The sequence below is a fragment of the Streptomyces shenzhenensis genome, from assembly GCF_021462265.1.
Classification (GTDB): domain Bacteria; phylum Actinomycetota; class Actinomycetes; order Streptomycetales; family Streptomycetaceae; genus Streptomyces; species Streptomyces shenzhenensis.
The window spans coordinates 1-55741 of record NZ_JAJONF010000006.1; the positions used below are offsets into that span (position 1 = coordinate 1).

Consider the following 55741-nt stretch of genomic DNA (forward strand, 5'->3'; position numbering starts at 1 on the left):
GCAGCCGCCGAGCCGGAGACGGCCGAGGCAGCCGCCGAGGCGAAGCCCCGCCGCACCCGCAAGACGGCCGCGACCGCCCCGGAGGCCGCTGAGGCGGTGGCGGAGGCCGCGCCCCAGGCGCGCCGGACCCGGAAGGCGGCCGAGGCCGCCGTCGACTCCGCCGAGGGCACCGAGGCCAAGCCCCGCCGCACCCGCAAGGCGACGGCAGCCGCCGCCACGGCGGAGATCCCGGCGCAGGCCACCGCGGAGCCGGAGGCCAAACCGAGGCGACGCACCACCCGCAAGACGGCCGAGTCCGTCGAAGGGGCGGCCGACGCCGAGGCGAAGCCGAAGGCCCGCCGCACCCGGAAGGTCACCGCCGCGGCCCCCGAGGCCTGAGCGCACGCCACGACGGCCCGGACCACCCCGTGTGGTCCGGGCCGTCGGCGTTTCCGCACAGCCCGGCCACGGCGTCCCCGGTGCCCCGGGGCCGAGGCCGGGATTCACTCGCCGGATCCCGGTCGGTCACCCCGCTCCGGTTACCCTCTCCCTCATGAGCAGGCCTCGTACCTTCGTCCCGCCCGCCGGTGCCCGTGCGTACACGCTCGTCACCGAGCGCGGCGAGTTCGCCGTCGTCGACGCGCCCGTGGCCGCCGGGGTGGAGGTCAGGGGGGTCGCGCTGCTGCTGCCCGGGTTCACCGGGAGCAAGGAGGACTTCAACCGGCTGCACGAAACGCTGGGCCGGCGCGGGTACCGGACGGTCGCCGTGGACGGGCGCGGGCAGTTCGAGTCGGACGGTCCGGAGGACGACGAATCGGTTTACGCCCAGGAGGAGCTGGCGCGGGACGTGCTCGCGCAGGCGGCGGCGGTCGGGGACGGCGGGCCGGTGCATCTGCTGGGGCACTCGCTCGGCGGTCAGATCGCACGCGCGGCCGTGCTCCTCGACCGGTCGCCGTTCCGCTCGCTGACCCTGATGGCCTCGGGTCCGGCACAGATCTCCTCCTCCCAGCAACAGCGCGTGAAGTTGTTGCACGACGCGCTCGCCGTGATGTCGATGGCCGAGGTGTGGGAGGCCATGCAGGCCCTGGAGGCGCCGGAGGAACTGGACGAGCTGGACGCGCTGGAGGAGATGCTGGAGGACGGCGAGGATCTGCGGCGCCGCTGGCTGGGCAACAAGCCGGCCCAACTCCTCGCCACCGGACGCCAGTTGTGCACCGAGCCGGACCGCGTCGCGGAACTGGCCGCCGTACCACTGTCGTTCCACGTGCTGTCGGGCGCCCGGGACGACACCTGGCCGGTACCGCTGCTGGACGAGATGGCGCTGCGGCTGCGGGCGCACCGGACGGTCATCGAGGGGGCGGAGCACTCGCCCAACACCGACCGGCCCGCCGCCACCGCCGAGGCGCTCGCCGCGTTCTGGGACGCTGTCGCCGACGTGGGCTAGTACTGCGTCCGCAGGTGTTCCCAGAAGCCGTCCCGCAGGGCGCGGCGCAGGTCGGCCTGGCCGCGCAGGGAGTACTGGAGCATCCGCTCGGCCTCGACGAGGAGGTCCTGGTCGACGGATCCCGGCAGGTAGGGGTGGCCGGGCAGCAGCTCGACGAGCGTCTCACGGCCCCGCGAGGACAGCCATTTCGCGGCGATCTGCGCGCCGATGAAACGGACGTCCTCGCGGCTGGGTCTGGTGGCGCCGGCCTCGTAGGCGTGGGCGGTGCGCCGGGAGACGTACGGCTTGAAGAATTCGAGGTCGAGCGTGCGCTGGCTGTCGACCTCCCAGAGCAGCGGCTCGGCCTGGTTGCGGCCCTCGGGGGCCTCGATGCCCCAGAGGTGGACCCGGGCGCCGTAGCCCTGGGCGGCCTCGACCGCCGAGACCAGGTCCTCGTCGCCGCCGAGCAGGGCCGCGTCACTGATGGCGCGGTGCCGGGCGAGTGACTCCAGGTCCGTGCGGATCAGGGAGTCGACGCCCTTCTGCTGGTTGTTGGCGTTGAGGTTGCCGAGGCGGACCTTGACGTCGGGCAGCTCGGCGATGGCCTGCTGCTCGGCGGTGTGGATGCGGCGGCGGGCGCCGTCGTACCAGTAGACGCGGAGCAGCCGGCTGTCGGCGAAGATCTGGCGCGCCTTGTCGATGAGCGCTTCGATCAGCCCTTCGGCGTCGAGGTCGAAGGCGCGGCGGTCCTCCGTCCCCGCGACGAGCCGGCCCGTGGCCGCGTAGAGGTAGCCCGCGTCCACGAAGATGGCGTGCGTCGAGGGCGTCTTGGCCACTTCGGCGAGCATGCGGGTGAGCAGCTCGTTCGTGCGGTCGATACCGGCCTGGAGGGCGGTGAGGTCGTCGTTCATCACCTCCATTGTCCCGGCGGTCACGCTGCGAACACAACCGGTCCCGGTCAGTCCCGTAAAGACTCTTACCGATCGGTAATTAGACGTTCGAAAAATTTCTTTAGCGTAGGGAATGTTTGTAACACGCAAGTCGTTGACTCATACGGAACACAGCGACGAAGGGAGAGGCCATGCGCTTCGAAATCATGCGACTCGACGAGGTCGACGGCACCACCGTGGACAGCACTGTCGTGGACGCCGCCTCCGTCAGCGGGATCGTGCAGCAGGCCGCCGCCGTGGGGCAGCGCCTGTGGATCCGACCGGCCGAGACCCAGGCTTCGTAACAAGACGACGCGACGACGACGGACGAGCACCACACCGACGACGACACACGACGACATACAGCCAGACACCGACGACGACACATCGACGACACGCGGAGCACCGCACAGCCTTCGGAGCCCCCGTACGGCATCCACGCCGTACGGGGGCTCCGCGTATGGAGCGCTAAGCGCCCTTGATCACCTGGGTGACGCCGTTGATGATCTGCTGCACGGCGATCGCGGAGAGCATCATGCCCGCCAGGCGCGTCACCAGGACCACGCCGCCGTCCTTGATGAGCCGGATGATCAGCAGCGAATAGCGCATCACCAGCCACAGCACGACATGGACGGCGAGGATCGCGGCCCACACGGACACCTGCGTGGCCACGCTGCCGGCCTTCTGCACGGCGAGGATGACGGACACGATCGCACCGGGGCCGGCCAGCAGCGGCATGCCGAGTGGCACCAGCGCCACGTTGACGTCCTTGGTCTGCTTCGGCTCGTCGTTCTTGCCGGTGAGCAGGTCCAGCGCGATGAGCAGGAGCAGCAGCCCGCCCGCGATCATCAGCGCGGGCACGGAGACGTTCAGGTAGTTCAGGATCTGGTGCCCCAGCAGCCCGAAGACGGCGATCACGCCGCCCGCCACGCACACGGCCTGGAAGGCCATCCGCTTCTGCACCTTGCCGGGCCGGCCGGCGGTGAGGGCGAGGAAGATCGGGGTGATCCCGGGGGGATCCATGATGACGAACAGGGTCAGGAAGAGGGAGCCGAAGACGGCGAAATCGAACATGGGGGTGCTACAGGCCTTGCGGAGTGAGGGACGTGGGCGTGCGAGGACTCAGCCTCGGGTCCCGCCGGTCCCCGGCACCGGAAACGCACCGGTCGCCCGCCGCGTGATCTCGCCGTACACCTCGGGGTCCGTGGTGTACTCGCCCAGCGTCACGGTCTTACGGCTGCCGTGGTAGTCGGAGGACCCGGTGACCAGCAGCCCCAGTTCCCCGGCGAGACCCCGCAGCCGTGCGCGGGTGTCCTCGTCGTGGTCCATGTGGTCGACCTCGATGCCGTCGAGACCGGCCGCGGCCATCTCCGCGATCGCCGCCTCGGGCACCGTACGCCCGCGCTTGGCGGCCCCCGGGTGCGCGAACACGCACACGCCGCCGGCGCCCTTGACCAGCCGGATCACCTCGAAGGGGTCGGTCTCGTGCTTCGCCACGAAGGCCCGGCCACCGTCGGCCAGCCACGCTTCGGTGAAGGCGTCGCTCACGGTCGGTACGACACCGAGCTCGACCAGCGCGGAGGCCACGTGCGGGCGCCCGACCGACCCGTCCCCGGCGATCCGCTTCACCTGCTCCCAGGTGACCGGCACGCCCAGCGCGTTCAGCTTGGCGATCATGCCCTGGGCACGCGGCACCCGGTCGTCCCGGACCAGCTCGCGCTCGGCGAGCAGAGCGGGCTCCTCGGCATCGAAGAGGTAGGCCAGCATGTGCATGGAGACGCCGTCGACACGGCAGGACAGTTCGGCCCCGGGGACCAGGGTGAGCCCCTCGGGCAGCGCGGCGATGGCCTCGGCGTACCCGCGGGTGGTGTCGTGATCGGTCAGCGCGACGACGTCAAGTCCGGCAGCGGCGGCATTGCGCACCAGCTCGGCCGGGGTGTCCGTACCGTCGGAGGCGGTGGAGTGGCAGTGCAGATCGATGCGCACGACGCGGACTCCAGCGGGCCGGTACGGATGGGGACGCATCAAGGATAGCGGCCGACATGGGGTGCCCTGTCACACCCGAAAGCCGGGAGCGCCCCATACAGCCGACGCACAGGGACACGCCCCGAAGGGGCGCGGGGAACTGCGCGACAAGCCCCCACCGGCGACGCACGACCAACCCACCGGCCCGCGCACGACCGACCACCCCGGCCCACGCCCCATTGACCCACCGGCCCGCGCACGACCGACCACCCCGTGGCCCCTACGGCTCCAGCAAACGCGGTGACAACGCGCCGCAGGGCACCAGATCCACCTCGGCCCCCGCGTCCCGCAAGTCGGTCAGCACCAACTCGTCGTACATCAGCAACCCCGTCTGCTCCGGCCACACCACGGCCCAAAGCCACAGCCCCAGGGCCTCGCCCGCGAAGACGGCCCGGTCGTCCGGCGCACCGGAGACATGCCAGAGCGGTGTCGGCCGCCCCGCCGCCAGCACCTTCGCCTGCGCCGGCTTCTCCACGTTCATGGACGGCCCGGGATCCGGCCCGTCGATCCCCGCGTACCGGGCCCCGAGGCCGACCCCCAGCTCCTCGGCGACCAGGATCATCTCCCCTATGCCGCCGAGCGGCGCGGGCCCGGAGCAGGCGACGGCGGTCGCGCGCCCTCCGCTGCGGTCGTCACCGGCGTACGCCACACCCGTGAACAGCCAGCCGACCGGCAGCGGCCAGGGCATCCAGACCGGGACCTGGGTGCGGTGCACCACCACACCGAGGGCCTCGACGCTGGGCGGGATCACGGGCTGCACCGGATGCACGGTCCCGTGCACCTCGCACTGCCAGGTGTCGGCGAAAAGGCCGGGAGCCCTGACCCGGCCACCACACTTCGGGCAACTGGGTTCGCCCCTCATAGGGCCCCACGGTCCTACCCGGGATCCCCCACGTCAAGGACGATCACCCGTCCGGGCGGAAGCGGTCACCTGGAGGAACTAGATGCGCCTTGCATTAATTAGCCCCTCTAACTTACTATGTGTATAAGCCAACCAAATCCGCAACGGAATCCGCACCAGACATCCGCGGCACAGAGTGGAGGAAGCGCATGGACGACCCGTTCGACGCGGGAGCAGGCAGCATCCTGCGGCAGCCGAAGGCCGTGTGGGCGACGGCCGGTGCGTCCGTCGTCGCCTTCATGGGCATCGGACTCGTCGACCCGATCCTGCCCTCCATAGCCAGGGGACTGGACGCCACGGCCGGCCAGGTCTCCCTGCTCTTCACCTCGTACTTCCTGATCACCGCCGTGGCGATGCTGCTCACCGGCTTCGTCTCCAGCCGGATCGGCGGCCGCAAGACCCTGCTGCTCGGCCTCGCGTTCGTGGTCGTCTTCGCGGGCCTGGCCGGCACGTCCGACACAGTCGGCCAGCTGGTCGGCTTCCGGGCCGGCTGGGGCCTCGGCAACGCCCTGTTCGTCTCGACCGCCCTGGCCGTCATCGTGGGCGCGGCGGCCGGCGGCAGCGCCGCCGCGATCCTGCTCTACGAGTCGGCGCTCGGCCTCGGCATGGCGTGCGGCCCGCTGCTGGGCGCGGTGCTCGGCAACATCAGCTGGCGTTACCCCTTCTTCGGCACCGCCACCCTGATGGCGATCGGCTTCCTGTGCATCACCGCGTTCCTGAAGGAACAGCCGAAGCCGGCCCGCCGGACCTCGATCCTGGATCCGATCCGGGCACTGGGCCACGGCGGCCTCGCCTCCGCGGCCGCCTCCGCCTTCTTCTACAACTACACGTTCTTCACCGTGCTGGCCTTCACCCCGTTCGTGCTGAACATGAGCCCGTACCGCTCGGGCGCGGTCTTCTTCGCCTGGGGTGTGCTGCTCGCGCTCTTCTCGGTGGTCGTCGCCCCGCGCATGCAGAAGCGTCTCGGGTCCCTGAAGGTGCTCGGGGGCTCGCTGGTCCTGCTCGCCGCCGACGTCCTCGTCCTCGGCTACGGCGGCCACACCGCCGCCGTCGTCTGCACGATCCTGTCCGGCGCGTTCATCGGCGTGAACAACACGGTCTACACCGAACTGGCCCTCGGCGTGTCGGACGCGCCGCGCCCGGTGGCGAGCGCGGGCTACAACTTCGTCCGCTGGTTCGCCGCGGCGGCCGCTCCCTACTTCGCGCCGAAGATCGAGGAGTGGACCGACATCCACGTCCCGTTCGTGGTGGCGGCGGTCACCGCGGTCCTGGGCGCGGTGGTGGTGCTCGTACGACGGAACGCGCTGACCCACGACGCCGCGGAACTGCAGCCGCGGCACGCCACCGAGGACGGCGTCACGGTCTTTGCCAACTGACTCTCCGGGAGCGGCGCTTGGTGAGCTTGCTCACCAAGCGCGTTCAGTCCAGCGGGACGGATGTCCGGTGCGGGTCCCTGAGGTCCGTCCCGTTCGCGAGCCAGCGCTCCTGGAGGGCCCCGGCGCCGTGCACGCGCTTCCAGGCCGCCTCGTTCGGCGTCATCGGCAGCAGCGGCAGGAACCGTACGGGATCGAGAGGCGCGTCCAGCTCCAGATCCTCGACGAGACCGCCCGGTTCGCCGACCAGGACGGAGGTGAAGGGCGCCCCCGGCCACAGCGGACCGCCGACGTCCAGCGACCCGCCCGGGGTCACGACCAGGCCCTCCACCTGCGGTGACGCGGCGAGTACGGCGAGCGGGCGGAGCACCTTGTCGGTCTCGGCGAGCCCGGCCCGGACCGACAGGACCAGTTCGGCGCGCGGTCCCTTCACGGGGTCCGCGACCATCGCGGTGGGGTCCGTCATGGGGTGCGCGGACATGCCGAGGGTGGCGTAGCGGACGACGTCCTCGCCCTGGAGATCCTCGTGGAAGCGGAGCACCTCGATGCGGTCCGTGCCGAGGAAGGTGACCGCCGCGCGCGCGTCCGGTTCGCCCAGCGTGGTGGTCAACCGGGCTTCGACCAGAGGAAGAACTTCAGCCATGGCGTGAGCATAGAACTCGTCAGTGCCGGGCAAAGCGGCGCCTTGACACCGAGGCCTGCTGCTACTCTGGCCGCGGCGGTTCGGGGCAGCACGCAGTGCGTCGCGGTCGGACCCGACGCCGACAGGACTCCCTTACGAGGGACCGGCTGGAGGAGGTGGGGCTGTCATGGATCGAAGTCACCCGTGCAGTACCACTCGCTCTTCCGGCCTCTGATTTCTTCTCTGGCTGGCTGCCGCCTTCTCGTGCGCGTTGTCGTTCGGAAGAGCACTTCGTTTCGCCTGATCCTTCTGACCGGTCCGTTCCGGATCTGTCTGGATCCGTTTGTCTGATCTGAATCAGTAGCGAAGTCGCCACCGCAACGGTGCGGTGCTCCCCGCTTTGTGGACGTGCCAAACATCCGAAGCCAGGACGTCCCCATTCCGGGTAGTTCCACCCGTTCGCCGGCGGTCTTCCGCTGCCTGTCGCGAAGGAGCCTGCCCATGTCGATGATCCGCGACCTGCGCGCCGTCGTCCGCCCGTCCCGCCCCTCGCTGCGCAAGAGCCTGCGTCCGGACAGCGGCGCGTACGACACCACCCGCGACCCCGGCACGCCGTCGGCCGTCGTCGACTGCGCCGTCTACCGCGACGGCGCCCGGGTCGAGGCGGGCAAGCCGCTGAGCCCGCACGAGGCGATGCGGCTGGTGCGCCGTGACGGCGGGTTCGTGTGGATCGGGCTGCACGAGCCGACCGAGGCCGAATTCGCCGGTATCGCGAGCGAGTTCGGGCTCCACCCGCTGGCCGTCGAGGACGCGGTCCAGGCCCACCAGCGCCCGAAGCTCGAACGCTACGACGACTCGCTCTTCACCGTCTTCAAGACCATCCACTACGTCGAGCACGACCAGCTCACCGACACCAGCGAGGTCGTGGAGACCGGCGAGGTCATGTGCTTCACCGGCCGGGACTTCTTCATCACCGTCCGGCACGGCGGGCAGGGCTCGCTGCGGGCGCTGCGGCACCGGCTCCAGGACGACCCCGAACTGCTCGCCAAGGGCCCTTCGGCCGTGCTGCACGCCATCGCCGACCACGTCGTGGACGGTTACATCGCCGTCGCCGACGCCGTGCAGGACGACATCGACGAGGTGGAGACCGAGGTCTTCACGCCGGGCCGTGGGGGCGGGGTGTCCCGGGGTGTCGACTCGGCGCGGATCTACCAGCTCAAGCGCGAGGTGCTGGAGTTCAAGCGCGCGGTCTCGCCCCTGCTGCGCCCGATGCAGCTGCTGAGCGAACGGCCCATGCGGCTGGTCGACCCCGACATCCAGAAGTACTTCCGGGACGTCGCCGACCACCTCGCCCGGGTCCAGGAGCAGGTCATCGGCTTCGACGAACTCCTCAACTCCATCCTCCAGGCCAACCTCGCGCAGGCGTCCGTGGCGCAGAACGAGGACATGCGGAAGATCACGGCATGGGCCGCGATCATCGCCGTGCCGACGATGGTGTGCGGTGTGTACGGCATGAACTTCAAGTACATGCCGGAGCTGCACTGGAGGTACGGCTACCCGGTGATCATGGGCATCACGGTCTGCATCTGCCTCGGCATCCACCGGACGCTCAAGCGCAACGGCTGGCTCTAGGGTGGGCGCCATGACAAGCGAGCTGCTCGACCAGGCCCTCGTCGAGGAGGCCACGAAGAAGTCCGGCCTCATCTGGGTACGGGCCGCGGGAGCGGCGGCCGCGCGTGCGGTGTGGCACGCGTGGGCCGACGGGGGCGTGTACCTGGTCGGCGACGGGGCCGAGCAGCCGCTGGGTGAGCTGGCCGACGGGGGGTCGGCGGAGGTGACCGTCCGCAGCAAGGACAAGGGCGGCCGACTGGTCACCTGGACGGCGACGGTCACGGAACTGCCCGCCGGCACCCCGGAGTGGGACGCGGCGGTGGCCGAACTGAAGGGCAAACGCCTCAACGCCCCCGACGGCGAGGCGATGACGGACCGCTGGGCGAGGGAGTGCAGGGTGCTGCGCCTGACGCCGACGGGGGCGGTCTCGCCTCTTCCGGAGGGCAGCCTGTCCGAGCCGCCGGTCGCGTCCCCGGCGACGACCCGCGGCCCCGTCCCGGCCGGCCTGCCACGGCTGCTTGCCAAGCGCCGAAAGCCCAAGTAGCCAGAGCCCGAGCAGAGTTGGGCACCGCCGAACACCACCGTCGTGGCGCACCGCCGTTGCGGCGGGCTCCAGAAACCCGAACGCCCCGCACACCCGCCGATCCGTCAGATCCGCCGGTCTTCCGCCTCCGCCCGCAACGGCGCTCAGCCCCCGCGGCGCCGACCGGCGGTACCGAACCCACCGCAAGCCCCGCCCACGCCGCCGCCGGCCGCTACGACGACGGTAATTGCTTCCCGTAGTCGACCGTCTCGCCCTTCTCCGGTTCGGCCACGCTGAAGTCCTTGCCCCAGTCGGAGAAGGTGAGGGTGCCGGCGCCGCCGGCGCGTTGCAGGCGGAGAGGGTAGGGCTTGCCCCGCAGGGAGACGTCGAGGGTGCCCCCGGAGCCGCCGTCGCCGGTGATGCGGATGGTGGGGGTGCCCGACTGGTCGTGGTGACCGGCCGTCGAGAGCGAACCGTGCAGGGTCAGCAGGCCCGAGAGGAGGACGTCCTTGTCCGTGAAGCCGCTGAACTTCTTGTACGCGGGATCCGTCCGCGGCACCTTCACGTACTTGCCGTCGAGCTTGGTCGCGGCGGTCGTGTCGCTGCCGTCGGCGTGGTTCCAGAACCCCGAGTCAGCCTGCAGATACAGCGTGTCGCCGACCCGCAGGAGCTGGAACGTCGAGCCCTTCGAGGTGACCGACCCGGTCCCGCCGTCCTTGTTGAGGCGCATGTCCAGCTGGTACGTACGCCCGCTCGTGACCACCGTCCCGGCCATCCGCACCGTCGCCACCGACGACGCCGCCGCCCGCGTCTTCGACTGGATCACGTCCGGCGCCAGCTTGCCCACCCCGTTCGTGCCCGCGTCGGGATCCCCGCCGCAGCCGGTGAGGACGGCCAGTGCGCACACGGCGGTGACCAGTGCGGCGTGGCGAGTACGGCCCGGAGCGATCGCGGTCACGGACACGGCCGCCTTTCTGAGGGGTCCGGCAGGGCGTACCGCAGCGTACCGGTGCCCGACCCGCCCGGCGGAGCCAGTCCGTCCGGACCGCCCACCAGGGCGTATCCGATCGGTACGGGCTAGCCTGAAGCCCACCGAGCGGGCGGAAGGGACTGACAAACACGTAAGCGGTAATTCGGTAGGTAAAGGAAGCAACACCATGGCAGCCGGCGCTCCCCGCATCTTCGTCTCGCACCTCGCCGGTGTCCCCGTCTTCGATCCCGCCGGCGACAAGGTGGGCCGCCTCCGGGACCTCGTCGTCATGCTGCGGGTGCGCCGCCGCCCGCCCCGGCTGCTCGGCCTGGTCGTCGAACTGTCCACCCGGCGCCGCATCTTCCTGCCCATGACCCGGGTGACCGGCGTGGAGTCCGGCCAGGTCATCACCACCGGCGTGGTGAACGTCCGCCGCTTCGAGCAGCGCCCCACCGAACGTCTGGTCTTCGGTGAACTCCTCGACCGCCGTGTCCAGCTGGTCGAGACCGGCGAGGAGGTCACCGTCCTCGACCTGGCCGTGCAGCAGCTGCCGACCCGCCGGGACTGGGAGATCGACCGGGTCTTCGTCCGCAAGGGAAGAACCGGAACCTTCCGGCGGACCAGGGGGGAGACGCTCACCGTCGAGTGGTCGCAGGTCACCGGGTTCTCCCTGGAGGAGCACGGCCAGGGCGCCGAGAGCCTGCTCGCCACCTTCGAGCAGCTGCGCCCCGCCGACCTCGCCAACATGCTGCACCACCTCTCCGCCAAGCGCCGCGCGGAGGTGGCCGCGGCCCTCGACGACGACCGGCTGGCCGACGTACTCGAAGAACTCCCCGAGGACGACCAGATCGAGATCCTCGGCAAGCTGAAGGAGGAGCGGGCGGCGGACGTCCTGGAGGCCATGGACCCGGACGACGCGGCCGACCTGCTCGCCGAACTCCCCGAGGCCGACAAGGAACGGCTGCTGAGCCTGATGGAGCCGGCCGACGCGGCCGAGATGCGGCGCCTGATGTCGTACGAGGAACACACGGCGGGCGGTCTGATGACCACCGAACCGATCGTCCTGCGTCCGGACGCCACCGTCGCCGACGCCCTCGCCCGGGTCCGCAACCCCGATCTCTCCCCGGCCCTCGCCGCCCAGGTCTACGTCTGCCGGCCGCCCGACGAGACCCCGACCGGCAAGTACCTGGGCACCGTGCACTTCCAGCGGCTGCTGCGCGATCCCCCGTACACCCTGGTCAGTTCGCTGGTCGACGACGACCTGCAACCCCTCGACCCCGACGCCACGCTCCCGGTCATCGCCGGGTTCTTCGCCACGTACGACATGGTCGCGGCGCCCGTGGTGGACGAATCGGGGTCGCTGCTCGGCGCGGTGACCGTGGACGACGTCCTCGACCACATGCTGCCGGAGGACTGGCGGGAGACCGAGTTCCACCTGGCCGAGGGGGAGCCGGCGGCGGAGAAGACGCCGGAGAGGAGGGCGGGGATCCATGGTGCCTGAGCGCGAGAGCACCCGTGAGCGGACGCCGTCCGGCGCCACGGCCGCCAGCCGGTCGCGCGGTCACCGCCTGGACCAGCCGCGCCCGCCGCGGCGCAGGCTGCTGCCGGAGTGGGACCCGGACGCCTTCGGACGGCTGTCCGAGCGCATCGCCCGCTTCCTGGGCACCGGACGGTTCATCGTCTGGATGACGTTCGTGATCATCCTGTGGGTCCTGTGGAACGTCACGGTACCCGGCAGGCTCCGCTTCGACGAGTACCCGTTCATCTTCCTGACCCTGGCCCTGTCCCTGCAGGCCTCCTACGCGGCCCCGCTGATCCTGCTCGCGCAGAACAGGCAGGACGACCGCGACCGCGTCAACCTCGAACAGGACCGAAAGCAGAACGAGCGGTCCATCGCCGACACCGAGTACCTGACCCGGGAGATCGCCGCCCTGCGCATGGGCCTGGGCGAGGTGGCGACCCGGGACTGGATCCGCTCGGAGCTCCAGGACCTGCTGAAAGACATGGACGAGCGGCGGGACGGCCATCACGAACACGCGGTATTCCCGGCAGAACGGTCGGGGAGGCGTGACGTAGACGACCGCTGAGGGGCGTTATAGGGGGCCTGGGCCGCGCCGTACCATCGTTGGTATGGCTAGCGAAGACGCGGTGCGCGAGGCACTGGCGACGGTGAACGACCCCGAGATCAACCGGCCCATCACCGAACTGGGGATGGTCAAATCGGTGGTGATCGGGGAGGACGGCGCGGTCGCGGTCACCGTGTACCTGACCGTGTCCGGCTGCCCCATGCGGGACACGATCACCCAGCGCGTCACCGAGGCGGTCTCCCGGGTCGAGGGCGTCACCCGGGTCGACGTCACCCTGGACGTGATGAGCGACGAGCAGCGCAGGGAGCTGGCCTCCGCCCTGCGCGGCGGTCAGGCCGAGCGCGAGGTCCCCTTCGCCAAGCCCGGCAGCCTCACCCGCGTCTACGCGGTCGCCTCCGGCAAGGGCGGCGTCGGCAAGTCGTCGGTCACGGTCAACCTCGCCGTCGCGATGGCCGCCGACGGCCTCAAGGTGGGCGTGGTCGACGCGGACATCTACGGCCACTCCGTCCCGCGCATGCTCGGCGCGGACGGCAGCCCGACCCAGGTCGAGAACATGATCATGCCGCCGTCGGCGAACGGCGTGAAGGTCATCTCCATCGGCATGTTCACCCCGGGCAACGCCCCGGTGGTCTGGCGCGGCCCGATGCTGCACCGGGCCCTCCAGCAGTTCCTCGCCGACGTCTACTGGGGCGACCTGGACGTCCTCCTCCTCGACCTGCCGCCCGGCACCGGTGACATCGCCATCTCGGTCGCCCAGCTGGTCCCGAACGCCGAGATCCTGGTCGTGACCACGCCTCAGCAGGCGGCGGCCGAGGTCGCCGAGCGGGCGGGCTCCATCGCGGTCCAGACCCACCAGAAGATCGTCGGCGTGGTCGAGAACATGTCCGGCCTGCCCTGCCCGCACTGCGGCGAGATGGTCGACGTCTTCGGCACGGGCGGCGGCCAGAGTGTCGCCGACGGCCTCACCCGTGCGACGGGTGCGACCGTCCCCGTCCTCGGCTCCATCCCCATCGACGTCCGCCTCCGCGAGGGCGGCGACGAGGGCAAGCCGGTGGTCCTGACCGACCCGGACAGCCCGGCGGGAGCTGCCCTGCGCGGCATCGCCGGCAAACTGGGCGGCAGGCAGCGAGGCCTCTCGGGCATGTCCTTGGGTATCACCCCGCGCAACAAGTTCTAGAGTCCCAGCCGGGAACCACGGCGCCCCGCAAGGGGCGCCGGCTGTTCCGATGCGCGGCTCCGCCGCGTGGGCGCGACAAGCCACGACGCACCCGCGGTCGCGCGACGACCACAGCCCCCTGCGGTGAAGGGGCGCCCACCACCGGCGCCCCTTTTCTCATGCGTACGCGGCGATGTCCTTGATCATCGCGAACCCCAGCCCGTACGCGCTCATCCCCCGCCCGTACGCCCCGAGGTGCACGCCCGCCTCCGTGGACCCGGCCAGCACCCAGCCGAACTCCGACTCCCGGTAGTGGAACGGCGTGGCCACTCCGTCCACCGGCAGTGACAGCGACGACCAGGCGTCGCCGGCCAGGTCGTCCGCCAGCTCCCACGCGGTCTCGGTCTGCTGCTCCAGCCAGTCGTCCCGCAGGCTGTGGTCCATCTGGCCCGGCCAGGTGAAGGAGAGCAGGCCGACGCCCGCCAGCCACGCGGCGGACGACACCGACGTGGCCTCCAGGAGGCCGGTCCCGTCGGCGCTCCTGCGGGACGGGCTCGCCGCGACGGTCACGACCACCGCGAACTTCTCCCTCGACTCGCTCGCGGCGGCGGCCAGGTGCTCGTTGCGCACCGACGGCTCGTCCCCGTGCCCGATCGAACCGTGCTCGACGGCCCCGTCGGCCGCCGTGCCCACCTGCATCAGCCAGCGCGGCCCCGTGAAGGCCTCGTCGAGGCCGTACCAGGGGAAGGGCGCCTCCAGGTAGCCGTCGACCGTACGGCGGGCGAGGCGGACCTGCTGTTGGTCCTCCGCGACCGGCGCCTGTCCGTCCACCCGACTTGTCGTCTCCATCTGCCCGGACGCCTCCTAGCTCTCGTCGGTCCGGGGCGGCCCGCCCCCCTTCGGGCGCACTCGTCCGGTCCGCACAACAACTCGGCAGCATATCGACACCGCCGCAACCAGCAGCGAAACCGCCCGGTGCGTGGGTCGCACGGGCGGCGGGTTCGGGGGTGCAAAAGACGTATGAGCGGCGCACACGCGGTATGAAACGCGTCACGTGCGCCGCTCATGCGCGGGTCGGTGATCCGGAGTCAGGTGGCGTCCGCGTCGAAGGGCGGACGGTCGTTGCCCGGATCGTCCGGCTTCTTGGTCATGTCGATCCGGCCGCTGCCCGAGGAACCGCTCCCGGAGGACGACGGCGAGGGGCCGGTGTCGCTGCTGTGCACCGCGTCCGTGACCTCGGCCATCTCCTTCTTCAGGTCGAAGCCGTTGCGGATCTCCTTCAGCCCCAGCTCGTCACTGTCGAGGTGCTTGCGGATGAAGGTCTTGGGGTTGAGGTCCTCCAGCTCGAAGTCCTTGAACTCCGGGCCGAGTTCCTGCCGGATGTCGTCTTTGGCACTCTCCGAGAACTCCCGGATCTTGCGGATGGTCCGCATGACGTCCTGGATGACCTTCGGGAGCTTGTCCGGACCGAAGACGAGCACGGCGAGGACGACGATCGTCACCAGCTCTAGTGGTCCTATGTCATTGAACACCTGAAGCTCCTTGCGATGTCCTCGGTCCTCGGCCCTCCGGTCGCTGTTGCGGGTCTTCCGTGGTCCGGGCCGGGTCCACGGTACCCGGCCGACCTGTCCGTCCGGTACCGCCCCGAGGTGTCCGACTGTGTGTGTACGACCGGTTTTCCGGGTTGTTTGCCTAGTCGGGACACGAGCGGGGCCCCGGCTGTGAGGTTTCTGTCAGTTCCTGTCCGGAACGCCGGGGCGGTCGCCGGGGTGGTCGAGCGGCAGGGGGGTCAGGCCGTGCACGCCGTGCACCTGGACGACGGCGAGGTCGTAGCCGGCGTCGCCGCCGACAACGGTCGCCCGGGCGGTGACTCCGCTGCTGAACGTCACGGTTATCCGGCCGCCCGCCAGCACCGCGGCAGCGACGACGTGGTTGGTGGTGAGGATCCGCCCACGGGTGTCGATGACGAAGCCGGTGCCGGTGGCCTGTTCGCCGGTGCCGGTGACGCTCAGGGTGACGACGCTGGGCAGCGCACGCGCGGCGATCCCGGCGACGTCGCCGGGCGGCCGCCCGGGCGGCGGCGGACCCGGCCGGGGCAGCTGTACGGCCTCCAGGCCGCCGGTGCGCTCCAGAGAGGCGCCTGTCAGCCCGCCGACCGCGCCGGAGAGCACGCAGAGCACCAGCGCCCCCACGACGAACGTCCCTCGGCTCCGTGACCGCCGCCGCACAACCACGGCCCCGGTCGTGCCGTCCTGCGGGAGGGCCGGAGTGTTGCCGGTGGTGTCGCCGGGTGTCCCCGGTGACGTCGGTATCCCCTCGTCCATGCTCTCCTCGCGGGCTCACCGCGGCCCGGCCCTGGCCCGGGCTGGTTCGCGGAAGGTCGGCTCCCTGCCCGCGGCGGTGTCACGGGCATGGCCGGCTCACAGGATTCAACCAGGTTCACGAGTCGCCGCGCAGGGCCGTTCGGCAGGTGGGCGGGTCGGTCAGCGGGGCGTGTGCGAGGACCGGGACGGGGACGGGGAGGGCGCTGAGGTGGCGGCCGGGACGGGTGCGGCGAGCAAGCCGGCGCCGGTGGCCCCGGGGGCGGCGGTCCAGGAGGTGAGGGTGAGCGGAGGGTCGGCGCTCAGCGGCCGTATCAGCGGGGAGACCGCCGCCGCGCCGGCCATCACCGGTGCGGTCAGTTCCCGCAGCGCCTGCTGTGCGGCGGCCGGGGAGGGGACCCCGGGCAGCAGCGGCGCGGACACCGAGGTGGGCACGGCGGGGGTGCCGCCGAGCAGTGTGCCGGACGACAGCAGCGGGGTGAGCAGACGGCGGCGCTGGGTGTCGGCGGTCCCTGTGGTGCCCGAGCCCGCCACGCCGGCCGGGGCGACACTGCCGCCGCCGGAGCCGCTGCGGGCGTCGGCGGCCGGGGCGCCGGGCAGGCCGGCGGTGACCCCGCCGAGGGCCACGGCGGCCAGCGAGACCGCGCCGGCGGCGACGAACGCGAACCGCATGGAGCGCGAGGCGGAACGGTCGCTGTCCGGGCGGCCGACGGGATGGATGCGAAAGCCCCGGCCGACGGCCGCGGCCGGGTCGTGCACGCGGGCCGGGACATAGCCGAACTCGAAAGGGTCGTCCCGGCTCATGCCGAAGACCCCGCTGCCGGATCTCGGCCCCGAGGGATCCCCCCCGCCGAACGGTGAACCGCCGCCGTCCGGGTCACCGCCCGCGGGCAGCCCCTGGAGACGGGCCAGGAAGCTCTCGGAGGGCGGGGGCGGGGCGGCCGCCGCGAAGGCGTTCTTCAGCGCGCGCTGCGCGTCCGCCTCCGCCTTGCACCGGGCGCAGGTCGCCAGGTGGGCCAGGACGCGCTCGCGCGACTCATGGCCGAGCTCTCCGTCCACCAGGGCGGAGAGTCGGTCTCCCAGATGCTGTTCGGCGAGCTGCCGCCCGGCCGGTTTCGGTCGTGATCCACTCACGCGGTCGCGCCCCCTCCTCCCAGTGCGGGAACACGGGGCACGAAGGAGCGGCGCTCGGCCTTGCGGGCCTGCGGCGAGCGGTGCGCGAGGGCCTTGCGCAGCTGGGAGCGGCCCCGGTGGATACGGGAGCGGACCGTGCCGAGCTTCACGCCGAGGGTCGCGGCGATCTCCTCGTACGACAGGCCCTCGATGTCACAGAGCACGACGGCGGCGCGGAACTCGGGCGCCAGGGTGTCCAGGGCCTGCTGGACGTCGGCGTCGAAGTGCGCGTCGTTGAAGGCCTGCGAGGGGGTGGGCTCGCGGCTGGGCAGGCGCTCGGCCGCGTCCTCGCCGAGGGCGTCGAAGCGGATGCGCTGCTTGCGGCGGACCATGTCGAGGAACAGGTTGGTGGTGATGCGGTGCAGCCAGCCCTCGAAGGTGCCCGGCGAGTAGGTCGACAGGGAGCGGAAGACGCGGACGAAGACCTCCTGGGTGAGGTCCTCGGCGTCGTGCTGGTTTCCGGTCAGGCGGTAGGCCAGGCGGTAGACGCGGCCGCTGTGCGTGCTGACGATCTCCTCCCACGTGGGCGGAGTCCATGCCTGCCCGTCCGCGTCGGTGGAGAAGGTCGCGGTCCGGTCCTCGCCCATGGCGAGCGTGTCGGCGTGGCTGGGGTCAGCGACGGTGTCGTTCACGGATTTCGGCTTGCCCGCCGATCCGAGGAAGCGCCGTAGCACTCCTCCACGATCCCCGGGCGCGGCCGCACCTCCCCTGTCGGCTCTGGTGGTGTCCAGTGGAGCCCCTACCATAGCCACCTCGCCCGTTAGCACCGGATAAGCGGTTTTACGAGAATTTGATCTCTGCTGGTACGGCTCATCCGGCCGCTGCGGCAGGTGATCGGCCGCCGTCTCCCCATCGTGATCCATTCGTGTCCCCCCGCCTTGTCTTCCACCCCTCTAAACGCCCGGTCCCATCTGCGGGTTCCCGGCACCAACGGATACAGTCACGCCCAGGCAACCACGGGGACAGGAGAGGGTCATTACCGGCAACCGGCAGACGAGCTGGGCGTTCGCCGACGCCTTTGTCGCCGAGGACGAAGCGCTGCGGTGGGCCCGTGACCGGGCCCGCGAGGCAGGGCTGCGCTCGGTGTCGCCCGGCACGGGCGCCGCGCTGCGCATGCTCGCCGCCTCCGTGGACGCCAAGGCGGTCGCCGAGATCGGCACGGGGTGCGGGGTGTCGGGGATGTATCTGCTGTACGGCATGCGCCCGGACGGCGTGCTGACCACCGTGGATCCCGAGCCGGACCACCAGCAGTTCGCCCGGCAGGCCTTCCGCGCCTGCGGCTTCGCCAGCAACCGGGCCCGCTTCATCCCCGGCCGCGCCCTGGACGTGCTGCCCCGTCTCGCGGACGCCGGCTACGACCTGGTCTTCTGCGACGGTGACCGGCTGGAGTACTCCGACTATCTCGCTGAATCGTTGCGCCTGCTGCGTCCGGGTGGCCTGGTGATCTTCGAGGGCGTCTTCGCCAACGGCCGCACCGTCGACTCCCGGCCGCAGCCGACCGAGGTGCTGCGGCTGCGCGAACTGCTGCGCACGGTCCGGGAGAGCCCGGAGCTGGTGCCGTCGCTGCTGCCGGTGGGCGACGGACTGCTGTGCGCGGTCAAGCGCTGAGCAGGCCGGGTGAAGTCCGCTGCTGACCGGCGGCGCCTCGAAGGGGCGCGGGTGACCGCGCGACCAGCCACCACGACGCCGCGGACGAAGCCGGCGCATCGCGGCACTTCCAGCTGAACCGCCTGACCCGCACGGGCGGCGGCCGAGCCCTCGCGGGCGGCGACGGGGCCCTTCCGGGCGGCGACCGGTGGAAGTGAAGAAGACGGCAGCGCCCCGGCACCGTTTACGATGCCGGGGCCGCCGAAAGGGTATGGTCGCTGACGTCTCAGACGACGACGTTCTTGAGGGCGTCGGCAAGCGCCGCGGCCTCGTCAGGGGTCAGCTCGACGACGAGCCGACCGCCGCCTTCGAGCGGAACGCGCATGACGATGCCCCGCCCCTCCTTGGTCACCTCGAGCGGGCCATCACCCGTTCGCGGCTTCATGGCCGCCATGCTGGTTCCCCTTCCTGAAAACAGCTCATCGTCTGCCGACGGCCTCATGGGCACGCACGGTCCTGGCGGGACACGCGACTCCGGCATCGAACACATTGCTTCCAAGCCATTATCCCGCATCTCAGGACCCGATGACCAACATCAGTCGGCATCGCTTGGGCAACGCGCGCGAGCAAAACCACTCAATTCGGCGATGTGGCTGCGATACTTCGCCACCTCGCGTCCTTACGCCGCCCGAGTCGGCTCCGGTTTTCTTGACGCAGGTCACACACCAGGTCGGGTCACCCGGCGACGATCTCCGCCATGCTGTCCTTCGGACATCGACGTACTGAGCGGTACGTCAGCCGCGACGACGGAGACGACGGAGGGGACACACCATGACCGACACCGTGCTCTACGAGGTGAGCGACGGGCTCGCGACGATCACGCTGAACCGCCCCGAGGCGATGAACGCGCTGAACATCGCGACGAAGGTGGCCCTTCGGGAGGCCGCGCAGGAAGCTGCGGCCGACCCGGCCGTCCGGGCGATCCTGCTGACCGCCGCCGGGGACCGGGCGTTCTGTGTGGGGCAGGACCTCAAGGAGCACATCACGCTGCTCGCGTCCGACCGGGAGACCGGGGCGGGGCAGACGATGACGACGGTCCGGGACCACTACAACCCGATTGTGCGGGCGTTGATGTCGGCGCCGAAGCCGGTCGTCGCCGCCGTGAACGGGGTGGCCGCCGGCGCCGGACTCGGTTTCGCGCTCGCCGCGGACTACCGCGTGGTCGCCGACACGGCCGCTTTCAACACGTCGTTCGCGGGGGTGGCGCTGACCGCGGACTCCGGCGTCTCCTGGACGCTGCCCCGGGTGGTGGGGCCTGGGCGCGCCGCCGACCTGCTGCTCTTTCCGCGGAGCATCAGTGCGCAGGACGCGTACGAGTTCGGCATCGCCAACAAGGTCGTGCCTTCGGCCGACCTGCGGGCCGAGGGCGAGAAAACCGCGCGGAAGCTGGCCGACGGGCCGACGGTGGCTTACGCGGCGCTGAAGGAGGCGGTGGCCTACGGGCTCACGCACTCCCTCGACGAGACGCTGGACAAAGAGGACGAGCTGCAGGCCCGGGCCGGGGCCTCCGAGGATCACGGGATCGCCGTGCAGGCGTTCGTGAACAAGGAGAAGCCGAAGTACTTGGGGCGGTGACTCTCGTCGCAGACAACCGCGGGTTGGGGGGCTGGTCGCGCCCGCGCGGCGGAGCCGCATGCCGATGCGGCCCCGCGCCCCTCATGGGCGCTGTCCCTTACGGGGTTGTTCGGGCCACGCAGGTTTCGAGATGGTCGTTGACCAGGCCGCATGCCTGCATGAGGGCGTAGGCCGTCGTCGGGCCGATGAAGCGCAGGCCGCGCTTCTTCAGGGCCTTGGACAGGGCCGTCGATTCGGGGGTCACCGGCAGGACGTCGGCGAGCGTCCTGGGGGCCGGGTACGTGCCCGGCTCCGGGGCGTGTGACCAGACAAGGGTGTCCAGTTCACCCGGGGCCCACTCCGCGAGGACCTTCGCGTTGGCCATCGTCGCGTCGATCTTCGACCGGTTGCGGATGATGCCGGGGTCGGCCAGCAGACGGTCGCGGTCCTCGTCCGTGAACGCGGCCACCTTCTGGATGTGGAAGTCGGCGAAGGCGGCCCGGAAGCCGGGGCGGCGGCGCAGGATCGTGATCCAGGAGAGGCCGGACTGGAAGGCCTCCAGGCTGAGGCGTTCGTAGAGGGCGTCGTCGCCGTGGACCGGGCGGCCCCACTCCTCGTCGTGGTACGACACGTAGTCCTCGGTGGACAGGGCCCAGGGGCAGCGCAGCCTGCCGTCCGGCCCGGCCACCGCCGCTCCGGCGGCCGTGCCGGTCGTCTCGCTCATGGCCGGTCCTCCTGCTCGGGCTTGTCCAGCGAGGTGTGCGGGGCATGCCCGGTGTGCGGCGCGGCCTGGGCGCCGGCCAGCGCGGACTCCAGGTCGGCGATCCGGGCGTCGCGCTCCGCGAGTTCGGCGCCGAGACGGCTGAGCGCGTCGTCGACGTCCGCCATGCGGTAGCCGCGCGGGACGAGCGGGAAGCGGATGCTCTCCACGTCCGCGCGGCTGACCGGGCGGTCCGGGGGCAGCGGGTCCTGGAGCCGCTCGGGCGCCACCTCCGGCAGCGGTCCGCTCTCGCCGCCGCTCACCACGGCGAGGGTGACCGCGGCGACCACGACCGCGAGCGCGACGACGAGGAACAGGAACATGACCATCGCGGTGGGCCCCCAGGCTCGGTGAAGCGGTGCAGCAGCACTCGTTGTGCTCAGTGTGCTCAGTGTGCTCGGTGTCGAATGTGTCTGTGTCCGATCGTGCCATGCGAGTCTGACAGTTAGGGTCGCAGGCGCTCGCACCGAGGGAATCACTACGGGAGGTCACAGGCGATGCTCAGGCTGGGCAGGCGGGAATTCGGGCCGAACGAACCGGTGATCATGGCCATCGTGAACCGGACGCCGGACTCCTTCTACGACCAGGGGGCGACCTTCCGCGACGAGCCGGCCCTCGCCCGCGTGGAGCAGGCGGTGACAGAGGGGGCCGCGATCATCGACATCGGCGGGGTGAAGGCCGGTCCGGGCGAGGAGGTGACCGCCGAGGAGGAGGCACGGCGCATCGTCGGGTTCGTCGCGGAGGTGCGCAGGCGCTTCCCCGACGTCGTGATCAGCGTGGACACCTGGCGGGCGTCGGTCGGGGAGGCCGCCTGCGAGGCCGGGGCGGATCTGCTGAACGACGCGTGGGGCGGGGTCGACCCGGGGCTGGCCGAGGTCGCGGCGCGGTACCGGGTGGGGCTGGTGTGCACGCACGCGGGCGGGGCCGAGCCCCGGACGCGGCCGCACCGGGTGTCGTACGACGACGTCGTGGCCGACATTCTGCGGGTGACCCTGGGGCTGGCCGAGCGGGCGGTGGCGCTGGGAGTGCCGCGGGAGTCGGTGCTGATCGATCCGGGGCACGACTTCGGCAAGAACACCCGGCACAGTCTGGAGGCGACGCGCCGGCTCGGGGAGATGGTGGAGACGGGGTGGCCGGTGCTGGTCTCCCTGTCCAACAAGGACTTCGTGGGCGAGACCCTGGACCGGCCGCTGAAGGAGCGGGTCATCGGGACGCTGGCGACGACGGCGGTGTCCGCGTGGCTGGGGGCGCGGGTGTACCGGGTCCATGAGGTGGCCGAGACGCGTCAGGTGCTGGACATGGTGGCGTCGATCGCCGGCCACCGCCCGCCGGCGGTGGCCCGGCGGGGGCTGGCGTAGCCGACGGTTCGCGCCGCCGCGTCCTGGGGGCTCCGCCCCCAGGCCCCCGAAACCTCGCCCACCCAGCACCGACTCGGTGAGTCGAGAAGTGCACGAACCGGCTCGGCCGGCCGGCGCGCTGACGAGAGCCCTCGGCTTCGCAGCCGAGCGAGTCGGGTGGGTGGGCGAGCGGCAGGCGGTCCTAGCGGGCCGCTTCCTTCGAGACCAGGCCCACCGCTTCCTGCACGTCGTCCGTGACGTGGAAGAGGAGGAGGTCCTTCTCGGCCGCCTTGCCCTGGGCGACCAGGGTGTTCTTCAGCCAGTCCACCAGGCCGCCCCAGTACTCGCTGCCGAACAGGACGATCGGGAAGCGGGTGACCTTCTGGGTCTGGACGAGGGTGAGGGCCTCGAAGAGTTCGTCGAGGGTGCCGAGGCCGCCGGGCAGGACCACGAACCCCTGTGCGTACTTGACGAACATCATCTTCCGCACGAAGAAGTAGCGGAAGTTGAGGCCGATGTCGACGTACGGGTTGAGGCCCTGTTCGAAGGGGAGCTCGATACCGAGGCCGACCGAGACGCCGCCCGCCTCCAGCGCGCCCCTGTTGGCCGCCTCCATCGCGCCCGGGCCGCCGCCCGTGATCACGGCCCAGCCGGCCTCGACCAGGCCCCGGCCGAGCTTCACGCCCGCGTCGTACTCGGCCGAGTCGACCGGCGTCCGCGCCGAGCCGAACACGCTGATCGCGGGCGGCAGTTCGGCGAGCGTGCCGAAGCCCTCGATGAACTCCGACTGGATGCGCAGCACCCGCCAGGGGTCCGTGTGGACCCAGTCGGAGGGGCCGCCCGCGTCCAGGAGCCGCTGGTCCGTCGTGCTCGCGGTCACCTGGCCGCGCCGTCGGAGGACCGGTCCCAGGCGCTGCTCGTCCGGCGGCACCTTCTTCCCCTCGGGGTTCCCGGTAGGCATATACGCGCTCCCTCCGCTTGCAGGTGTATCTGGTTCAGCGTAGATCCGCGCGGGTTACAGGCGCGGGACGTCGGCATGTCGGGCGCGCAGCGCCGTCGTGCGCTCAGCTGGTCAGCCAGTCGCGCAGCCGCTCCTCGCCCGCCAGGATCTTTCCGGTTTCCACCCTTTCGTCCCGCTTGTGTGCCAAGTGCGGGTTGCCGGGACCGTAGTTGACCGCGGGGACCCCGAGGGACGAGAACCGGGAGACGTCGGTCCAGCCGTACTTGGGCATCGGCGTGCCGCCGACCGCCTCGATGAAGGCGGCCGCGGCCGGGTGGGAGAGGCCGGGCAGCGCGCCGGGACTGTGGTCGTCGACCACGAACTCCTCGACCCCGCAGCCGGCGAAGACCTCGCGGACGTGGGCGATGGCCTCGGCCTCGGAACGGTCGGGCGCGTACCGGAAGTTGACGGTGACCACGCAGGCGTCGGGGATGACGTTGCCGGCCACCCCGCCCGAGATGCCGACCGCATTGAGGCCCTCGCGGTACTCCAGACCGTCGATGACCGGGTAGCGGGGCTCGTAGGCGGCGAGGCGGGCGAGGATCGGGGCGGCCGCGTGGATGGCGTTGGAGCCCATCCAGGAGCGCGCCGAGTGGGCCCGCTCGCCCGAGGTCTTCAGCAGGACGCGCAGGGTGCCCTGGCAGCCCCCCTCGACCTCGCCGTCCGAGGGTTCGAGCAGCACCGCGAAGTCGCCGGCCAGCCATTCGGGGTGGGCCTCGGCGACGTGCTTGAGGCCGTTGAGGTCGGCGGCGACCTCCTCGTTGTCGTAGAAGACGAAGGTCAGGTCGCGGTTGGGGGCGGGGACGGTGGCCGCGATGCGCAGCTGGACGGCGACGCCCGACTTCATGTCGCAGGTGCCGCAGCCCCACAGCACGCCGTCCGCGTCGAGTCGGGAGGGCAGGTTCTCCGCGACGGGGACGGTGTCGATGTGGCCGGCCAGGATCACCCGCTCGGGACGGCCGAGGTTCGTCCGGGCGATCACGTTGTTGCCGTACCGGTCGACCGTCAGGTGCGGCAGGGCGCGCAGCGCGCTCTCGATCGCGTCCGCCAGGGGCTTCTCGGTGCCGCTCTCGGAGGGGAGGTCGACGAGCCGCGCGGTGAGCGCGGCGGCGTCCAGCGTGAGGTCAAGCGAGGTGTCGGCCATGGCCTCGACCCTAGCGCGGGCGATCCCGTGAGAGGGTTCACAGGCTTTCGGACCGGGGGGTGAGCGGCTCGTACCCTCCAGTATGTTGTACGCGTGTCAGAGCCGTCCCCCATCCGCCCCAAGCGACGCGGCCGTGTCCTGCGTTTCGTGTCGGGCCTGCTCATCCTGTGCGCCGTCGCGGCCTATCTGGTCGTCCAGTACGTCACCGGCGGCGGTGGCGCCGAGGGCTGCCAGGTCGTCTCGGGCCGAAGCGACGACGAGTCGTACCAGTTCACGCCCGAGCAGGCGGTGAACGCGGCGACAATCGCCGCCGTCGGCACCGGCCGCGGCATGCCCGAGCGGGCGGTGGCCATCGCGCTGGCGACCGCGATCCAGGAGTCGGGCCTGCTCAACATCAGGCACGGCGACCGGGATTCGCTGGGCCTGTTCCAGCAGCGGCCCTCGCAGGGCTGGGGCACCGCGAAGCAGATCCTGGACCCGGCGTACGCGGCGGGCATGTTCTACGCCCACCTGGCCAAGGTGCCCGACTACGAGACCCTGCCGCTGACGGTGGCCGCGCAGCGCGTCCAGCGCAGCGGCTACCCGGAGGCGTACGCCAAGCACGAGACGGACGCATCGCTGCTCGCGGCGGCCCTGACCGGGCAGGCGGCGGCCACGCTGACGTGCGACGGGCGCCCGGCGGCCGGCACCGAGGCGGCGGTGACGGGTCCGGACGCGGTACGGACCGCGCTGGTACGGGACTTCGGGCGGGACGCGGTCGAGGAGGCCGGCGCCGAGGTGGGCCGGTCGGCCACGCCGACCCCCACTCCCAGCGTGACGGCCACGGCGCACGGGCGGACCGTGACGGTGCCGGTGCCGGAGGGGAAGAAGACCGACAGGTCGGGGCGCACCGAGCGCGAGCGCGGCTGGCAGCTGGCGCACTGGGCGGTGGCCAACTCGTCGGCGCTGCACATCCAGCGGGTGTCGTACGCGGGCCGGGAGTGGGCGGCCGGGAGCACCGACAGCCAGTGGCAGCCGGTGTCCGACGCCCAGGGCACGGGCGGTGCGGAGAGGTCCGCGGGCGCGGTACGGATCGTGACCGGACAGTAGTTCGGGAGTTCCCTCCGGAGGGTCGACCAGGACTCGAATGCGCGGGGTGCGCACGTTTTCGCACGGTCACTCATGCATGCGCCAAATCCCCTGGGAGCACGGGGACGTAAGGATTCTGCGAAACGACCGGCAGGAACCCGTTTGCCCGTTTTCCGACACACCTGATAATGCGATGCGTTATCAATTCTTTACCTTGGGTCTCCGCAACCTTCGGGGGTTTCGAGCGGTAGTCACGGCGATCACGTTCCCTCCCGTCGAATGGAGCATCATGTCCCTCCCTCTGACCCGCCGGATCGCCCGTGCCGCGCTGCTCGTCGCAGCGGGAGCGGCTGCCGGGGTCGGTGCGGCCGGCTCCGCCAGCGCGGCCCCGAGTCTGCCGGCCACCCCGAACCTCGGCGGTCTGACCGCCCTGGACGGGGCGAACGTCGGCAACACCGCCGACGGTGCGGCGCAGACCGTCACCGGGGCCGTCGGCCACACCGGCGGCAAGGCCGTCGAGTCGGCGGTGCCGGCCGCGGGCAAGACCGGCGGCAAGGCCGTCAAGAAGGTGGCCCCGGTGGTGCAGCGCACCGCGGGCGACACGGTGGGCTCCGCCGGTGGGCTGCTGGGTGACACGGCGTCCACCGCGACGAAGGGCGGGCTGCCGACGGACGGGCTCGCCAAGGGCGGGCTGCCCGTCAAGGGGCTCCCCATCGGGAGCTGACGCCGTCACGCCGGTGACGTCCGGCCGGTGAGGTGAGAAGGGACCCGGGGTTTTCCCCGGGTCCCTTTCGTTGTGCTTCGGCTGCCCGCCGGTGGGGGCCGGTCGCGATCACGCGGCGGAGCCGCAGATGTCAGGGCCTCGCGCTCCCGACGGGGCGCTCCGGCTGGACCGGCTTCAGGAGAACCGCGTCTCCCCTCAGGTCAGCCGTGCCACCGCTGCCCGGACGCGCTCGTCCGTCGCCGTCAGGGCCACGCGTACGAACTTCTCGCCCGCCTCGCCGTAGAAGTCGCCGGGGGCCACCAGGATGCCCAGGTCCGCCAGGTGGGCCACCGTCCGCCAGCAGGACTCGTCCCTCGTCGCCCACAGGTAGAGGCTCGCCTCGCTGTGTTCGATGCGGAAGCCGTGGGAGAGGAGGGCCGCCCTGAGGGCCGTACGACGGGACGCGTACCGCTCCCGCTGTTCCCGGACGTGGGTGTCGTCGGAGAGGGCCGCCACCGCCGCCGCCTGGGTCGGGGCCGACGTCATCATGCCGCCGTGCTTGCGGATCTCCAGGAGCGGGCCGAGGACCGCCGGATCGCCGGCCAGGAAGGCGGCGCGGTAGCCGGCCAGGTTGGAGCGCTTGGAGAGGGAGTGGACCGCCACGATGCCGTCGTACGAGCCGCCGTTGACGTCCGGGTGCAGGACCGAGACCGGGTCGGCCTCCCAGCCGAGTTCCAGGTAGCACTCGTCGGAGAAGACCAGGACGCCGTGGGCGCGGGCCCAGGCGACGATCTCCGTGAGCTCCTGCTTCGGGAGGACCTCGCCGGTCGGGTTGGACGGGGAGTTCAGCCAGAGGAGCTTCAGCCCGGCCGGGTCCAGGTCGCGCGGGTCGTCGTAGACCTCGTGGTCGGCGCGGGCGAGGCGGGCGCCGACCTCGTAGGTGGGGTAGGCGAGGCGCGGGTAGGCGACCCGGTCACCGGGGCCGAGGCCGAGCTGGGTGGGGAGCCAGGCGACGAGTTCCTTGGAGCCGACGATCGGAAGGACGTGGCGGTGGGTCACGTCCCGGGCGCCGAGGCGGCGGGAGACCCAGCCGGTGATCGCGTCGCGCAGCGCCGGGGTGCCCCAGACCGTGGGGTAGCCGGGCGAGTCGGCCGCGTCGATCAGGGCCTTCTGGATCAGGTCGGGGACCGGGTCCACCGGAGTGCCGACCGACAGGTCGACGATGCCGTCCGGGTGCGCCGCTGCCGTCTTCTTGTACGGTTCCAGCTTGTCCCAGGGGAAGGCGGGCAGACGGTCGGAGACTGCGGACACGGTTGCTTGCTCACTTTCTTCGGTACGGCCGGTACAGCCGGTACGACCAGTACGACCGGTACAGCCGACCGCGGCCGGTACGGCAAACGCCTCGGCCCCGTACGGCGCCGATCGGGCATGATCAGGCCGTACGGGACCGAGGCGGCACGGTGTTGCGGCGGGCCGCCGGTGCGGACTACTCGGCCTGCGGGGGCAGCGCGGCGATGAACGGGTGGTCCCGCTCGATCAGGCCCAGCTTGCTGGCGCCGCCCGGGGAGCCGAGGTCGTCGAAGAACTCGACGTTGGCCTTGTAGTAGTCCTTCCACTCCTCCGGAGTGTCGTCCTCGTAGAAGATCGCCTCGACCGGGCAGACCGGCTCACAGGCTCCGCAGTCGACGCATTCGTCCGGGTGGATGTACAAGGACCGCTGGCCCTCGTAGATGCAGTCGACCGGGCACTCCTCGATGCACGCCTTGTCCTTCACGTCGACACAAGGCTGCGCGATGACGTAGGTCACGCTGTCGTTCCTCCTCGATTGGGCGCTGGCGGGCCTCCGTAGGCTCCGCCGCCTGGCGCGCGGGAGCGCGGCGTCGTCGATGCCCGCCCCTAGTATCTCCGTTCCTGGGCATGATCCGAACAGGAGGGGTGAACTGACCAGTGGAAATCTCTGCCGCAGGACGCTTCGAGGTCCGTATCACCGCTGCTGACGTGGGCAAACGAGTATCGGTGCGCCGTCTGACGGGAAATGGTGCCGCCGCGCAGAAGTTCACCGACACGGTGGGTGTTCTCACATCATGGGACGACGGCATGCTGACGATCGCACGGCGGGACGGTGAGATCGTCCGGATACCGCAGTCCGCGCTGGTCGCGGCGAAAGTCGTGCCGGCCGCTCCGGCGCGCCGCCGGGGGCCCGCGGCCACGTACGGGGAGCTCGCGCGGGTCGCCTCGCGGGGCTGGCGGCCGGTGGAGAGCGAGCGGCTCGGCGAGTGGGAGCTGCGCGCGGCCGCGGGGTACACGCGGCGGGCGAACAGTGTCCTGCCGCTCGGTGACCCGGGGCTGCCGCTCGACGCGGCGCTGGCGGCCGTACGGCGGTGGTACGGCGAGCGGGGGCTGCCCGCGTACGTGCAGACCGCGACCGGTGCCCAGGGCACGCAGGAGCCGCTGGGCGCGGAGCTGGAGCGGCGCGGATGGGTGCGTGAGGTGAGCGCCGAGCTGTGGACCGGGGGGCTGGCGCCGGTCGCCGACCGGGCCGCGGGGGCCGGTGTGGTGCTCTCCCGGCGGGCCGGCGAGGACTGGCTGGCACGGTACCGGCGCAAGGGCGTGAGCGAGGTCGCGTTGCAGGTACTGGGGGCGGGGCCGTCGGTGTGGTTCGCGACCGTGCCCGGCACGGCCGCGGGAGCCGCCCCCGCGGCCATCGGGCGGCTGGTGGTGGACGGCAGGTGGGCCGGGTTCGCCGCCGTCGAGGTGGATCCGGGGCTGCGACGGCGGGGGCTGGCCACCGAGGTCATGGCCGCGCTGGCGCACCGGGCGCTTGAGGAGGGCGCGTCGGCGGCCTGGCTTCAGGTGGAGACCGGCAACGAGGGGGCGCGGGCGCTGTACCGGCGGGGGGGCTTCGCGGCGCATCACGCGTACCACCACTACCGGGCGCCGGAGGCGGACGGCTCCTGAATCCGGAGCCGAGGCGGTAGCGATCATTCCGAAGGGGCACGAAACAGCTATGGCTTCCGGTCAGCCGCATCCACATCCGCGTCCGCCGTCACCGGCACGGGCCGCCGAGGTACGGCGGCGGTTCGCCGAGGAGGCACGGTCCGAGCGGCCCGATCTGGCGACGCTGTGCCTGCTGCTGGGCGCGGTCGCCGACGGCTCGCTGGACGAGGCCGGGATCGACGCGGCGCAGATGGAACTGGACCGGCTGGCCGGGCAGCTGCCGTACCGGCCGGGCGGTCCGCACGCGTGGGCGACGGCGGCGCAGCGGGTGCTGGGCGAACGGTTCGGCTTCCGGGGCACCGCCGCGGAGTACCAGCGGCTGGAGTCCTCGCTGCTGCACGAGGTGCTGCGGCGGCGGCGCGGGCTGCCGATCCTGCTGTCCGTGGTGTGGCTGGAGGTCACGCGGCGGGCGGGGGCGCCGGTGTACGGGGTCGCGCTGCCGGGGCACTTCGTGGTCGGGTTCGGGGCGGCGGAGGAGCAGGTGCTGGCCGATCCGTTCGACGGGGGGCGGGTGCTGACCGGAGCCGACGCGGAGCTGCTGGTGGTGGGGGCGGCGGGGGTGCCGCTGGAGCCGGCGATGCTGCAGCCCGCCGATGCGCTGGACGTCGTACGGCGGATCCTCAACAACGTACGGGCGTGGGCCGCGGCCCGCCCGGAGCGGTCGGACGTGGGACTGTGGGCGGTGGACCTGTCCCTGCTGCTGCCCTCGCATCCGGCCCGGCTGCGCTACGAGCGGGCGCGGTTGCTGGTGGAGCGGGGCGACTTCGTCGACGGGGCCGAGGAGCTGGAGCAGTACGCGGGGCTGATCGACGTGGTCGACGAGAGCGCGGCGGAGAAGGTGCGGGGGGAGGCGCGGGCGGCTCGGGCCCGTCTCAACTGAGGGGGTGGGCGGGCCGTTCGCCGGTTCGCCGTACGGGTGAGTGCCGTGTCGCGGCTGCGGCCGAGGAGGGGCTGATCGCGCAGTTCCCCGCGCCCCTTGGCCGGCTGCACCGCCCGGCACCGGGCAGGCACCGCTCCCTACAGCCAGCCCTTCTCCCGCGCGATCCGGACCGCTTCCGCTCTGTTGCGCACCGCCAGTTTCTGGATCGCCGTCGAGAGGTAGTTGCGTACCGTTCCCTGCGAAAGGTGCAGGGCGGCCGCCAGTTCCGCGTTCGTGGAGCCGTCGGCCGCCGCGCGAAGGATCTCGCGCTCGCGGTCGGTGAGGGGGTTGGCGCCCTCGGCGAGGGCAGCTGCCGCGAGGGTGGGGTCGATGACGCGTTCGCCGGCCAGGACCTTGCGGACGGCCGCGGCGAGCTGGGCGGCGGGGGCGTCCTTGACCAGGAACGCGTCGGCGCCCGCCTCCATCGCGCTGCGCAGATAGCCGGGCCGCCCGAAGGTGGTGAGGACGACCAGCTTCACGGCGGGCAGCGCCGCGTGCAGGCGCGCCGCCGCCTCGATGCCCGTGCAGCCCGGCATCTCGATGTCGAGCAGGGCCACGTCGACGGCGTTCGCCCGAGCGGCGGCCAGCACCTCGTCGCCGCGGGCGACCTGGGCCACGACCTCGATGTCGTCCTCCAGGCCAAGCAGGGCGGCCAGCGCCTCGCGGACCATCGACTGGTCCTCGGCGAGGAGGACCTTGATCGTGCTGCTCATGCCCCGGATCCTACGGCCACGCCGGAGCCGAGCGGGACCCGGGCGACCAGCCGGAAACCGCGCTTCACACGGCCCGCCTCCAGCGTGCCGCCCGTCTTCTCCAGACGTTCGGTGAGCCCGGTGAGCCCGTTGCCGGGGCCCTTGCCGGAACCGCCCGAACCGTTGTCCTCCACGGCGAGTTCGAGGACCGGCCCGTCCAGGGTCTGCCGGCGCAGCAGCTCCACCGTGCAGGCGCTCGCGCCGCTGTGCCGCACGACGTTGGTGATCGCCTCCCGCAGCGCCCACGCGAGGGCCGCCTCGCCCTCGTCGGGTACGCCGGTCAGGTCGGGGTCGGCCGGGACCTCGGCGGTGACCGCGGCGGCGGTCAGGGCCACCTGGGCGCCGGCCAGTTCGGCGGCGAGCCGGGGCCGCCGGTAGCCGGTGACGGCCTCGCGGACGTCCACCAGGGCCTGGCGGCTGACCTGTTCGATGTCGACGACCTGCTGGGCCGCCTTGTCGGGGTGGTCGGGGAGCATCCGGCCGGCCAGCTCGCTCTTCAGCGTGATCAACGAAAGAGAGTGCCCCAGCAGATCGTGCAGGTCGCGGGCGAGGCGCAGCCGCTCCTCGTTGGCGGCCAGGTGGGCGACGGTGGCACGGGCCTTGCGCAGTTCGACGGTGGTGGCGACGAGCTGCCGTACGCCGGTCATGGCGTAGCCGACCATGAGCACCACCAGGAACAGGCTCCAGGCCTCCCCCACGTCGTGCACGTACCAGCCCGCCAGCATCATGGCGGCGGTGGTCACCGGGATCGTCCAGTAGGCGACCCGCAGCGGGAGGGTCACTCCGCACATCACGGAGAGGTACACGAACAGGCCGAACCAGGAGCCGCCGAGGGTGCAGGCCAGGACGATGGCGAGCGTCCACTCCACGACGACCGCCACGATGACGGTCCAGCCGAGGAAGGGCCGGCCGATGGAACGGAAGACGGTGACCAGGTAGATCGCGACGAAGGCCGTCAGGCCCGCCCAGCCGGCCGCCGTGGCCCCGGTGGTGTGGTGGCCGGAGGCCAGGTCGTTCGCCGGGGACGCGAGGAAGACCAGCCAGGGCAGCACCCACACCAGCTTGCGCAGCGTCGCGCCCCGGGTGCGGGGCGGCTGTCCGGTTCCCTCCAGCCGGTCCGCCCTCGCTTCCTCGTCGGGCCGCGGGTCTTCTGTCATCGTGCTCACGCCTTCAGCGTGTCCTTCCGGTACAGCCAGGCCGCGCCGCCGGTGAAGAGGGCGAAGAAGACGACGAGGATGGCGATGTCCTGGGCTTTCGGGGCCTGGCTCTGCTCGATGGCCCGTCCCAGCGCAGCGTACGCGTGCGTGGGCAGCCACTTCGCGATGTCCTGGAGCCAGGCCGGGAAGGAGGAGGACGGCCACCACAGGCCGCCGAGGATCGACAGGCCGAAGTAGGTGATCATCGTGATCGGGCGGACCGCGTCCCCGGAGGCGAGGTACCCGATGGCGACGCCGAGGGCGGCGAAGACCAGGCTGCCGGCCCAGATCGCGCCGGTGAGCGCGAGCCACTGCCAGGCCTCCAGACGTACGTGCTTCACGGACGCGGCGACCAGGAAGACGACCACGATGGACGGCAGGCTGACGACGGCGGCGCCGGCGGTCTTGGCGAGGACGTAGCCGCGCCCCGGCAGGGTGGTCAGCCGCAGCTGCCGTACCCAGCCGCTCTCGCGCTCCTTGGCGATGCGTTCGCTGTTGCCCATCAGGACGGCGGTGAGGGCGCCGAAGGAGGCCATGGAGACCATGACGTAGGCGGCGACGGACAGCCCGGAGTCGTCGACGCTCTGGTTGCCGCCGCCTTGGCCGGCGACCAGCAGGAAGATGATCGACGGGTAGATCACCGAGAAGAACAGGAACTTGCGGTTGCGCAGGGCGCGGGCGAGCTCCAGCTTGATCAGGGCGTTCACGACTGCGTGACCTCCTTGGCCTCTTCGGCCTCCGTGATGGCGACGAACGCCTGCTCCAGTCCGAGCCCGGCGACTTCGAGGTTGCGGGGGTAGACGCCGAGGCCGTACAGGGCGTGGACGGTGGCGTCGGCGTCGGACGACTGCATCCGGACGGTCTGGCCGCTCCCCGCGGCGGAGCCGCTTTTCGACACAGTGACGGCGGTGAGGAAGGGAAGCGCCCGCAGCGGCGCCTCGTCGATCTCGCCCTCCAGGTCGAAGGAGATCCTTCTCGCTCCCGCCTTGGCCTTGATCTCGGCGGCCGTCCCGTCGGCCAGCAGCCGGCCCCGGTGCAGCACCAGCACCCGGTCGGCGACGGCGTCGGCCTCTTCCAGGTAGTGCGTGGCGAACAGCACGGTCCGCCCCTGGTCGGCCTGTTCGCGCATGGTGGCCCAGAAGGCCTGGCGGGCGGAGACGTCCATGCCGGTGGTCGGCTCGTCCAGGACGATCAGGTCGCTGTCACCGGCGGTGGCGAGGGCGAAGCGGACCCGCTGGGCCTGGCCGCCGGAGAGCTTGTTGACCTTGCGGCCGGCGATCTGCGAGATGCCGGCGCGGGCGAGGACGTCGGTGACCCGGTACGGCTTCGGGTGCAGCTCGCAGGCCAGCTTGACCAGTTCCTGGACGGTGACCTCGTCCATCAGGCCGCCGCTCTGCAGCATCGCGCCCACTCGTCCGGCGACGATGGCCTCCCGCGGGCTCAGGCCGAAGACGCTGACCGTGCCGGCGTCGGCGTGCTTGAGGCCGAGCAGCAGGTCGAGCGTGGTCGACTTGCCCGCGCCGTTGGGCCCGAGCAGGGCCACGGTCTCCCCCGGGTGCAGCCGCAGCGAGAGTCCGTCGACCGCCCGCACGTTCCCGTAGATCTTGCTCACTTGGTCGAATCCGACCACCACCGGGGTCCCGGTGCCCGTCGTCGCCGCTGTCGTTGTCATGCGTCCATGCTGGCCGCGAGCCCCTGGCCGGGGGCAGTGTCGGGCGTCCGGAGAGCCGCATGACAGATGTCATGAACAGGGCCCGACATGCCGAGAGGGGGGCGCCCGGTGGGTACCGGGCGCCCCCCTCTGGGGCCTGCGTCAGTTCGGGTTGGTGGCGATGACGCCGATGCGCTCCGCCGCCGTCTTGCCGACCAGGGCCTTGCGCAGTGCGGAGGCGACGTCCTGCGGGGTGACAGCCGTCTTCTGTCCCGTGGCGCGGGTGATCAGCACACCGTCGAAGGTACTGCCGTACGCGTCCTTGAGGGCCTTGAGGTTGTACGTCTCCACCAGCTTGCCGTCTATCGCCTTGAAGCCGAGGATCTTCGGCAGTGACAGGGCGCCGAACGGGATGCTGTGCGCCGCATCCGTCTGCACGTAAACCTTGTTCGACATCGCCGGCTCCGCGAACGCCTTCATCTCGCGGTCGACCTCCGCGTTGGAGACCGTCGGCTGCACGGTGGTCGTCGGCACGTTCACCGGGGAGGCGGTGCCGGTCTCCACCAACGTCTTGTACGCCTGCTCGACCGCCTTGGTGGAGGCGGCCGCGTCGATGCCCTTGCCCGCCTTGCCGTAGACCGCGACCGCCTTGCCGGAGGTGAACTTGATGGTGCCCTCGGTCACCGAGCCGGAGCCGCCGCCGAGGTCCTTGAGGGCGGCCTGGAGCTTCTCCTCGTCCACCGGCATGACGGGGTCGACGACCCGCTTCTGGCCGAACAGGGAGCCGACCACGGAGACCGGGTTGTAGTCGCTCTTGGCGGCCGCCTCGACGGTGTTCTGCATGTCGAACTGCAGGCCCGCCTGGTCCGGCGGCAGCGAGACGGTCTTGCCGCCGACGGACAGCTTCAGCGGCTTGTTCACCCGCGTGCCGAACACGTCGTCGAGCTTCTTGACCGCGTCGTCACGGGTGCCGCCGCCGATGTCGACACCGAGCACGGTGGTGCCCTTGGGCACGTCGGAGTGGTTCATGAGCAGCCCGGCGCCGTAGACGCCGACGCCTGCGACCACCACGACACCGCCGAGCAGCGGCAGCTTGCCGCGCTTCTTCTTGGCCTTCGCCTTGCCCTTGCCCTTGCCCTCGGCCGCGGGCGGCGAGACCGGTTCGGGCAGCTTCGGCGGCGTGTGCGGCAGCGGTCCGGTGCCGGGGGCGCCCGGCGCGAACGGGGAGTTGGCGCCCGGCGGCACGACCGGGATGCCGCTGGTGACGGTGTGTCCGGAGACGTTGTCCGCCGGGGCGCCGTAGCCGGGCATGCCGGGCTCGGGGGCGGGCTTCTGCGGGGTGAGGATCGCGGTGTCGTCGCTCAGGCCACCGCCGGGGAGGCCGGCACCGGCGGGGGCGGGGTGCGCGGCGCCGGGCCGGGCCTGGGCGGTACGAGCGCGGGGGCCACCGGGACCGCCAGGGCCGCCGGCGGGACCGCCGGGACCCGCGGGGCCGTTCGGGGTGCCGAATCGCTCACCGCCGTTGAAGGCCCCGCCCGCCGGGCCGCCCTGGCCACCGAAGGACTCGCCGCCGCCCGCCGACGGGACGAACGCGCCGTCGCCGGTGACCGGGCCGCCGGTGGGTCCTGCCGGGCCCTGCGGGCCGCCGAGGCCGCCGGGACCGCCCGGCCCGTTGAAGCCGCTGGGGCCACCGGGACCGGCCGGGCCGCCGCCGGGGGCGCCGGGACCGGCTTGGGCGCCGTTGTGGCCGCCGTTGTCGGAGAAGTAGGGCAGGTCGTCGCGGCGGTTGTCGCCGCCGCCCTTCGCACCGCCCCGGGAGCCGCCGAGCGGTCCCGCGGCGAGCGCCTCGGTCACGTCGAAGGAGCCGGTGCCGCCACCGTGGCCGGGGGCCACCGGGCCGCCGGTCGCGCCCGCGGGCAGCCCCGCGCCGTTGGTCGCGCCGGGACGGGACGCGCCGGACACGTTCATGGAGCCGACCACACCGCCCGGTCGGCCGCCGCCCGCACGCGCACCGCCCTGGGCCGCCGGGCCGCCGGGCGCCTGACCGCCGGGCGCCTGGCTGGTCGGCGTCGGACCGTTCGGTGCCGCGCCGGGCGAACCGGCGGGCGCCGCGGCGCCGTTGGCGGCGCCGCCGCGCGGACCGCCCTTGGCCGGGCCGGACTTGCGTGGCGCGAACCAGTCGTTGCCCTTCCCCTCGGCCCCCGGCGCGGGCGCCGGCTCGGCGGCGGGCAGTTCGACGGTGCCGGTGGACATCGTGGTACCCGCAGGTCGCGCGTGCCTGCCCGTCTCCTCCCCCGGGCCGCCGACGCCGGCCGCGGCACCGGCCGCTGCGCCCTCGGCGTCCGCGACGGGGGTACGGACGACCACGGGCGGAATCGGCCGGGAGCCGGGGATGTTGATCCGGATCCGGGTCGTCAGCGTGGTCTCGGTCTTGCGTTCCTCCGGCTGCGCGGCCGGACCGGCCGCGTCCGTGGCGTCGTCGGAAGCCATGGGGGTCCCGTACGGCGGTGTGCCCGAGGGGTATGCGGATCCACCGCGCCCGTTGGGCCCGGAGGACGGAGTGTCAGTTTCACGACTCAAGGCAGGTTCTCCCGGTTGGCTCCACCGCCCGTGACGACCTTGCTCGGGCGGTTCGGCGGCGCGCACCACCATACTGGCCACTTCTGACGCTTATCCCATGACCGCTTGGGAAACCCACACCGGACTCGCACGGGCGCCCCACGGCGAAGTGGTACGTCACTTGCCAAGTCGGGCGTCGTCCGCCTGAGGTTGCCGCCCGAAACCCATTGTGGCGCAGATCACAGCCAGCGCCATGCCGCCGAGCAGGAAGAGGTACGAGCCGCCTCCCGCGCCGAACAGGAAGTCACCTTCCGGCCTGCTGGCCGTGAGGAAGATGACGGCGACGACCCAGCCGAACGCGGGTGCGACGGCCCCGGAGCGGCTCGCCACGGCCCGGGCCCCGCCGAGGAAGAGTCCGGCGGCGCCGGCCAGGGCGAGCAACAGCCCGCCCGGGAACCAGCCGGCCTGGACGAGGGCCCCGGCGAGGCCGGCCACGGCCCCCAGCACGACCAGTCCGAGGAGGGCCACGGCCCGTCCGGCCGAGGGTGCCTGCAACGGTTGCGCGAGCACAGACCCGCGGTCGTCGGAACTCATGACGCCTCCCCGAGGCCCGCGAAGAGATCGGTCTCGCGCGCGGCGCCGGGCTCGCCGCCCGCCAACTCGTAGTACTCCGTGGTGAACACGGGCTGCGCCAGCTCGTTGGAGAGCGCGAAGTAGCGGGCGCCGTGCGGCGCCACCTCGATCTGGGTGGCGTGGGCGGCCATCGCGGCGGTCTTCGCGTCGGCGTACGCGGCGCCGTCGATCTCGGTGGTGACCCGGCGGTCCTCGACCACGCCCGGCACGTCGTCGAGGGTGGCGGACTTGGCGAAGGGCAGCCCCGGCAGGTCGTCCTGGAGGCGGGCGAAGGCGGCCTCGGCAACGGTGCGCGGGACTCGGTTCCAGTAGACCTTGGGGACGCGGTGGCCGGCCTCGGCGGCGAGCTCGACGGCTCTCATGGCGACACGGTGGGCCTGGATGTGGTCCGGGTGGCCGTACCCGCCGTTGTCGTCGTAGGTGACGAGGACCTGGGGGCGCGTCTCCAGGATCACCTCGGCCAGGTGCCCGGCGGCCTCGTCGACGTCGGCCTGCCAGAAGCAGCCGGGCACGCCGTTGTCGGGCAGGCCCATCATTCCGGAGTCGCGGTAGCGGCCGGGGCCGCCGAGCAGCCGGAAGTCGCCGACGCCGAGCTCGCGCATGGCGGACGCGAGCTCGCCGAACCGGTACTCCCCCAGCGCGGCACCGGTGAGATGCCTCAGCTCGGACGGGATGACCTCTCCGCCCTCACCCAGGGTGCAGGTGACCAGCGTCACATGGACACCCTGGGCCGCGTAGCGGGCCATGGTGGCGCCGTTGTTGATCGACTCGTCGTCCGGGTGCGCGTGCACGAGCAGGAGACGCCGGGAGGGCAGTTCCGTCATGTGCCCACCCTACGAAACGGCACCGGCAGTGCCGCGCAGCCCGGGTCGACCGGTGCGAAAAGTGACCGCTGTCAGAACTTGATGCTGCCGATCATGCTGGCGACGTTGGTCGTCAGGTCGCTGATCGTCGGTGCGACGGTCGAGGAGGCGAGATAGAACCCGAGCAGCATGCACACCACGGCATGACCACCCTTCAGACCCGACTTCTTGATCAACAAGAAGACGATGATCGCCAGCAGCACCACCGCCGAAATCGAGAGTGCCACGGCGGCTCACCTCCAAAGATCCCAGGGACGCGGGGGGTTCGGACTATGGGGGTTGTAGATCGGTACAGCAATTCCCTGCGCAAGCCAGCAGGTTCATACCCACCTAGCGGTAGTGATCATAACTATGCGTGCTCGCGCATCGCTCGGCGCACGGCCGCACAAGGGGGCGCATGGCCAATATGGTCGGGGCATGACGACCGAGGCTGTCTCATTCCCCCGCCGGCACGCCCGCACGCTGCGTTTCACGCTCGGCGCGCCGCGCGCGTTCACCGTGGCCCCCGACGGCTCCCGCGTGGCGTTTCTGCGCTCCGGATCCGGCACCGACCGCGCAAACTCCCTCTGGGTTCTCGATCTGCCGAGCGGCGGGGAGCGCCTCGCGGCGGACCCCCGCGCCCTGCTCGGCGGAGCCGAGGAGAACCTCTCGCCCGAGGAGCGGGCCCGTCGCGAACGCAGCCGTGAGGGCGGTGCCGGCATCGTCGGCTACGCCACGGACGCGGCCCTGGAGTTGGCGTCTTTCGCCTTGTCAGGGCGGCTTTTCACGGCCGAGCTCAGGGCCGGCACGGCACGCGAACTCACCGTCCCCGGGCCGGTGATCGACCCTCGCCCGTCCCCCGACGGCCGCCATGTCGCGTACGTCGTGGAGGGCGCCCTGCGCGTGGTGGGCGCCGAGGGCGAGGGCGACCGGGCGCTCGCGGAGCCGGAGTCGGATCAGGTCACCTACGGATTGGCCGAGTTCATCGCGGCCGAGGAGATGAGCCGCACCCGCGGCTTCTGGTGGTCGCCGGAGTCCGACCGGCTGCTCGTCGCGCGCGTGGACGACACGCCGGTACGGCGGTGGTGGATCGCCGACCCCGCCCACCCGGAGCGTGAGCCACATCATGTCGCCTACCCGGCGGCGGGCACCGAGAACGCGGACGTACGCCTGTTCGTCCACGGTCTCGGCGGGGAGCGCACCGAGGTCTCCTGGGACCGGGAGCGCTACCCGTACCTGGCCCATGTGCACTGGTCAGAGGCGGGTGCCCCGCTGCTGCTCGTCCAAGCGCGCGACCAGCGCAGCCAGCTGTTCCTGGCCGTGGACCCGGGGTCGGGAGCGACCCGGATGGTGCACGCCGACGAAGATCCAACATGGCTTGAACTGTTCGGCGGAGTGCCCTGCTGGAGCCCCTCCGGACAGCTGGTCCGGATCGCCGACGAGGGCGGCGCCCGGGTCCTCGCGGTAGGTGAACGACCGCTCACCGGACCCCAGTTGCACATCCGTGCGGTGCTCGACGTGACCGCCGATGACGTGCTGGTTTCCGCGTCCGCCGGCGAGGAGGCCGAGTCCCCCGAGACCGGCGAGGTGCACGTCTACCGGGTGAACGAGCTCGGCGTGGAGCGCGTGTCGCAGGAGCCCGGCGTGCACACGGCGGTGCGCGCCGGAGGCGTGACCGTACTGGTCTCCGCCACACTGGACCGGCCGGGCAGCCGCACCCAGGTACTGCGCGACGGGAAGCACTTGGCGACTGTCACCTCGTACGCCGAAGACCCCGGTTTGTCCCCGCGCGTGACGCTCATCGAGGGGGGCGCACGCCGAATTCCGTGCGCCGTGCTTATGCCACGGGACTACCACGGGGACACTCTCCTTCCGGTTCTGCTCGACCCCTACGGTGGTCCGCACGGCCAGCGGGTGGTGGCCGCACACAACGCCCACCTGACCTCCCAGTGGTTCGCCGACCAGGGCTTCGCGGTGATCGTCGCCGACGGCCGCGGCACCCCGGGCCGCTCCCCCGCCTGGGAGAAGTCCATCAAGGACGACGTCGCGGCGATCGTCCTCCAGGACCAGGTCGACGCCCTCCAGGCACTCGCCGCCGACTTCCCGCTCGACCTGACCAAGGTGGCCGTCCGCGGCTGGTCCTTCGGCGGTTACCTCGCCGCCCTCGCGGCCCTGCGCCGCCCGGACGTCTTCCACGCGGCGGTGGTCGGCGCCCCGGTGACCGACCTGCGCCTGTACGACACCCACTACCAGGAGCGCTACCTCGGCCACCCCGGCCAGCAGCCGGAGGTCTACCGCCGCAACTCGGTGATCGACGACGCGGGCCTGGTCGATGCGGCCGAACCCCACCGCCCGATGATGATCATCCACGGCCTGGCGGACGACAACGTGGTGGTCGCCCACTCGCTGCGGCTGTCCAGCGCCCTCCTGGCCGCGGGGCGCCCCCACGAAGTCCTCCCGCTGTCGGGCGTGACCCACATGACCCCACAGGAACAGGTGGCGGAGAACCTGCTGCTGCTCCAGCTGGACTTCTTGAAGCGGACGCTGGGGCTGGCGCCCCTCTAGGGGCGCGGGGAACTGCGCGCCGAGCCCCCACCGGCCCGCGGATCCCCTTCGGCCGCACCCAGCGGAGCGAACGGCAACGGGCCGGGATGACATGGCGCATCCCGGCCCGTTTACGGCACCCGCACGGCCGTACGCTGTTAAGCGTGCCGCGTCCGTATATCGGGGCCGGGTCGCCGAAGTTGCTTGCGTGTTAACGCGATTGACCCGGGTATGCCCCGCTACGCACCCCCGTTTCCAAGATCGTCCAGCACTCCCGGGGCCTGCTCCTCCGGCGGGACCACCCGCTTCTCCTCCGCGAAGTGGCAGGCGGAGTCGTGGGCGGCCGGCCCCGGCGCGAGCCGGAAGACCGCGGGCACCGCGAGCAACGGCACCTCCAGCGCGCACCGCTCCTCGGCCTTCCAGCACCGCGTGCGGAACCGGCACCCCGACGGAATGTTCGTGGGCGACGGGACGTCCCCGCTCAGGATGATCCGTTCCCGGCGCGCCCGCGCCTCGGGGTCCGGTACCGGCACCGCGGACAGCAGGGCCTGGGTGTACGGGTGGGTGGCGTGGCCGTAGATCTCCTCGTCCTTGCCGATCTCCACGATCCGCCCGAGGTACATCACGCCGACCCGGTCCGAGATGTGCCGCACGATCGACAGGTCGTGGGCGATGAAGACGTAACTCAGGTCGAAGTCGTTCTGGAGCCGGTCGAGCAGGTTGATCACCTGGGCCTGTACGGAGACGTCGAGCGCGGACACCGGCTCGTCGGCGACGATCACCTCGGGACGCAGCGCCAGAGCCCGTGCGATGCCGATGCGCTGCCGCTGGCCGCCGGAGAACTGGTGGGGATAGCGGTTGATGTACTCGGGGTTGAGCCCCACGACGTCCAGCAGTTCCCGCACCCGCTTGCGCCGGTCTCCCTTGGGTACCGCGTCGGGGTGGATCTCGTACGGCTCCCCGATGATGTCGCCGACGGTCATCCGGGGGTTGAGGGAGGTGTACGGGTCCTGGAAGACCATCTGGATGTTGCGGCGGACCGTTTTGAGCGCGCGGCCGCTCAGCTTGGTGATGTCCTCGCCCTTGTACCTGATCGACCCCGCGGTCGGCCGCTCGAGATTGACGAGCATCTTGGCAACGGTCGACTTGCCGCAGCCGGACTCCCCGACGATGCCGAGGGTCTCTCCTTTGTCGAGCGCGAAGTCGACACCGTCAACGGCCTTGACGGCACCGATCTGTTTCTTGATCAAGATCCCCTGGGTCAGGGGGTAGTACTTGACCAGTCCACTCACTTCCAGGATCGGCTCAACCACCCCGTCAACCATTGAGGCATTCCCTCCAGAAGTGACAGGCGCTGCCCCGGTGCCGGTCCACCTCGTACAGCGGCGGTTCGTCGGTGCGGCACACGTCCTGGGCCATCGGGCAGCGCGGGTTGAAGGCACACCCCGGAGGGATGTTCATGAGGTTGGGCGGCAGGCCCTTGATGGCGTAGAGCTCCTTGCCCTTCTGGTCGAGGCGCGGGATGGAGTCGAGGAGCCCGCGCGTATAGGGGTGGGCCGGTGCCTTGTAGATGTCGTGCACGGGCGCGGACTCGACGACCCGCCCCGCGTACATCACGGCGATGCGGTCCGCCACGTCCGCGACCACGCCCAGGTCGTGGGTGATGAGGATCAGCCCCATGCGGTAATCGCGCTGCAACTCCGCAAGCAGGTCCATGACCTGGGCCTGCACGGTCACGTCCAGCGCGGTCGTCGGCTCGTCGGCGATGACGAGCGCCGGTTCCAGGGCCAGCGCCATGGCGATCATGATGCGCTGGCGCATGCCCCCGGAGAACTGGTGCGGATAGTCCCGCACCCGCTGGGCGGCGCCCGGGATCCGCACCCGGTCCATCAGCTCGACGGCCCTCGCCCGCGCGTCCTTCTTCGACATCCCCCGGTGCACGACGAACATCTCGCCGAGCTGGTCGCCCACGCTCAGCACCGGGTTGAGCGCCGACAGCGCGTCCTGGAAGATCATCGCCATCTCGGCGCCCCGGACCTTCCGTCGCTCCTCCTCTTTCAGTTTCAGCAGGTCGCGTCCCTTGAAGAGGATCTCGCCCGCGCCGATCCGCCCGGGCGGCGTGTCGAGGATCCCCATCACGGCCTGGGCGGTCACCGACTTCCCGGACCCCGACTCGCCCAGCACGGCCAGCGTCTCGCCGGCGTCGACGGCGTACGAGACGCCGTTGACCGCCTTCGCCACCCCGTCCCGGGTCCGGAACTCCACCCGCAGATCGCGTACTTCGAGCAGCATGGCGCCCGTTCACCTCAGCTTCGGGTCGAGGGCGTCGCGCACCGCGTCGCCGAGCATGATGAAGGCCAGGACGGTCAGTGCGAGCGCCCCGGAGGGCCACAGCAGCGCGTGCGGGGCGTTGCGGATGTAGGGCGAGGCGGCGGAGATGTCGATGCCCCAGGAGACGCTGGGCGGCTTCAGGCCGACGCCGAGGTACGACAGGGTCGCCTCCAGGGCGATGTAGGTGCCGAGCGCGATGGTCGCCACGACGATCACGGGGGCGACGGCGTTCGGCGCGATGTGCCGCAGCAGGACGCGGGAGTTGGAGGCGCCGAGGGCGCGGGCGGCCTGGACGTAGTCGTTCTGTCTGGCGGTGATCACCGAGCCGCGGGCGATCCGGGAGATCTGGGGCCAGCCGAGCAGCACCATGAACCCGATGACCGGCCAGACCGTATTGCTCGTCACCACCGAGAGGAGGACGAGACCGCCGAGGACGACCGGGATCGCGAAGAAGACGTCGGTGATCCGGGACAGCACCGAGTCCCAGAACCCGCCGAAGAACCCGGCGAGCCCGCCGAGCACCGACCCGAGCAGCGCGACCCCGAGCGTGGCGCAGACACCCACCGTGACGGACGTACGGGCGCCGTACACGGTCCGCGTGTACACGTTGCAGCCCTGGCCGTCGTACCCGAAGGGAGCGCCCGGCTGGGAGCCCTCCTGGGCCTTGGCGAGGTCGCATGCGAGGGGGCTGCCGGAGGCGATCAGGGACGGCCACAGGGAGATGACGACGAGGAAGAGGATGACGAGGGCGGAGACGACGAAGACCGGGTTGCGGCGCAGGTCCCGCCAGGCGTCCGACCACAGGGAGCGGGGCCTGGCCCCAGGGCCGGTGCCGAGCGGCCCTCCCGGCGTCCGCTCCAGCGTCTCGGCCTCGGTCGCCGCGAGGTCCATCGCCCCGCCCATGCCCGTCCCGGCGATGGCCCGGTCCTGGTCGAACGGCTGCTCAGGCATAGCGGATCCTCGGGTCGAGTACGGCGTAGAGCAGGTCCACCAGGAGGTTGGCCACCAGGAACACCAGGACCAGCACGGTCACGAACCCGACCACCGTCTGGGTGTTCTGCCGCAGGATCCCCTGGTAGAGCTGGTAGCCGACACCGTGGATGTTGAAGATCCGTTCGGTGACGATCGCGCCGCCCATGAGCGCGCCGATGTCGGTGCCGATGAAGGTGACGACGGGGATGAGGGAGTTGCGCAGCAGGTGCCGGGTGACGACCCGGCGGCGGGGCAGGCCCTTGGCGACGGCGGTACGGACGTAGTCGCTCTGTTTGTTCTCGGCGATGGAGGTGCGGGTCAGCCGCGTGACGTAGGCGAGCGACACGGAGGCGAGCACCAGCCCGGGAACGATCAGCTCGCCGAAGGCGGCGTCCGGCGAGACGGAGGGTCTGATCCAGCCCCATCGCACTCCCAGGAGGAGCTGGAGCAGCAGGCCGGTGACGAAGGTCGGTACGGAGATGACGACCAGGGTGGCGAGCAGGACTCCCGTGTCGACGGGCCGCCCGCGCCGCAGTCCGGTCACGACGCCCAGCGTGATGCCGATCACGATCTCGAAGACGACGGCCACGACGGTCAGCCGGATGGTGACGGGGAACGCGGTGGACATCAGCTCGGTGACCGGCTGGCCGTTGAACGCCGTACCGAAGTCCCCGGTGAAGACGTTCCCCATGTAGGTGAGGTATTGCCGCCACACCGGCTTGTCGAGGCCGAACTCCTTCTTCAGCTGGGCGGCGGTCGCCGGGTCGCAGGCCCGCTCACCGCACAGGCCGGCGATCGGGTCGCCCATCACATTGACCATGAGGAAGATCAGCAGCGTGGCCCCGACGAACACCGGGATCATCTGGAGCAGCCGCCGGACGACGTAGCGCCCCATGCCGGTTCAGCTGACCTTGATCTCGTTGTAGACGGGGACGCTGAACGGGTTGAGGGCCACGTTCGACAGCCGTTCGGAGTAGCCGGCGCTGCCGTTCTGGTACCAGAGCGGAATGGCGGCCATGTTGTCGCGGACGACTTCCTCGGCCTGCTGGAAGGCGGAGACGGCCTTGGCGGTGTCGGTCTGGGCGTTCGCCTGGTCGACGAGTCGGTCGAAGTCCTTGTCGGACCACTTGCCGTCGTTGGAGGAGGCGTCGGTGTAGTAGAGCGGCTGGAGGAAGTTCTGGATGAGCGGGTAGTCCATCTGCCAGCCCGCGCGGAACGGTCCGGTCATCTTGTGCTGCCCGATCTGGTTGCGGAAGTCGGCGAACGTACCGACCGGATTCCCCACACACGCCTTGTCGTTGCCCAGTGCGTTGTTGATGGAGTTGCACACGGCGTCCACCCACATCCTGTGCGAGCCGGTGTCGGCGTTGTATGTGATCTTGAGCTGCCCGCCGGGGAGCCCGCCGCCCTCCCGGATCAGCCGTTTGGCCTCGGCGGGGTTGTAGTCACAGGCGCTCCCGCACAGCCCCTCCTTGAAGCCGCCGTCCGTGCCGAGCACCGGGGAGGTCCAGTCGGTGGCCGGGGTGCGGGTGTTCTGGAAGATGGTGTCGGTGATCTGCTTCCGGTTGATGGCCATGGACAGGCCGGTGCGGACCTTCTGCGCGCCGCTGTTGTTCCAGGCGCTGTCGTAGTAGGGGAAGGCGAGCGTCTGGATGATGCCGGCCGGGGTGTTGATGTAACGGCCGCCGAGGTCGCTCTTGACGTTCTTCAGCTGGGAGGCGGGCACGTCGTCGACCAGGTCGAGGTTGCCGGCGATGAGGTCGGTGTAGGCGGTGTCGCTGTCCGTGTAGACCTTGAGGTCCACTCCGGCGTTCTGCGCCTTGTCGCCGCCGGGATAGCCGTCCCACTTCTTCAGTGACATCTGCGAGCCCTTTGTGTAGGACTCGATGCGGTACGGCCCGTCGCCGACCGGTTGCGCCAGCCAGCCGGCGTGGTCGGTGAAGAAGGACTGCGGGAGCGGGGCGAAGGCGGCGTAGCCGAGGGTGTCGGGGAAGCCGGAGAACTTCTGGTTCAGCCGGACGGTGAAGGTGCGGTCGTCGACGACCTTCAGACCGGAGAGTGTGTCGGCACTCTGTGAGCCGCCGGCCGGGTGGACCTTGTCGTAGCCCTGGATGTAGCCGAAGAAGTAGGCGTTCTTCTGGTTGTTCCTGAGGCTCGCTCCGTAGTTCCAGGCGTCGACGAACGACTTGGCGGTCACCTTCTCGCCGTTGCTGAACGTCCAGCCGTCCTTGACCGTGATCGTGAAGTTCTGCGAGTCGCTCGTGTCGATCTTCTGGGCGAGCATGTCCGTCGCGTTGCCGGTCTTCGGGTCGTACTTCTTCAGACCCCGGAAGATCATGTCGAGGACCTTGCCGCCCTGGACCTCGTTGGTGTTGGCCGGCTCCAGGGGGTTCTGCGGGTCGCCCCAGGAGGAGCTGAGCACGCCGCTCTCGCCTCCGCCGCCCCCGCTGCCGCCGCCACCCCCACAGGCCGTGGCGGCGAGCGCCACCACCACCGCGCAGACCGCCCCTCGGGCGTGCGTGGCTGAACGCATGGCGTGCCTCCTCCGTGAAGGTGCTCGGTGCCGGCGGATCCATAGATGACCCGTTACCGGTCAATATCGACCGAACAGGTCGATATTGCTCACCCACTGCCCCGAACGGAGGGTCCCCGAGGGGCCCGTGGGGACCTTTAGGGGGACACGTCACCCGATTGCGGGCGGCCCTCCTGGGACCCCTTGAGGATCATGCAACGACCACGCAATGGATCTCCGCGCAACGATGCCGAAACGTTGGATTACGACCGGCCGATGTACGCATTTCGGCACCCACGCGTCCGCATAACGAACTCCTTGCCCGTTTCGAGCGATTTGCCGGAACTAAAGCACGATGCGATTACAACGCGCTACCCGCGTAGCTACGGAATGATCAAGCCCAGGCAAAGAAAGTAAAGAGACAGTCAAGCCGACCGAGAATTTATTGACCTTGAATGAATTGCGTTGAAAAAGTCCGGCGTAGCCCGTAGGGGAGTGTGCCCTGCGGAGTCATCAGACCCTCCCTTGGGCCAGGAGCACCATGACCCCCCCAACTCCATCCGCGGCTGCCCCGCTCGAGGTGACCGACGAGACCGAGAAGAAGTCGATCACTTCGGACGGCTCGAAGGGCAGCGAGAGCAGGTCGCCGGGCCGCCTGGCCTGGAAGCGCTTCAAGCGCGACCGTACGGGCGTTATATCCGCTTACGTCGTGATCTTCTTCTTCGTGATCGGCATCGCGGCACCACTGATCGCGAAGCTGTACGGGAAGAACCCGTACACCACGTACACCACCCAGCACCCTGAGCTGCTCAATGCCTTCTCGTACCCCGCAGGGCCCAATGGAGGTATGAGCTCGGAGTTCTGGTTCGGCATCGAGCCCCAGCTCGGCCGGGACGTCTTCACGTTCCTGCTGTACGCCATCCGCAACTCACTCGGCATCGCGACAGCCGCCGCACTGCTCACCACCGTCCTCGGCGTCGTGATCGGCGTCACAGCGGGCTACCTGGGCGGCAAGACGGACTACCTGGTCAGCCGGATCATCGACATCCTGCTGTCGTTCCCGTCCACGCTGTTCTTCATCGCGTTCATGCCTGTCGTCTTCGGCTTCTTCGTCGCCCCCGACGACAACATCCCGACTTCGCTCCGCGCGACCGCACTGATCCTCGTGCTGTCCGCCTTCGGCTGGGCGTCCATCGCCCGACTGCTGCGCGGACAGGTGCTCGGCCTGCGCGAGCGGGAATTCGTCGAGGCGGCGAAGGTCACGGGCGCCTCACCGATGCGCGTCGTGTTCAAGGAACTGCTGCCCAACCTCTGGACTCCGATCATCATCCAGTCCACTCTGCTGCTGCCTGCCTTCGTGACCGCCGAGGCGGGCCTGGCCTTCCTCGGCGTAGGCATGATCGATCCGACCCCCGACTGGGGCGTGATGATCGGCCGAGGCGCGCAGTTCTACACCGAGGACATCACCTTCATGCTCTTCCCGGGCATCTCCATGGTGATCTTCGTTCTCGCGTTCAACCTGCTCGGTGACTCCGTGCGCGACGCGCTCGACCCGAAGTCCAAGCGGTAGCAACCCCGTACCACCCGGCCCGGTTCGATGACGTCCGGCTGGTTCCGACCATCCGAATTGACCCCTATAGGCAGGCTCAGCATGTCTTTTTCTCGCAGAAACTTCCTGATCGCCACCGGTGTGGCTGCGGCTTCCACGACCGTGCTGAGCGCGTGCAGCAGCGGTAGCGACAGCAAGGGCTCGTCCAAGGTCCCGTCCGTTTCCGGCGCGAAGACCATGAACATCCCGGTCGGCACCAAGGCGGACTCCACGGGTCCGGCACCCGAGGTCACGGGCGCGGTCAAGGGCGGCACGGTCTACTCGCTCGACCAGTTCGACATGGACCACCTGGACCCGGCGCAGATCTACGTCTCCACCGAGGGCGCCATCACCCGCCCGATCCTGCGCGGTCTGACCGGCTACAAGGTCGACGACAAGGGCGGCGCCACGCTCGTCGGCGACGTCGCGACCGACGCCGGCACCATGAAGGACGGCGGCAAGACCTGGTCGTTCACGATCAAGGACGGCATCAAGTGGGAGGACGGCACCGACCTCTCCATGGACGACGTCCGCCACACCTTCGAGCGCCTCTTCGCCCCGTTCGTGACCGAGGGCCCCCGCTACGTCCAGCAGTGGCTGGTCGGCGGCGACAAGTACAAGGGCCCCTACGACGGCAAGAAGCTGTCCTCGATCGAGATCTCCGGCAAGACGATCACCTTCACCCTCACCGAGGCCCGCACCGACTTCAACTACACGCTGGGCATGCCCGGCTACGGCCTTGTCAACAAGAAGAACGACACCAAGGAGAAGTACGACAAGCGTCCGTACGCCCTTGGCCCCTACAAGATCGACAGCCGGAGCATCGGCAAGTCGATGACCTACGTGCGCAACGAGCACTGGGACCCCGCCACGGACTCGATCCGCAACGCGTACCCGGACAAGTACATCTTCCAGTTCGGCTTCCAGCCGGTCGCCTCCACCGACCGCTACATCGCGGACAAGGGCAACGACCAGTACGCGATGTCGATCTTCAACGAGGTGGCGGCCGAGCGCACCGCGCAGGTCCTCACCAACGCCTCGCTGAAGAAGCGTGTTCTGACCCAGGTCGACACGGTCACCTACTACTGGCCGATCAACATGACCCGGATCAAGGACCTGAAGGTCCGCCAGGCGATCAACTGGGCGTGGCCGCACCAGCAGCTGCAGACCATCCGCGGTGGTGCGTCCACCAGCGAGCTGGCCAGCACCATCCTCAGCCCGGTGACCCCCGGCTACAAGGACTTCGACCTGTACGGCGTGACCACGAAGCCCGGTGGCGACCCGGCCAAGGCGAAGGCGCTGCTGAAGGAGGCCGGCAAGGTCGGCCAGAAGCTGGTCATCGCCTACCAGCAGTCGGACAACGCGGTGAAGCAGGCCGTGGCCATCAAGAACGCCCTTGAGGCGGCCGGCTTCCAGGTCGTCAACCAGCAGGTCGACAAGACGACCTTCTACACCCAGATCGGCAAGATCGACAACGGCTACGACCTGTTCGCGGCCGGCTGGAGCCCGGACTGGCCGAACGGCTACTCGGTCTTCTTCCCCTGCTGGAGCGGCAAGAACATCGGCGACGGCCGCAGCAACTACGCCCAGCTGAACGACCCGAGCGTGAACAAGGCGATCGACGCGGCCGCCAAGATCGCCGATGTCGAAGAGGCCAACAAGGCCTGGGGTGCCATCGACAAGCAGATCATGGAGCTCGCGCCGGTCGTCCCGGACTACCACTCCATCCGCAACTGGATGTACGGATCCAAGATCGGCAACGTCGTCTACGACGCCGGCAACACCTGCGTCGCGCTCTGCAAGCTGTACGTCAAGAAGTAAGCGCACCAGACCCTCGGGGGGCGGCCGCGACCCGGCCGCCCCCCTACGGCCCACCCCTCACCCCCCGGCGACGGCGCCCCGTCCGGAAAGTCACGCCCCATGTTCCGCTTCCTTGTCCGCCGAGTCTTCGGCGCGCTGGTCATCCTCTTGATCATCAGCGCTGTCACCTTCTGGCTCTTCTACGCCATCCCGCGTGACCCCGCCACGTTGTCCTGCGGCAAGAACTGCACGCCCGACATGCTCGCGCAGGTCCGGCACAACCTGGGCATCGACCATCCGGTTCCGGTCCAGTACTGGTACTGGCTCAAGGGCATCTTCGTCGGCCGCAGCTACGGCGACTTCGGCAACTGCAGCGCGCCCTGCCTCGGGTACTCGTTCGCCAACCGCGAGCCCGTCCTCGGGACGATCATGGACAGGCTCCCGCTGACCCTGTCGCTCGCTTTCGGCTCGGCCGTCGTGTTCCTCATCTTCGGTATCGGCGCCGGCATGCTCGCCGCCGTCAAGCAGGGCAAGTGGCAGGACAAGGTCGCCAGCTCGGCGTCGCTGGTCGCCTCCTCGATGCAGATCTACTTCGTCGGCTACATCGCGATGTACTTCTTCGTCGCGAAACTCGGCATCCTGGACAACCCGTCGTACACCCCCCTCACCCAGAACCCGATCGAGTGGGCCTCGGGTCTCCTGCTGCCCTGGCTGGTGCTGGCCCTGATCTGGACCGCCAACTACACCCGTATGACGCGCTCCCAGCTGGTCGAGACGCTGAGCGAGGACTACGTCCGCACGGCCCGGGCCAAGGGCCTCTCCCGTCGGAACGTCTTCTTCCGGTTCGCCTGGCGCGGCGCGATGGGTCCGATCGTCACGATCTTCGGCATCGACCTCGCGACGCTCATCGGCGGCGCGATCATCACCGAGACCGTCTTCAGCCTCCAGGGCGTGGGCCAGCTCGCCCTGAAGTCCGTGGACCAGAGCGACCTGCCCATGGTGCTCGGCGTGACCCTGCTGTCCGCCGGCGCGATCGTGATCTTCAACATCGCCGTGGACGCCGTCTACGCACTCATCGACCCGCGGATCCGGCTCGCCTGACCTCCGCCCCACCCCCGACCTCGCATCACCCTCAGGAGCGTCCCCGTGACGAGCACCGATCAGCAGCCGTTCCTCTCCGTCAAGGACCTCAAAGTCCACTTCTCCACAGAGGACGGCATCGTCAAGGCCGTCGACGGGCTCAGCTTCGACATCGCCAAGGGCCAGACGCTCGGCATCGTCGGCGAGTCGGGCTCCGGCAAGTCCGTGACCAACCTGACCATCCTGGGTCTGCACGACGCCGCCCACACCCAGATCGACGGCGAGATCCTTCTCGACGGCCAGGAGTTGCTCACGGCTGCCGAGAAGGAGCTGGAGAAGCTTCGCGGCAACAAGATGTCGATGATCTTCCAGGACGCGTTGGCCTCGCTGTCGCCGTACCACACCATTGGCGCGCAGATCGCCGAGGTGTACCGCAAGCACACCGGCGCCTCCAAGAAGGAGGCGCGGGCGCGGGCGATCGAGATGCTGAAGCGGGTCGGGATCCCGCAGCCGGACGTCCGGGTCGACGACTACCCGCACCAGTTCTCCGGCGGTATGCGCCAGCGCGCGATGATCGCCATGGCGCTGGTCTGCGACCCCGAGCTCCTGATCGCCGACGAGCCCACCACCGCGCTCGACGTGACGGTCCAGGCCCAGATCATGGACCTCCTCAAGGACCTCCAGCGGGAGTTCGGTACGGCCATCATCTTCATCACCCACGACCTCGGCGTCATCGCCGACATCGCGGACGACGTCCTGGTGATGTACGGCGGCCGGTGCGTGGAGCGAGGCACCAAGAAGCAGGTACTGGGCAATCCGCAGCATCCGTACACGCTTGGCCTGCTCAACTCCATGCCGGCTCTGGACGGACCGGTCGACGTGCCGTTGTCGCCGATTCCCGGCTCCCCGCCCTCGCTGCTCAACCCGCCCTCCGGTTGCCGCTTCCACCCGCGCTGCGCGTTCGCGGAGAAGGTCCCGGGCGGCAAGTGCTCCAGCGTGAGCCCGGTACTCGAACTGACCGAGGGCCGCGGCTCCGCCTGCCACCTGGAACTGAGCAAGCGCGACGAACTCTTCGCCGACTACGCGGCCATCGCCGGTCACAACTGACGGACACGAGACGGGACTTCACGACCATGAGCAACACCAACCCCCTCCTGGACGTCTCCGGGCTGACCAAGCACTTCCCGATCAAGGGCGGTTTCCCGATCAAGCGGACGGTCGGCGCGGTGCAGGCGGTCGACGGCCTCGACTTCCAGGTCGCCGAGGGCGAGAGCCTGGGTCTGGTCGGTGAGTCGGGCTGCGGCAAGTCCACCACCGGCCGGCTCATCACGCGCCTCCTGGAGCCGACGGGCGGCAAGATCACCTACCGCGGCCAGGACATCACGCACGCCAACCGCAGGCAGCTGGCGCCGATCCGGTCCGAGATCCAGATGATCTTCCAGGACCCGTACGCCTCGCTGAACCCCCGTCAGACGGTCGGCAAGATCGTCGCGGGCCCGATGGAGATCAACGACATCAACCCGGCCGGCGGTCGCGAGAACCGGGTCCGCGAGCTGCTCGAAATCGTCGGTCTCAACCCCGAGCACTACAACCGCTTCCCGCACGAGTTCTCCGGCGGCCAGCGCCAGCGCATCGGCGTGGCCCGCGCCCTGGCCCTGGAACCGAAGCTGATCGTCGCCGACGAACCGGTATCCGCCCTCGACGTCTCCATCCAGGCGCAGGTGGTCAACCTTCTCCAGAAGGTCCAGCGGGAACTGGGCATCGCGTTCGTCTTCATCGCCCACGACCTCGCGATCGTGCGCCACTTCTCACAGCGCGTCGCGGTGATGTACCTCGGCAAGATCGTGGAGATCGCCGACCGCGAGGACCTGTACGACAACCCGCGCCACCCCTACACGCGGGCCCTGCTGTCCGCCGTGCCCGAGGCGACGGTCGAGGCGGAGCCGCGCGAGCGGATCCGCCTGGTCGGAGACGTCCCGTCGCCGATCAACCCGCCGTCCGGCTGCCGCTTCCGGACCCGTTGCTGGAAGGCGACGGAGAAGTGCGCGTCGGAGGCGCCGCCGCTGGTCCAGGCCGACGGCAACAAGCCCGGCCACCTGACCGCCTGCCACTATCCTGAGGTGCGCGACGCGGTTCCCGCCCCGCGCCTTGCCAAGGACCCCGAGGCAGCGGCCTGACACACCCCTTTCCGTCAGCCGCCGCCTACGGACGGACTTTCACCGGCCCATTGACCCGAGCCCTGAACGTCCGCTCCAGGGGAGCAAGGGCCCGCGCCTCCCCAGGCGCGGGCCCTTCTCGTTGCCGTTCGGCGCCCTCAGGAAGCGGTACTGGCTTCGAGGAGCCCGGACTGGGCCGCGTCAGGTGCCCGCAGCGACCGCACCCCGGGGGACACGAGCGCGGCAAGGGTGGCCGCGACGATCAGGGCGGCGCAGACGATCAGCATCCGGTCGGTGCCGAAGGCGTCGGCGGCGGGTCCTGCCAGCGCGAGGCCAAGGGGAGCGAGGGTGAGTGAGCCGAACCAGTCGTAGGAGCTGACCCGGGACAGAGCATCCTCGGGCACTTCACGCTGCATGGTGGTGGACCACAGCACGCCGAAGAAGTCCAGGCTGACGCCGGCGGTGAAGGCGCCCGCGACGACAGCCCACAGCGGTGCTCCCACCCCGAGGAGGGCCGGCGGCAAGGCGGACGGGAGGGTGAACAGGACCGCCGCCAGGATGGGCCGGGTGACCCGGGCACGGGCCGCGACCCCGGCGCCCGCCACGGCCCCCAGCGCCTGCGCCCCCACCACCAGCGACCAAGCGCGGGCCCCGCCGAAGTGGGCGCTCGCGGCCAGCGGCCCCAGGACGCCGGCGTTGGCGTTCGTGGCGGCCACCACCAGGGAGAACTGGACGACGACCACCCACAGCCACTGCCGGGAGGCGAACTCCCGCCAGCCGTCGCGCAGATCGGCCCAGCCCGAGGCGGGCTTCCGCGGCCGCCGCTTCAGCCGCAGGGAGGAGGTGAGTGCGGCGCTGACCACGAAGGAGAGACCGTTGACGGCCAGCGCCCAACCCGCCCCGACCCATGCGACGGTCACGCCCGAGAGGGCCAGCCCCAGCAGGAGGGAGGTGTTGGTGCCGACCCGCAGGAGACCGTTGGCTCGCTGGAGGTCCTCGGACGGCACCAGTTGCGGGATGACCCCGTCCATCGCGGGTCCGAAGAGAGCGGTCGCGGTGCCCGCCGTGACGGCGAGCGCGCACAGGGCGGCGACGGGGGCGTGGCCGCTGAGCACCATGGCCGCGAGCCCGCCGTAGGAGAGGGCGCCCAGCACGTCCGACACGGCCATCAGCGCGGAGCGGGAGACCCGGTCCGCGATCACCCCGCCCACCAGGACCAGGGCGAGTTGCGGGACTGCCTGGCAGGCGACGACGAGCGAGAGTTCGCCCGGGGATCCGCCGGGCAGCGAAAGCACCGCGAACGCCAGCGCGATCCGGGCGAACCCGTTGCCGAGGACGGAGATGATCCGGGCGAGTGCGAGGCGCACGAAACCGGCGTTGCGCAGCAAGGACGTGGGGTATTCCGGGGCGGACATGGACCGGCAGACTACGCTTCGTCGCCTCGGGCCAGCCTCCGCCACCCTCCTTTCCCGCCAAGTGCGCGGCTCATTGGCGCGGCTTACCGGAATCCCGCGCCACTGCAGGATCTGGAGAGGTGCGACGCCTCATGCGTCGACCCCACCATCACGCCACCCCCAAGGTGCACCACACGTACTTGCCCCGCTCCCCGAACCGGGACGACGGCTGCCAGCCCCAGCAGTCCGCACACGCCACCACCAGCCCCAGCCCCCGCCCCGCCTCGTCGAGCTCCGACACCACCCCCAACGACCGCGGGGGCTCAGGAGGCACGGGATCCGCATCCCACGCCCCGATCCACACGACACCCTCCGGGGAACGCCGCACCCGCAACGCGGCCGGCCCCTTCGTGTGCCGCACGGCATTGGACACCAGCTCCGCGGCGAGCAGCTCCGCCGTGTCGGCGAGGCCGATCAACCCGTGCATCGTCAGGATCAGACGCAGGGTGCGACGGCAGATCGTCACCGCTCTCAGATCGTTGGGAATGGAGAGCGTGTAGTCCCAGGCTTCGGACATGCGTCATCAACTCCGGTCGGATGAAGGGGATTTCACGCACGGTGGCATCGCCGCACAGCGACGGTGCGGTGCACTTCCGCAGCGTGCGCGTTACGTCACCGACAGTAGGGGTCAATTTTGGCACCACGCAAGTCGTTGCCGTAATCTGACGCTCGAACGAGTCACTGCCTCTGGGCAGTTGGGGTGGAAGGGGAAGCCATGCCACGCAGGCAGCAGGCCACCGCACGTCAGCAGCGGCTTGGTGCTGAGCTGCGGAAACTACGTGAGGCAGCAGGGCTCAAAGGACGCGACGCCGCCGAACTGCTGGGGACCGACTCAGCCCAGGTGAGCCAGTTCGAAGCCGGTCTGGCGGGCGTCAGCGAGGCCCGCGTGCGCAGGATCGCGGCCCACTATGCCTGCACGGACCAGGAACTGGTCGACGCCCTGGCTGCGATGGCCGCCGACCGGACACGCGGGTGGTGGGAGGAATACCGTGGGCGCCTGCCCTCATCGTTCCTCGACCTGTCGGAACTGGAGTACCACGCCACCTATCAGTGGGACGTGGAGTTCCTGTTCGTTCCCGGGCTTCTTCAGACCGAGGACTACGCGCGGGCGCTCTTCTCGTCACGGGTTCCCGAACTGCCCGAAGAGGAAAGGGAAGTGCGCGTCCGGCACCGTATGCACCGGCGCGTCATCCTGGAGAAGGCACCGCCCGTGCCGTACGAAGCCGTCATCCACGAGGCGGCGCTCCGGATGATGGTGGGCAGCCGCGCCGCCGCACGGGCTCAACTCGCCCGAGTGCTGGAGCTTTCCGAAGCCGAGGGCACCTCGGTCCGCGTGATCCCCTTCGACCTGGAGCACTTCATCGATGTGGGTGCCGCCATGGTGTACGCAGGAGGCCCCGTCCCCAAGTTGGACACCGTCGTACGCGACGGCCCGCATGGCACGGGCTT

55 protein-coding genes and 1 pseudogene (1 of these 56 cut by a window edge) are annotated in these 55741 nt (G+C 70.7%); 23 read left to right on the forward strand and 33 right to left on the reverse strand.

All coding sequences use genetic code 11. The features are described from left to right. Both LQ326_RS10255 and LQ326_RS10260 read left to right on the forward strand, forming a co-directional pair. Nucleotides 1-378 (forward strand): annotated as a pseudogene (locus tag LQ326_RS10255) (DEAD/DEAH box helicase); the annotation flags it as partial. 154 nt (nt 379-532) lie between these two features. Further along, nucleotides 533-1423, forward strand: coding sequence for an alpha/beta fold hydrolase (locus LQ326_RS10260; protein ID WP_234534907.1), 891 nt, complete (start codon nt 533-535; stop codon nt 1421-1423). Here LQ326_RS10260 and LQ326_RS10265 read toward each other — a convergent pair. After that, nucleotides 1420-2322: an NYN domain-containing protein gene (locus tag LQ326_RS10265; protein WP_234535466.1), complete on the reverse strand. Its 903-nt coding sequence runs from the start codon at nt 2320-2322 to the stop codon at nt 1420-1422. The two genes, LQ326_RS10260 and LQ326_RS10265, sit on opposite strands and share 4 nt — an antisense overlap. Before the next feature lie 161 nt (nt 2323-2483). On the opposite strand from LQ326_RS10265, the gene LQ326_RS10270 reads away from it, so the two are divergent. Continuing rightward, nucleotides 2484-2636: a DUF8834 family protein gene (locus tag LQ326_RS10270; protein ID WP_093499233.1), complete on the forward strand. Its 153-nt coding sequence runs from the start codon at nt 2484-2486 to the stop codon at nt 2634-2636. Nucleotides 2637-2799: 163 nt separating this feature from the next. Here the strand turns inward: LQ326_RS10270 and LQ326_RS10275 are convergent, their stop codons facing one another. The 3 genes from LQ326_RS10275 to LQ326_RS10285 form a co-directional block, all read right to left on the reverse strand. Then, on the reverse strand, nt 2800-3405 hold the full coding sequence (locus LQ326_RS10275) for a MarC family protein (protein ID WP_234534909.1): 606 nt from the start codon (nt 3403-3405) through the stop codon (nt 2800-2802). A 48-nt stretch (nt 3406-3453) separates the two neighbouring features. Then, nucleotides 3454-4317: a PHP domain-containing protein gene (locus LQ326_RS10280; protein ID WP_234534911.1), complete on the reverse strand. Its 864-nt coding sequence runs from the start codon at nt 4315-4317 to the stop codon at nt 3454-3456. Nucleotides 4318-4576: 259 nt separating this feature from the next. Further along, nucleotides 4577-5218, reverse strand: a complete 642-nt coding sequence (locus LQ326_RS10285; RefSeq protein ID WP_234534912.1) for a DUF6758 family protein — start codon at nt 5216-5218, stop codon at nt 4577-4579. A 188-nt stretch (nt 5219-5406) separates the two neighbouring features. Between LQ326_RS10285 and LQ326_RS10290 the strand changes: the two genes are divergently transcribed. After that, the gene (locus LQ326_RS10290; RefSeq protein WP_234534914.1) at nt 5407-6633 is read left to right on the forward strand and encodes an MFS transporter; all 1227 of its coding nucleotides are present in this window, start codon (nt 5407-5409) and stop codon (nt 6631-6633) included. Nucleotides 6634-6676: 43 nt separating this feature from the next. Here LQ326_RS10290 and LQ326_RS10295 read toward each other — a convergent pair whose 3' ends face one another. Then, on the reverse strand, nt 6677-7273 hold the full coding sequence (locus tag LQ326_RS10295; protein ID WP_234534916.1) for a suppressor of fused domain protein: 597 nt from the start codon (nt 7271-7273) through the stop codon (nt 6677-6679). 480 nt (nt 7274-7753) lie between these two features. Between LQ326_RS10295 and LQ326_RS10300 the strand changes: the two genes are divergently transcribed. Together LQ326_RS10300 and LQ326_RS10305 are read left to right on the forward strand one after the other, a co-directional pair. After that, nucleotides 7754-8884 carry a magnesium and cobalt transport protein CorA gene (locus tag LQ326_RS10300; RefSeq protein WP_234534917.1) on the forward strand — a complete coding sequence of 377 codons (1131 nt, stop codon included), beginning with the start codon at nt 7754-7756 and terminating at the stop codon, nt 8882-8884. 10 nt (nt 8885-8894) lie between these two features. Beyond that, the gene (locus LQ326_RS10305; protein ID WP_234534919.1) at nt 8895-9407 is read left to right on the forward strand and encodes a hypothetical protein; all 513 of its coding nucleotides are present in this window, start codon (nt 8895-8897) and stop codon (nt 9405-9407) included. 211 nt (nt 9408-9618) lie between these two features. On the opposite strand, the gene LQ326_RS10310 is transcribed toward LQ326_RS10305, so the two are convergent. Further along, nucleotides 9619-10344: a LolA-like protein gene (locus LQ326_RS10310; RefSeq protein WP_234534920.1), complete on the reverse strand. Its 726-nt coding sequence runs from the start codon at nt 10342-10344 to the stop codon at nt 9619-9621. A gap of 199 nt (nt 10345-10543) precedes the next feature. On the opposite strand from LQ326_RS10310, the gene LQ326_RS10315 reads away from it, so the two are divergent. Genes LQ326_RS10315 through LQ326_RS10325 form a run of 3 tightly spaced genes read left to right on the forward strand, consistent with a single transcriptional unit; the run spans nt 10544 to nt 13620 of the window. Further along, a complete protein-coding gene (locus LQ326_RS10315) occupies nt 10544-11857 on the forward strand; it encodes a magnesium transporter MgtE N-terminal domain-containing protein (protein ID WP_234534922.1) in 1314 nt (437 codons plus the stop codon). Beyond that, the gene (locus tag LQ326_RS10320; RefSeq protein WP_234534924.1) at nt 11847-12443 is read left to right on the forward strand and encodes a DUF1003 domain-containing protein; all 597 of its coding nucleotides are present in this window, start codon (nt 11847-11849) and stop codon (nt 12441-12443) included. The genes LQ326_RS10315 and LQ326_RS10320 overlap by 11 nt, the downstream gene beginning before the upstream one ends. A gap of 43 nt (nt 12444-12486) precedes the next feature. Further along, entirely contained in the window at nt 12487-13620 is a 1134-nt protein-coding gene (locus LQ326_RS10325) for an Mrp/NBP35 family ATP-binding protein (RefSeq protein WP_234534926.1), read from the forward strand. A gap of 156 nt (nt 13621-13776) precedes the next feature. On the opposite strand, the gene LQ326_RS10330 is transcribed toward LQ326_RS10325, so the two are convergent. The 5 genes from LQ326_RS10330 to sigE all read right to left on the reverse strand — a co-directional run bounded on the left by LQ326_RS10330 (nt 13777) and on the right by sigE (nt 17767). Then, on the reverse strand, nt 13777-14448 hold the full coding sequence (locus tag LQ326_RS10330; protein ID WP_234534928.1) for a hypothetical protein: 672 nt from the start codon (nt 14446-14448) through the stop codon (nt 13777-13779). 239 nt (nt 14449-14687) lie between these two features. Continuing rightward, on the reverse strand, nt 14688-15131 hold the full coding sequence (locus LQ326_RS10335) for a sec-independent translocase (protein ID WP_234534930.1): 444 nt from the start codon (nt 15129-15131) through the stop codon (nt 14688-14690). Between the two features lie 201 nt (nt 15132-15332). Beyond that, complete coding sequence (locus tag LQ326_RS10340) at nt 15333-15923, reverse strand: trypsin-like peptidase domain-containing protein (RefSeq protein ID WP_234534932.1); 591 nt, start codon at nt 15921-15923, stop codon at nt 15333-15335. Nucleotides 15924-16082: 159 nt separating this feature from the next. Beyond that, entirely contained in the window at nt 16083-17054 is a 972-nt protein-coding gene (locus tag LQ326_RS10345; RefSeq protein WP_234534934.1) for a zf-HC2 domain-containing protein, read from the reverse strand. Beyond that, nucleotides 17051-17767 carry an RNA polymerase sigma factor SigE gene (sigE, locus tag LQ326_RS10350; RefSeq protein ID WP_234534935.1) on the reverse strand — a complete coding sequence of 239 codons (717 nt, stop codon included), beginning with the start codon at nt 17765-17767 and terminating at the stop codon, nt 17051-17053. The genes LQ326_RS10345 and sigE overlap by 4 nt, the downstream gene beginning before the upstream one ends. A 235-nt stretch (nt 17768-18002) precedes the next feature. Between sigE and LQ326_RS10355 the strand changes: the two genes are divergently transcribed. Further along, nucleotides 18003-18701, forward strand: coding sequence for an O-methyltransferase (locus tag LQ326_RS10355; RefSeq protein ID WP_234535468.1), 699 nt, complete (start codon nt 18003-18005; stop codon nt 18699-18701). A gap of 265 nt (nt 18702-18966) precedes the next feature. On the opposite strand, the gene LQ326_RS10360 is transcribed toward LQ326_RS10355, so the two are convergent. Beyond that, entirely contained in the window at nt 18967-19134 is a 168-nt protein-coding gene (locus tag LQ326_RS10360; protein WP_004950282.1) for a DUF3117 domain-containing protein, read from the reverse strand. Nucleotides 19135-19511: 377 nt separating this feature from the next. Here LQ326_RS10360 and chcB point away from each other — a divergent pair, with 377 nt between their 5' ends. Further along, nucleotides 19512-20315, forward strand: a complete 804-nt coding sequence (chcB, locus tag LQ326_RS10365) for a 2-cyclohexenylcarbonyl CoA isomerase (RefSeq protein WP_234534938.1) — start codon at nt 19512-19514, stop codon at nt 20313-20315. A gap of 97 nt (nt 20316-20412) precedes the next feature. On the opposite strand, the gene LQ326_RS10370 is transcribed toward chcB, so the two are convergent. Together LQ326_RS10370 and LQ326_RS10375 are read right to left on the reverse strand one after the other, a co-directional pair. Beyond that, nucleotides 20413-21018, reverse strand: a complete 606-nt coding sequence (locus tag LQ326_RS10370; protein WP_234534939.1) for a DNA-3-methyladenine glycosylase I — start codon at nt 21016-21018, stop codon at nt 20413-20415. Continuing rightward, nucleotides 21015-21383, reverse strand: a complete 369-nt coding sequence (locus LQ326_RS10375; RefSeq protein ID WP_234534941.1) for a DivIVA domain-containing protein — start codon at nt 21381-21383, stop codon at nt 21015-21017. Before LQ326_RS10375 ends, LQ326_RS10370 begins: the two co-directional genes overlap by 4 nt. A gap of 168 nt (nt 21384-21551) precedes the next feature. On the opposite strand from LQ326_RS10375, the gene folP reads away from it, so the two are divergent. Continuing rightward, entirely contained in the window at nt 21552-22412 is an 861-nt protein-coding gene (folP, locus tag LQ326_RS10380; protein WP_181807680.1) for a dihydropteroate synthase, read from the forward strand. Nucleotides 22413-22593: 181 nt separating this feature from the next. Here the strand turns inward: folP and LQ326_RS10385 are convergent, their stop codons facing one another. Beyond that, on the reverse strand, nt 22594-23352 hold the full coding sequence (locus LQ326_RS10385) for an LOG family protein (protein ID WP_181807681.1): 759 nt from the start codon (nt 23350-23352) through the stop codon (nt 22594-22596). 103 nt (nt 23353-23455) lie between these two features. Next, complete coding sequence (dapE, locus tag LQ326_RS10390; RefSeq protein WP_234534943.1) at nt 23456-24535, reverse strand: succinyl-diaminopimelate desuccinylase; 1080 nt, start codon at nt 24533-24535, stop codon at nt 23456-23458. A 93-nt stretch (nt 24536-24628) separates the two neighbouring features. On the opposite strand from dapE, the gene LQ326_RS10395 reads away from it, so the two are divergent. Continuing rightward, nucleotides 24629-25624 carry a VldE C-terminal domain-containing protein gene (locus tag LQ326_RS10395; protein WP_234534945.1) on the forward strand — a complete coding sequence of 332 codons (996 nt, stop codon included), beginning with the start codon at nt 24629-24631 and terminating at the stop codon, nt 25622-25624. 268 nt (nt 25625-25892) lie between these two features. Further along, a complete protein-coding gene (locus LQ326_RS10400; protein ID WP_234534946.1) occupies nt 25893-26327 on the forward strand; it encodes an ATP-binding protein in 435 nt (144 codons plus the stop codon). 195 nt (nt 26328-26522) lie between these two features. Here the strand turns inward: LQ326_RS10400 and LQ326_RS10405 are convergent, their stop codons facing one another. Together LQ326_RS10405 and fdxA are read right to left on the reverse strand one after the other, a co-directional pair. After that, nucleotides 26523-27617: a bifunctional succinyldiaminopimelate transaminase/glutamate-prephenate aminotransferase gene (locus LQ326_RS10405; RefSeq protein ID WP_234534947.1), complete on the reverse strand. Its 1095-nt coding sequence runs from the start codon at nt 27615-27617 to the stop codon at nt 26523-26525. A 175-nt stretch (nt 27618-27792) separates the two neighbouring features. Beyond that, the gene (gene fdxA / locus LQ326_RS10410) at nt 27793-28113 is read right to left on the reverse strand and encodes a ferredoxin (protein ID WP_089098949.1); all 321 of its coding nucleotides are present in this window, start codon (nt 28111-28113) and stop codon (nt 27793-27795) included. A gap of 140 nt (nt 28114-28253) precedes the next feature. On the opposite strand from fdxA, the gene LQ326_RS10415 reads away from it, so the two are divergent. Then, nucleotides 28254-29264: a GNAT family N-acetyltransferase gene (locus tag LQ326_RS10415; RefSeq protein WP_234534949.1), complete on the forward strand. Its 1011-nt coding sequence runs from the start codon at nt 28254-28256 to the stop codon at nt 29262-29264. 49 nt (nt 29265-29313) lie between these two features. Beyond that, on the forward strand, nt 29314-30183 hold the full coding sequence (locus tag LQ326_RS10420; RefSeq protein ID WP_234534951.1) for a transglutaminase-like and tetratricopeptide repeat-containing protein: 870 nt from the start codon (nt 29314-29316) through the stop codon (nt 30181-30183). A gap of 137 nt (nt 30184-30320) precedes the next feature. On the opposite strand, the gene LQ326_RS10425 is transcribed toward LQ326_RS10420, so the two are convergent. The 8 genes from LQ326_RS10425 to LQ326_RS10460 all read right to left on the reverse strand — a co-directional run bounded on the left by LQ326_RS10425 (nt 30321) and on the right by LQ326_RS10460 (nt 38103). After that, nucleotides 30321-30935 (reverse strand): response regulator transcription factor, encoded by a 615-nt coding sequence (locus LQ326_RS10425; RefSeq protein WP_234534952.1) that lies wholly within the window; start codon nt 30933-30935, stop codon nt 30321-30323. Then, entirely contained in the window at nt 30932-32140 is a 1209-nt protein-coding gene (locus LQ326_RS10430) for a sensor histidine kinase (RefSeq protein WP_372496801.1), read from the reverse strand. Before LQ326_RS10430 ends, LQ326_RS10425 begins: the two co-directional genes overlap by 4 nt. Continuing rightward, a complete protein-coding gene (locus LQ326_RS10435) occupies nt 32137-32877 on the reverse strand; it encodes an ABC transporter permease (protein WP_234534954.1) in 741 nt (246 codons plus the stop codon). Before LQ326_RS10435 ends, LQ326_RS10430 begins: the two co-directional genes overlap by 4 nt. Further along, complete coding sequence (locus LQ326_RS10440) at nt 32874-33842, reverse strand: ABC transporter ATP-binding protein (protein ID WP_234534956.1); 969 nt, start codon at nt 33840-33842, stop codon at nt 32874-32876. The genes LQ326_RS10435 and LQ326_RS10440 overlap by 4 nt, the downstream gene beginning before the upstream one ends. 141 nt (nt 33843-33983) lie before the next feature. After that, the gene (locus LQ326_RS10445; RefSeq protein ID WP_234534958.1) at nt 33984-36401 is read right to left on the reverse strand and encodes a hypothetical protein; all 2418 of its coding nucleotides are present in this window, start codon (nt 36399-36401) and stop codon (nt 33984-33986) included. Between the two features lie 156 nt (nt 36402-36557). Beyond that, nucleotides 36558-36974, reverse strand: coding sequence for a DUF6113 family protein (locus LQ326_RS10450; protein WP_234534960.1), 417 nt, complete (start codon nt 36972-36974; stop codon nt 36558-36560). Beyond that, nucleotides 36971-37837, reverse strand: coding sequence for an N-acetyl-1-D-myo-inositol-2-amino-2-deoxy-alpha-D-glucopyranoside deacetylase (gene mshB / locus LQ326_RS10455; protein WP_234534961.1), 867 nt, complete (start codon nt 37835-37837; stop codon nt 36971-36973). Before mshB ends, LQ326_RS10450 begins: the two co-directional genes overlap by 4 nt. A gap of 71 nt (nt 37838-37908) precedes the next feature. After that, entirely contained in the window at nt 37909-38103 is a 195-nt protein-coding gene (locus LQ326_RS10460; RefSeq protein WP_046733847.1) for a hypothetical protein, read from the reverse strand. A gap of 190 nt (nt 38104-38293) precedes the next feature. Here LQ326_RS10460 and LQ326_RS10465 point away from each other — a divergent pair, with 190 nt between their 5' ends. Beyond that, nucleotides 38294-40420, forward strand: coding sequence for a prolyl oligopeptidase family serine peptidase (locus tag LQ326_RS10465; RefSeq protein ID WP_234534964.1), 2127 nt, complete (start codon nt 38294-38296; stop codon nt 40418-40420). A 218-nt stretch (nt 40421-40638) separates the two neighbouring features. On the opposite strand, the gene LQ326_RS10470 is transcribed toward LQ326_RS10465, so the two are convergent. From LQ326_RS10470 to LQ326_RS10490, 5 genes are read right to left on the reverse strand one after another with little or no spacing between them, the layout of a single operon-like run. Further along, a complete protein-coding gene (locus LQ326_RS10470) occupies nt 40639-41724 on the reverse strand; it encodes an ABC transporter ATP-binding protein (RefSeq protein ID WP_234534966.1) in 1086 nt (361 codons plus the stop codon). After that, nucleotides 41717-42691 (reverse strand): ABC transporter ATP-binding protein, encoded by a 975-nt coding sequence (locus tag LQ326_RS10475; protein WP_234534967.1) that lies wholly within the window; start codon nt 42689-42691, stop codon nt 41717-41719. The genes LQ326_RS10470 and LQ326_RS10475 overlap by 8 nt, the downstream gene beginning before the upstream one ends. A gap of 9 nt (nt 42692-42700) precedes the next feature. After that, nucleotides 42701-43681: an ABC transporter permease gene (locus tag LQ326_RS10480; protein WP_234534969.1), complete on the reverse strand. Its 981-nt coding sequence runs from the start codon at nt 43679-43681 to the stop codon at nt 42701-42703. After that, a complete protein-coding gene (locus LQ326_RS10485; RefSeq protein WP_234534971.1) occupies nt 43674-44597 on the reverse strand; it encodes an ABC transporter permease in 924 nt (307 codons plus the stop codon). The genes LQ326_RS10480 and LQ326_RS10485 overlap by 8 nt, the downstream gene beginning before the upstream one ends. Before the next feature lie 6 nt (nt 44598-44603). Further along, nucleotides 44604-46235, reverse strand: a complete 1632-nt coding sequence (locus tag LQ326_RS10490) for a peptide ABC transporter substrate-binding protein (protein ID WP_234534973.1) — start codon at nt 46233-46235, stop codon at nt 44604-44606. 520 nt (nt 46236-46755) lie between these two features. Here LQ326_RS10490 and LQ326_RS10495 point away from each other — a divergent pair. The 5 genes from LQ326_RS10495 to LQ326_RS10515 all read left to right on the forward strand — a co-directional run bounded on the left by LQ326_RS10495 (nt 46756) and on the right by LQ326_RS10515 (nt 52859). After that, nucleotides 46756-47784, forward strand: coding sequence for an ABC transporter permease (locus LQ326_RS10495; protein ID WP_234534975.1), 1029 nt, complete (start codon nt 46756-46758; stop codon nt 47782-47784). An 81-nt stretch (nt 47785-47865) separates the two neighbouring features. Beyond that, on the forward strand, nt 47866-49623 hold the full coding sequence (locus LQ326_RS10500) for an ABC transporter substrate-binding protein (RefSeq protein WP_234534977.1): 1758 nt from the start codon (nt 47866-47868) through the stop codon (nt 49621-49623). 99 nt (nt 49624-49722) lie between these two features. Further along, entirely contained in the window at nt 49723-50703 is a 981-nt protein-coding gene (locus LQ326_RS10505) for an ABC transporter permease (RefSeq protein WP_234534979.1), read from the forward strand. 45 nt (nt 50704-50748) lie between these two features. Then, nucleotides 50749-51789, forward strand: coding sequence for an ABC transporter ATP-binding protein (locus tag LQ326_RS10510; RefSeq protein WP_234534981.1), 1041 nt, complete (start codon nt 50749-50751; stop codon nt 51787-51789). 26 nt (nt 51790-51815) lie between these two features. Next, nucleotides 51816-52859, forward strand: a complete 1044-nt coding sequence (locus tag LQ326_RS10515) for an ABC transporter ATP-binding protein (RefSeq protein WP_234534982.1) — start codon at nt 51816-51818, stop codon at nt 52857-52859. 137 nt (nt 52860-52996) lie between these two features. On the opposite strand, the gene LQ326_RS10520 is transcribed toward LQ326_RS10515, so the two are convergent. Then, nucleotides 52997-54253 (reverse strand): MFS transporter, encoded by a 1257-nt coding sequence (locus LQ326_RS10520; RefSeq protein WP_234534984.1) that lies wholly within the window; start codon nt 54251-54253, stop codon nt 52997-52999. Between the two features lie 148 nt (nt 54254-54401). Next, nucleotides 54402-54809: an ATP-binding protein gene (locus LQ326_RS10525; RefSeq protein WP_234534986.1), complete on the reverse strand. Its 408-nt coding sequence runs from the start codon at nt 54807-54809 to the stop codon at nt 54402-54404. A 198-nt stretch (nt 54810-55007) separates the two neighbouring features. Here LQ326_RS10525 and LQ326_RS10530 point away from each other — a divergent pair, with 198 nt between their 5' ends. Continuing rightward, nucleotides 55008-55741, forward strand: the 5' portion of a protein-coding gene (locus LQ326_RS10530) for a helix-turn-helix domain-containing protein (RefSeq protein WP_234534988.1). The gene runs 118 nt beyond the window's last position; only the first 734 of its 852 coding nucleotides appear in the window; its start codon is at nt 55008-55010; the stop codon falls past the right edge of the window.

Coding starts and splice junctions, on each gene's coding strand:
- LQ326_RS10260 (WP_234534907.1), top strand. CDS start 533: ATGAGCAGGCCTCGTACCTTCGTCCCGCCCGCCGGTGCCCGTGCGTAC.
- LQ326_RS10265 (WP_234535466.1), bottom strand. CDS start 2,322: ATGGAGGTGATGAACGACGACCTCACCGCCCTCCAGGCCGGTATCGAC.
- LQ326_RS10270 (WP_093499233.1), top strand. CDS start 2,484: ATGCGCTTCGAAATCATGCGACTCGACGAGGTCGACGGCACCACCGTG.
- LQ326_RS10275 (WP_234534909.1), bottom strand. CDS start 3,405: ATGTTCGATTTCGCCGTCTTCGGCTCCCTCTTCCTGACCCTGTTCGTC.
- LQ326_RS10285 (WP_234534912.1), bottom strand. CDS start 5,218: ATGAGGGGCGAACCCAGTTGCCCGAAGTGTGGTGGCCGGGTCAGGGCT.
- LQ326_RS10290 (WP_234534914.1), top strand. CDS start 5,407: ATGGACGACCCGTTCGACGCGGGAGCAGGCAGCATCCTGCGGCAGCCG.
- LQ326_RS10295 (WP_234534916.1), bottom strand. CDS start 7,273: ATGGCTGAAGTTCTTCCTCTGGTCGAAGCCCGGTTGACCACCACGCTG.
- LQ326_RS10300 (WP_234534917.1), top strand. CDS start 7,754: ATGTCGATGATCCGCGACCTGCGCGCCGTCGTCCGCCCGTCCCGCCCC.
- LQ326_RS10305 (WP_234534919.1), top strand. CDS start 8,895: ATGACAAGCGAGCTGCTCGACCAGGCCCTCGTCGAGGAGGCCACGAAG.
- LQ326_RS10315 (WP_234534922.1), top strand. CDS start 10,544: ATGGCAGCCGGCGCTCCCCGCATCTTCGTCTCGCACCTCGCCGGTGTC.
- LQ326_RS10320 (WP_234534924.1), top strand. CDS start 11,847: ATGGTGCCTGAGCGCGAGAGCACCCGTGAGCGGACGCCGTCCGGCGCC.
- LQ326_RS10325 (WP_234534926.1), top strand. CDS start 12,487: ATGGCTAGCGAAGACGCGGTGCGCGAGGCACTGGCGACGGTGAACGAC.
- LQ326_RS10330 (WP_234534928.1), bottom strand. CDS start 14,448: ATGGAGACGACAAGTCGGGTGGACGGACAGGCGCCGGTCGCGGAGGAC.
- LQ326_RS10340 (WP_234534932.1), bottom strand. CDS start 15,923: ATGGACGAGGGGATACCGACGTCACCGGGGACACCCGGCGACACCACC.
- LQ326_RS10360 (WP_004950282.1), bottom strand. CDS start 19,134: ATGGCGGCCATGAAGCCGCGAACGGGTGATGGCCCGCTCGAGGTGACC.
- chcB (WP_234534938.1), top strand. CDS start 19,512: ATGACCGACACCGTGCTCTACGAGGTGAGCGACGGGCTCGCGACGATC.
- LQ326_RS10370 (WP_234534939.1), bottom strand. CDS start 21,018: ATGAGCGAGACGACCGGCACGGCCGCCGGAGCGGCGGTGGCCGGGCCG.
- LQ326_RS10375 (WP_234534941.1), bottom strand. CDS start 21,383: ATGGTCATGTTCCTGTTCCTCGTCGTCGCGCTCGCGGTCGTGGTCGCC.
- folP (WP_181807680.1), top strand. CDS start 21,552: ATGCTCAGGCTGGGCAGGCGGGAATTCGGGCCGAACGAACCGGTGATC.
- LQ326_RS10385 (WP_181807681.1), bottom strand. CDS start 23,352: ATGCCTACCGGGAACCCCGAGGGGAAGAAGGTGCCGCCGGACGAGCAG.
- dapE (WP_234534943.1), bottom strand. CDS start 24,535: ATGGCCGACACCTCGCTTGACCTCACGCTGGACGCCGCCGCGCTCACC.
- LQ326_RS10400 (WP_234534946.1), top strand. CDS start 25,893: ATGTCCCTCCCTCTGACCCGCCGGATCGCCCGTGCCGCGCTGCTCGTC.
- LQ326_RS10420 (WP_234534951.1), top strand. CDS start 29,314: ATGGCTTCCGGTCAGCCGCATCCACATCCGCGTCCGCCGTCACCGGCA.
- LQ326_RS10425 (WP_234534952.1), bottom strand. CDS start 30,935: ATGAGCAGCACGATCAAGGTCCTCCTCGCCGAGGACCAGTCGATGGTC.
- LQ326_RS10440 (WP_234534956.1), bottom strand. CDS start 33,842: ATGACAACGACAGCGGCGACGACGGGCACCGGGACCCCGGTGGTGGTC.
- LQ326_RS10450 (WP_234534960.1), bottom strand. CDS start 36,974: ATGAGTTCCGACGACCGCGGGTCTGTGCTCGCGCAACCGTTGCAGGCA.
- mshB (WP_234534961.1), bottom strand. CDS start 37,837: ATGACGGAACTGCCCTCCCGGCGTCTCCTGCTCGTGCACGCGCACCCG.
- LQ326_RS10465 (WP_234534964.1), top strand. CDS start 38,294: ATGACGACCGAGGCTGTCTCATTCCCCCGCCGGCACGCCCGCACGCTG.
- LQ326_RS10470 (WP_234534966.1), bottom strand. CDS start 41,724: ATGGTTGACGGGGTGGTTGAGCCGATCCTGGAAGTGAGTGGACTGGTC.
- LQ326_RS10475 (WP_234534967.1), bottom strand. CDS start 42,691: ATGCTGCTCGAAGTACGCGATCTGCGGGTGGAGTTCCGGACCCGGGAC.
- LQ326_RS10480 (WP_234534969.1), bottom strand. CDS start 43,681: ATGCCTGAGCAGCCGTTCGACCAGGACCGGGCCATCGCCGGGACGGGC.
- LQ326_RS10485 (WP_234534971.1), bottom strand. CDS start 44,597: ATGGGGCGCTACGTCGTCCGGCGGCTGCTCCAGATGATCCCGGTGTTC.
- LQ326_RS10490 (WP_234534973.1), bottom strand. CDS start 46,235: ATGCGTTCAGCCACGCACGCCCGAGGGGCGGTCTGCGCGGTGGTGGTG.
- LQ326_RS10495 (WP_234534975.1), top strand. CDS start 46,756: ATGACCCCCCCAACTCCATCCGCGGCTGCCCCGCTCGAGGTGACCGAC.
- LQ326_RS10500 (WP_234534977.1), top strand. CDS start 47,866: ATGTCTTTTTCTCGCAGAAACTTCCTGATCGCCACCGGTGTGGCTGCG.
- LQ326_RS10505 (WP_234534979.1), top strand. CDS start 49,723: ATGTTCCGCTTCCTTGTCCGCCGAGTCTTCGGCGCGCTGGTCATCCTC.
- LQ326_RS10515 (WP_234534982.1), top strand. CDS start 51,816: ATGAGCAACACCAACCCCCTCCTGGACGTCTCCGGGCTGACCAAGCAC.
- LQ326_RS10520 (WP_234534984.1), bottom strand. CDS start 54,253: ATGTCCGCCCCGGAATACCCCACGTCCTTGCTGCGCAACGCCGGTTTC.
- LQ326_RS10525 (WP_234534986.1), bottom strand. CDS start 54,809: ATGTCCGAAGCCTGGGACTACACGCTCTCCATTCCCAACGATCTGAGA.